At 63.2% G+C, this 53,778-nt stretch carries 58 protein-coding genes and 1 tRNA gene (1 of these 59 only partly in view); 31 read left to right on the forward strand and 28 right to left on the reverse strand.

Translation table 11 applies throughout. The features are described from left to right. The 7 genes from BLR77_RS19605 to BLR77_RS19635 all read left to right on the forward strand — a co-directional run. Positions 1 to 287, forward strand: partial view of a thiolase family protein gene (locus BLR77_RS19605; RefSeq protein ID WP_074680951.1) — the 3' portion only. The gene continues 901 nt to the left of window position 1, outside the view; only the last 287 of its 1,188 coding nucleotides appear in the window; the start codon falls outside the window, past its left edge; the stop codon is at positions 285 to 287. Positions 288 to 411: 124 nt separating this feature from the next. Beyond that, positions 412 to 1,032 (forward strand): LysE family translocator, encoded by a 621-nt coding sequence (locus BLR77_RS19610; RefSeq protein WP_074680953.1) that lies wholly within the window; start codon positions 412 to 414, stop codon positions 1,030 to 1,032. 63 nt (positions 1,033 to 1,095) lie between these two features. Further along, the gene (locus tag BLR77_RS19615) at positions 1,096 to 2,019 is read left to right on the forward strand and encodes a LysR family transcriptional regulator (protein WP_074680955.1); all 924 of its coding nucleotides are present in this window, start codon (positions 1,096 to 1,098) and stop codon (positions 2,017 to 2,019) included. After that, positions 2,016 to 2,906 carry a LysR family transcriptional regulator gene (locus BLR77_RS19620; protein ID WP_074680958.1) on the forward strand — a complete coding sequence of 297 codons (891 nt, stop codon included), beginning with the start codon at positions 2,016 to 2,018 and terminating at the stop codon, positions 2,904 to 2,906. The genes BLR77_RS19615 and BLR77_RS19620 overlap by 4 nt, the downstream gene beginning before the upstream one ends. A 146-nt stretch (positions 2,907 to 3,052) precedes the next feature. Then, a complete protein-coding gene (locus tag BLR77_RS19625) occupies positions 3,053 to 3,679 on the forward strand; it encodes a glutathione S-transferase family protein (protein ID WP_074680960.1) in 627 nt (208 codons plus the stop codon). Between the two features lie 53 nt (positions 3,680 to 3,732). Then, on the forward strand, positions 3,733 to 5,778 hold the full coding sequence (locus BLR77_RS19630) for a pyridoxamine 5'-phosphate oxidase family protein (protein WP_074680962.1): 2,046 nt from the start codon (positions 3,733 to 3,735) through the stop codon (positions 5,776 to 5,778). 134 nt (positions 5,779 to 5,912) lie between these two features. Continuing rightward, positions 5,913 to 6,584 carry an FMN-dependent NADH-azoreductase gene (locus BLR77_RS19635; RefSeq protein WP_074680964.1) on the forward strand — a complete coding sequence of 224 codons (672 nt, stop codon included), beginning with the start codon at positions 5,913 to 5,915 and terminating at the stop codon, positions 6,582 to 6,584. Here BLR77_RS19635 and BLR77_RS19640 read toward each other — a convergent pair. The 4 genes from BLR77_RS19640 to BLR77_RS19650 all read right to left on the reverse strand — a co-directional run bounded on the left by BLR77_RS19640 (position 6,576) and on the right by BLR77_RS19650 (position 9,905). Then, the gene (locus BLR77_RS19640) at positions 6,576 to 7,460 is read right to left on the reverse strand and encodes a LysR substrate-binding domain-containing protein (protein ID WP_074680966.1); all 885 of its coding nucleotides are present in this window, start codon (positions 7,458 to 7,460) and stop codon (positions 6,576 to 6,578) included. The two genes, BLR77_RS19635 and BLR77_RS19640, sit on opposite strands and share 9 nt — an antisense overlap. Before the next feature lie 210 nt (positions 7,461 to 7,670). After that, complete coding sequence (locus tag BLR77_RS25625; RefSeq protein ID WP_169716341.1) at positions 7,671 to 7,844, reverse strand: hypothetical protein; 174 nt, start codon at positions 7,842 to 7,844, stop codon at positions 7,671 to 7,673. A gap of 222 nt (positions 7,845 to 8,066) precedes the next feature. Further along, a complete protein-coding gene (locus BLR77_RS19645) occupies positions 8,067 to 9,302 on the reverse strand; it encodes an NADH:flavin oxidoreductase/NADH oxidase family protein (RefSeq protein ID WP_074680968.1) in 1,236 nt (411 codons plus the stop codon). A 150-nt stretch (positions 9,303 to 9,452) separates the two neighbouring features. Beyond that, positions 9,453 to 9,905 (reverse strand): MerR family transcriptional regulator, encoded by a 453-nt coding sequence (locus BLR77_RS19650; protein ID WP_074680970.1) that lies wholly within the window; start codon positions 9,903 to 9,905, stop codon positions 9,453 to 9,455. 158 nt (positions 9,906 to 10,063) lie between these two features. Here BLR77_RS19650 and BLR77_RS19655 point away from each other — a divergent pair, with 158 nt between their 5' ends. The 4 genes from BLR77_RS19655 to BLR77_RS19665 all read left to right on the forward strand — a co-directional run bounded on the left by BLR77_RS19655 (position 10,064) and on the right by BLR77_RS19665 (position 13,723). Then, on the forward strand, positions 10,064 to 10,813 hold the full coding sequence (locus tag BLR77_RS19655) for a substrate-binding periplasmic protein (protein WP_074681173.1): 750 nt from the start codon (positions 10,064 to 10,066) through the stop codon (positions 10,811 to 10,813). Between the two features lie 376 nt (positions 10,814 to 11,189). Continuing rightward, a complete protein-coding gene (locus BLR77_RS19660) occupies positions 11,190 to 12,845 on the forward strand; it encodes a methyl-accepting chemotaxis protein (RefSeq protein ID WP_074680973.1) in 1,656 nt (551 codons plus the stop codon). 81 nt (positions 12,846 to 12,926) lie between these two features. After that, entirely contained in the window at positions 12,927 to 13,070 is a 144-nt protein-coding gene (locus BLR77_RS25710) for a hypothetical protein (RefSeq protein ID WP_238380599.1), read from the forward strand. A gap of 167 nt (positions 13,071 to 13,237) precedes the next feature. Beyond that, positions 13,238 to 13,723 (forward strand): hypothetical protein, encoded by a 486-nt coding sequence (locus BLR77_RS19665; RefSeq protein WP_074680975.1) that lies wholly within the window; start codon positions 13,238 to 13,240, stop codon positions 13,721 to 13,723. A gap of 13 nt (positions 13,724 to 13,736) precedes the next feature. On the opposite strand, the gene BLR77_RS19670 is transcribed toward BLR77_RS19665, so the two are convergent. The 4 genes from BLR77_RS19670 to BLR77_RS19685 form a co-directional block, all read right to left on the reverse strand. Further along, positions 13,737 to 14,216, reverse strand: coding sequence for a VOC family protein (locus BLR77_RS19670; protein WP_074680977.1), 480 nt, complete (start codon positions 14,214 to 14,216; stop codon positions 13,737 to 13,739). 79 nt (positions 14,217 to 14,295) lie between these two features. Continuing rightward, positions 14,296 to 15,096 carry a PA3715 family protein gene (locus BLR77_RS19675; protein ID WP_074680979.1) on the reverse strand — a complete coding sequence of 267 codons (801 nt, stop codon included), beginning with the start codon at positions 15,094 to 15,096 and terminating at the stop codon, positions 14,296 to 14,298. A gap of 189 nt (positions 15,097 to 15,285) precedes the next feature. Then, positions 15,286 to 16,119, reverse strand: coding sequence for a molybdate ABC transporter substrate-binding protein (locus tag BLR77_RS19680; protein ID WP_202907454.1), 834 nt, complete (start codon positions 16,117 to 16,119; stop codon positions 15,286 to 15,288). 14 nt (positions 16,120 to 16,133) lie between these two features. Then, entirely contained in the window at positions 16,134 to 16,904 is a 771-nt protein-coding gene (locus BLR77_RS19685) for a type 1 glutamine amidotransferase domain-containing protein (RefSeq protein WP_074680981.1), read from the reverse strand. Between the two features lie 176 nt (positions 16,905 to 17,080). Here BLR77_RS19685 and BLR77_RS19690 point away from each other — a divergent pair, with 176 nt between their 5' ends. Then, a complete protein-coding gene (locus BLR77_RS19690; protein ID WP_074680983.1) occupies positions 17,081 to 17,983 on the forward strand; it encodes a LysR family transcriptional regulator in 903 nt (300 codons plus the stop codon). 216 nt (positions 17,984 to 18,199) lie between these two features. Here the strand turns inward: BLR77_RS19690 and BLR77_RS19695 are convergent, their stop codons facing one another. The 5 genes from BLR77_RS19695 to BLR77_RS19715 all read right to left on the reverse strand — a co-directional run bounded on the left by BLR77_RS19695 (position 18,200) and on the right by BLR77_RS19715 (position 22,385). Continuing rightward, complete coding sequence (locus BLR77_RS19695) at positions 18,200 to 18,901, reverse strand: hypothetical protein (protein ID WP_074680985.1); 702 nt, start codon at positions 18,899 to 18,901, stop codon at positions 18,200 to 18,202. A gap of 256 nt (positions 18,902 to 19,157) precedes the next feature. Beyond that, positions 19,158 to 19,919 carry a phosphonate ABC transporter, permease protein PhnE gene (gene phnE, locus BLR77_RS19700; RefSeq protein WP_074680987.1) on the reverse strand — a complete coding sequence of 254 codons (762 nt, stop codon included), beginning with the start codon at positions 19,917 to 19,919 and terminating at the stop codon, positions 19,158 to 19,160. Then, on the reverse strand, positions 19,916 to 20,743 hold the full coding sequence (locus tag BLR77_RS19705; protein ID WP_074680989.1) for a PhnE/PtxC family ABC transporter permease: 828 nt from the start codon (positions 20,741 to 20,743) through the stop codon (positions 19,916 to 19,918). Before BLR77_RS19705 ends, phnE begins: the two co-directional genes overlap by 4 nt. After that, positions 20,737 to 21,537, reverse strand: a complete 801-nt coding sequence (locus BLR77_RS19710) for a phosphonate ABC transporter ATP-binding protein (protein WP_074680991.1) — start codon at positions 21,535 to 21,537, stop codon at positions 20,737 to 20,739. The genes BLR77_RS19705 and BLR77_RS19710 overlap by 7 nt, the downstream gene beginning before the upstream one ends. Then, the gene (locus tag BLR77_RS19715; RefSeq protein ID WP_074680993.1) at positions 21,534 to 22,385 is read right to left on the reverse strand and encodes a putative selenate ABC transporter substrate-binding protein; all 852 of its coding nucleotides are present in this window, start codon (positions 22,383 to 22,385) and stop codon (positions 21,534 to 21,536) included. The genes BLR77_RS19710 and BLR77_RS19715 overlap by 4 nt, the downstream gene beginning before the upstream one ends. 124 nt (positions 22,386 to 22,509) lie before the next feature. On the opposite strand from BLR77_RS19715, the gene BLR77_RS19720 reads away from it, so the two are divergent. Together BLR77_RS19720 and BLR77_RS19725 are read left to right on the forward strand one after the other, a co-directional pair. Further along, on the forward strand, positions 22,510 to 23,400 hold the full coding sequence (locus BLR77_RS19720) for an NAD(P)-dependent oxidoreductase (RefSeq protein WP_074680995.1): 891 nt from the start codon (positions 22,510 to 22,512) through the stop codon (positions 23,398 to 23,400). Further along, complete coding sequence (locus tag BLR77_RS19725) at positions 23,397 to 24,182, forward strand: hydroxypyruvate isomerase family protein (protein ID WP_074680997.1); 786 nt, start codon at positions 23,397 to 23,399, stop codon at positions 24,180 to 24,182. The genes BLR77_RS19720 and BLR77_RS19725 overlap by 4 nt, the downstream gene beginning before the upstream one ends. A gap of 169 nt (positions 24,183 to 24,351) precedes the next feature. Here the strand turns inward: BLR77_RS19725 and BLR77_RS19730 are convergent, their stop codons facing one another. The 3 genes from BLR77_RS19730 to BLR77_RS19740 form a co-directional block, all read right to left on the reverse strand. Beyond that, positions 24,352 to 26,532, reverse strand: a complete 2,181-nt coding sequence (locus tag BLR77_RS19730; RefSeq protein WP_074680999.1) for a putative bifunctional diguanylate cyclase/phosphodiesterase — start codon at positions 26,530 to 26,532, stop codon at positions 24,352 to 24,354. A 64-nt stretch (positions 26,533 to 26,596) separates the two neighbouring features. Continuing rightward, positions 26,597 to 28,768, reverse strand: coding sequence for a hypothetical protein (locus BLR77_RS19735; protein ID WP_074681001.1), 2,172 nt, complete (start codon positions 28,766 to 28,768; stop codon positions 26,597 to 26,599). A 457-nt stretch (positions 28,769 to 29,225) separates the two neighbouring features. Then, on the reverse strand, positions 29,226 to 30,203 hold the full coding sequence (locus tag BLR77_RS19740) for a zinc-dependent alcohol dehydrogenase family protein (RefSeq protein ID WP_074681003.1): 978 nt from the start codon (positions 30,201 to 30,203) through the stop codon (positions 29,226 to 29,228). A 150-nt stretch (positions 30,204 to 30,353) separates the two neighbouring features. Between BLR77_RS19740 and BLR77_RS19745 the strand changes: the two genes are divergently transcribed. Together BLR77_RS19745 and BLR77_RS19750 are read left to right on the forward strand one after the other, a co-directional pair. Further along, positions 30,354 to 31,079: a substrate-binding periplasmic protein gene (locus BLR77_RS19745; RefSeq protein ID WP_074681005.1), complete on the forward strand. Its 726-nt coding sequence runs from the start codon at positions 30,354 to 30,356 to the stop codon at positions 31,077 to 31,079. Positions 31,080 to 31,162: 83 nt separating this feature from the next. Further along, positions 31,163 to 32,308, forward strand: a complete 1,146-nt coding sequence (locus BLR77_RS19750; protein ID WP_074681007.1) for a PQQ-dependent sugar dehydrogenase — start codon at positions 31,163 to 31,165, stop codon at positions 32,306 to 32,308. A 180-nt stretch (positions 32,309 to 32,488) separates the two neighbouring features. On the opposite strand, the gene BLR77_RS19755 is transcribed toward BLR77_RS19750, so the two are convergent. Beyond that, positions 32,489 to 32,680, reverse strand: a complete 192-nt coding sequence (locus BLR77_RS19755) for a hypothetical protein (RefSeq protein ID WP_003462311.1) — start codon at positions 32,678 to 32,680, stop codon at positions 32,489 to 32,491. Between the two features lie 240 nt (positions 32,681 to 32,920). On the opposite strand from BLR77_RS19755, the gene BLR77_RS19760 reads away from it, so the two are divergent. The 3 genes from BLR77_RS19760 to BLR77_RS19770 all read left to right on the forward strand — a co-directional run bounded on the left by BLR77_RS19760 (position 32,921) and on the right by BLR77_RS19770 (position 34,362). Next, complete coding sequence (locus tag BLR77_RS19760; protein ID WP_003462310.1) at positions 32,921 to 33,763, forward strand: CvfB family protein; 843 nt, start codon at positions 32,921 to 32,923, stop codon at positions 33,761 to 33,763. Positions 33,764 to 33,818: 55 nt separating this feature from the next. Further along, a tRNA-Thr gene (locus BLR77_RS19765) sits at positions 33,819 to 33,894 on the forward strand. A 141-nt stretch (positions 33,895 to 34,035) separates the two neighbouring features. Further along, on the forward strand, positions 34,036 to 34,362 hold the full coding sequence (locus tag BLR77_RS19770) for a hypothetical protein (RefSeq protein ID WP_074681009.1): 327 nt from the start codon (positions 34,036 to 34,038) through the stop codon (positions 34,360 to 34,362). 4 nt (positions 34,363 to 34,366) lie between these two features. Here the strand turns inward: BLR77_RS19770 and BLR77_RS19775 are convergent, their stop codons facing one another. Together BLR77_RS19775 and BLR77_RS19780 are read right to left on the reverse strand one after the other, a co-directional pair. Continuing rightward, positions 34,367 to 35,413 (reverse strand): GGDEF domain-containing protein, encoded by a 1,047-nt coding sequence (locus BLR77_RS19775; protein ID WP_074681011.1) that lies wholly within the window; start codon positions 35,411 to 35,413, stop codon positions 34,367 to 34,369. A 108-nt stretch (positions 35,414 to 35,521) separates the two neighbouring features. Beyond that, complete coding sequence (locus BLR77_RS19780) at positions 35,522 to 35,932, reverse strand: GNAT family N-acetyltransferase (RefSeq protein ID WP_074681013.1); 411 nt, start codon at positions 35,930 to 35,932, stop codon at positions 35,522 to 35,524. Positions 35,933 to 36,073: 141 nt separating this feature from the next. Here BLR77_RS19780 and BLR77_RS19785 point away from each other — a divergent pair, with 141 nt between their 5' ends. Genes BLR77_RS19785 through BLR77_RS19795 form a run of 3 tightly spaced genes read left to right on the forward strand, consistent with a single transcriptional unit; the run spans position 36,074 to position 39,278 of the window. Then, positions 36,074 to 36,862: a PP2C family protein-serine/threonine phosphatase gene (locus BLR77_RS19785; RefSeq protein WP_074681015.1), complete on the forward strand. Its 789-nt coding sequence runs from the start codon at positions 36,074 to 36,076 to the stop codon at positions 36,860 to 36,862. Between the two features lie 16 nt (positions 36,863 to 36,878). Further along, positions 36,879 to 38,357, forward strand: coding sequence for a serine/threonine-protein kinase (locus BLR77_RS19790; protein WP_074681017.1), 1,479 nt, complete (start codon positions 36,879 to 36,881; stop codon positions 38,355 to 38,357). A 15-nt stretch (positions 38,358 to 38,372) separates the two neighbouring features. Then, positions 38,373 to 39,278, forward strand: coding sequence for an FHA domain-containing protein (locus BLR77_RS19795; RefSeq protein ID WP_074681019.1), 906 nt, complete (start codon positions 38,373 to 38,375; stop codon positions 39,276 to 39,278). Positions 39,279 to 39,402: 124 nt separating this feature from the next. On the opposite strand, the gene BLR77_RS19800 is transcribed toward BLR77_RS19795, so the two are convergent. The 4 genes from BLR77_RS19800 to BLR77_RS25845 form a co-directional block, all read right to left on the reverse strand. Continuing rightward, entirely contained in the window at positions 39,403 to 39,732 is a 330-nt protein-coding gene (locus tag BLR77_RS19800) for a DUF2025 family protein (RefSeq protein WP_074681021.1), read from the reverse strand. Positions 39,733 to 39,917: 185 nt separating this feature from the next. Beyond that, complete coding sequence (locus BLR77_RS19805) at positions 39,918 to 40,307, reverse strand: NUDIX hydrolase (RefSeq protein WP_074681023.1); 390 nt, start codon at positions 40,305 to 40,307, stop codon at positions 39,918 to 39,920. A 137-nt stretch (positions 40,308 to 40,444) separates the two neighbouring features. Continuing rightward, on the reverse strand, positions 40,445 to 41,146 hold the full coding sequence (locus BLR77_RS19810; protein WP_074681025.1) for a YebC/PmpR family DNA-binding transcriptional regulator: 702 nt from the start codon (positions 41,144 to 41,146) through the stop codon (positions 40,445 to 40,447). Positions 41,147 to 41,313: 167 nt separating this feature from the next. Next, the gene (locus tag BLR77_RS25845; protein WP_274379665.1) at positions 41,314 to 41,448 is read right to left on the reverse strand and encodes a hypothetical protein; all 135 of its coding nucleotides are present in this window, start codon (positions 41,446 to 41,448) and stop codon (positions 41,314 to 41,316) included. 204 nt (positions 41,449 to 41,652) lie between these two features. Between BLR77_RS25845 and BLR77_RS19815 the strand changes: the two genes are divergently transcribed. Beyond that, positions 41,653 to 42,363, forward strand: a complete 711-nt coding sequence (locus BLR77_RS19815) for an NADPH-dependent F420 reductase (protein WP_074681027.1) — start codon at positions 41,653 to 41,655, stop codon at positions 42,361 to 42,363. Between the two features lie 69 nt (positions 42,364 to 42,432). Beyond that, the gene (locus tag BLR77_RS19820; RefSeq protein WP_074681177.1) at positions 42,433 to 43,473 is read left to right on the forward strand and encodes a DUF1176 domain-containing protein; all 1,041 of its coding nucleotides are present in this window, start codon (positions 42,433 to 42,435) and stop codon (positions 43,471 to 43,473) included. Between the two features lie 28 nt (positions 43,474 to 43,501). On the opposite strand, the gene BLR77_RS19825 is transcribed toward BLR77_RS19820, so the two are convergent. Continuing rightward, positions 43,502 to 44,236 carry a sulfite exporter TauE/SafE family protein gene (locus tag BLR77_RS19825; protein WP_074681029.1) on the reverse strand — a complete coding sequence of 245 codons (735 nt, stop codon included), beginning with the start codon at positions 44,234 to 44,236 and terminating at the stop codon, positions 43,502 to 43,504. A 139-nt stretch (positions 44,237 to 44,375) separates the two neighbouring features. Here BLR77_RS19825 and BLR77_RS19830 point away from each other — a divergent pair, with 139 nt between their 5' ends. Further along, on the forward strand, positions 44,376 to 45,269 hold the full coding sequence (locus BLR77_RS19830) for an EamA family transporter (RefSeq protein WP_074681031.1): 894 nt from the start codon (positions 44,376 to 44,378) through the stop codon (positions 45,267 to 45,269). A gap of 183 nt (positions 45,270 to 45,452) precedes the next feature. Here the strand turns inward: BLR77_RS19830 and BLR77_RS19835 are convergent, their stop codons facing one another. Together BLR77_RS19835 and BLR77_RS19840 are read right to left on the reverse strand one after the other, a co-directional pair. Then, on the reverse strand, positions 45,453 to 45,986 hold the full coding sequence (locus tag BLR77_RS19835; protein ID WP_074681033.1) for a DUF1003 domain-containing protein: 534 nt from the start codon (positions 45,984 to 45,986) through the stop codon (positions 45,453 to 45,455). 111 nt (positions 45,987 to 46,097) lie between these two features. Further along, positions 46,098 to 46,379 carry a peptidylprolyl isomerase gene (locus BLR77_RS19840; protein ID WP_003462270.1) on the reverse strand — a complete coding sequence of 94 codons (282 nt, stop codon included), beginning with the start codon at positions 46,377 to 46,379 and terminating at the stop codon, positions 46,098 to 46,100. A gap of 167 nt (positions 46,380 to 46,546) precedes the next feature. On the opposite strand from BLR77_RS19840, the gene BLR77_RS19845 reads away from it, so the two are divergent. Both BLR77_RS19845 and BLR77_RS19850 read left to right on the forward strand, forming a co-directional pair. Next, a complete protein-coding gene (locus BLR77_RS19845) occupies positions 46,547 to 46,888 on the forward strand; it encodes a hypothetical protein (protein ID WP_074681035.1) in 342 nt (113 codons plus the stop codon). A gap of 135 nt (positions 46,889 to 47,023) precedes the next feature. Next, the gene (locus BLR77_RS19850) at positions 47,024 to 47,473 is read left to right on the forward strand and encodes a hypothetical protein (RefSeq protein ID WP_074681037.1); all 450 of its coding nucleotides are present in this window, start codon (positions 47,024 to 47,026) and stop codon (positions 47,471 to 47,473) included. Here BLR77_RS19850 and BLR77_RS19855 read toward each other — a convergent pair. After that, the gene (locus tag BLR77_RS19855) at positions 47,464 to 48,525 is read right to left on the reverse strand and encodes a GGDEF domain-containing protein (protein ID WP_074681039.1); all 1,062 of its coding nucleotides are present in this window, start codon (positions 48,523 to 48,525) and stop codon (positions 47,464 to 47,466) included. The genes BLR77_RS19850 and BLR77_RS19855 overlap by 10 nt on opposite strands. 240 nt (positions 48,526 to 48,765) lie before the next feature. Between BLR77_RS19855 and BLR77_RS19860 the strand changes: the two genes are divergently transcribed. The 4 genes from BLR77_RS19860 to BLR77_RS19875 all read left to right on the forward strand — a co-directional run bounded on the left by BLR77_RS19860 (position 48,766) and on the right by BLR77_RS19875 (position 51,631). After that, positions 48,766 to 49,569 carry a CAP domain-containing protein gene (locus tag BLR77_RS19860; RefSeq protein ID WP_394328068.1) on the forward strand — a complete coding sequence of 268 codons (804 nt, stop codon included), beginning with the start codon at positions 48,766 to 48,768 and terminating at the stop codon, positions 49,567 to 49,569. A 330-nt stretch (positions 49,570 to 49,899) separates the two neighbouring features. After that, positions 49,900 to 50,598: a hypothetical protein gene (locus tag BLR77_RS19865; RefSeq protein ID WP_238380600.1), complete on the forward strand. Its 699-nt coding sequence runs from the start codon at positions 49,900 to 49,902 to the stop codon at positions 50,596 to 50,598. Then, the gene (locus BLR77_RS19870) at positions 50,595 to 51,119 is read left to right on the forward strand and encodes a hypothetical protein (RefSeq protein ID WP_074681045.1); all 525 of its coding nucleotides are present in this window, start codon (positions 50,595 to 50,597) and stop codon (positions 51,117 to 51,119) included. The genes BLR77_RS19865 and BLR77_RS19870 overlap by 4 nt, the downstream gene beginning before the upstream one ends. Next, positions 51,116 to 51,631 (forward strand): hypothetical protein, encoded by a 516-nt coding sequence (locus BLR77_RS19875; protein ID WP_074681047.1) that lies wholly within the window; start codon positions 51,116 to 51,118, stop codon positions 51,629 to 51,631. The genes BLR77_RS19870 and BLR77_RS19875 overlap by 4 nt, the downstream gene beginning before the upstream one ends. Positions 51,632 to 51,664: 33 nt before the next feature. Here the strand turns inward: BLR77_RS19875 and BLR77_RS19880 are convergent, their stop codons facing one another. Continuing rightward, positions 51,665 to 53,674 (reverse strand): peptidase U32 family protein, encoded by a 2,010-nt coding sequence (locus BLR77_RS19880; RefSeq protein WP_074681049.1) that lies wholly within the window; start codon positions 53,672 to 53,674, stop codon positions 51,665 to 51,667. Positions 53,675 to 53,778: the final 104 nt, after the last annotated feature.

Consider the following 53,778-nt stretch of genomic DNA (forward strand, 5'->3'; position numbering starts at 1 on the left):
TCAAGGCCAAGGGCCTGAACGTGGCCGACATCGACCTGTGGGAACTCAACGAAGCTTTCGCCTCGCAGTGCCTGTACTGCCGCGACACCCTGGGTATCGATAACGAGAAGTACAACGTCAACGGTGGCTCCATCTCCATCGGCCATCCCTTCGGCATGACCGGCTCGCGCCAGGTCGGCCATCTGGTACGCGAGCTGCAACGCCGCGATCTGCGCTACGGCATCGTCACCATGTGCGTCGGTGGCGGCATGGGCGCTACCGGGCTGTTCGAGGCGTATCGCGGCTAAACCTGGGGTGCGTCGCGCGCACCGGGTGGTTTCCCGGTGGTTGGCGGTGCGCGCGGCGCACCCTACGGTTTGAACGATGCGCTGTTTATACTCGCGCTCTGCCCTGTGGACGGAGCGCCTGCCGATGCCCTTTGCCGAACACCTGATCGCCTTCACCCTGGCCGCCACGCTGCTGACCCTGACGCCGGGCATCGACACTGCGCTGGTGCTGCGCACCGCCGCAGTCGAGGGCCAGCAGCAGGCGTTTCGCGCAGTGCTGGGCATCAATGCCGGTTGCCTGCTCTGGGGCGCTGCCGTGGCCTTCGGCCTGGGCGCGCTGCTGGCGGTTTCCGAGTTCGGCTACAACCTCCTCAAATATTGCGGTGCGGCGTATCTGGCCTGGCTCGGGCTGAACATGCTGCTGCGCCCGCGTACCTCGCTGGCACTCGCACAATCGAGCGGCAGACCCGATGCCAACTGGTTTCTGCGCGGCCTGCTGGGCAACGTGCTCAACCCCAAGGTGGGGATCTTCTACGTCTCCTTCCTGCCGCAGTTCATTCCGCCAGGCCAGCCGCTGATCGCCTGGACATTCGGCCTGGTGGGCATTCACGTGGTGCTCAGCCTGATCTGGGCGCTGGCGCTGATCGGCGCCACCCAGCCGCTCGGCCATTGGCTGCGACGTGAGATGGTGATCAAGTGGATGGATCGCAGCACGGGGCTGATCTTCGTCCTGTTCGCTGCCCGCCTGGCACTCAGCCGCCGTTGAGTCCTGCCGCCGCTTCGGCTTGGGTTACTCTGTGCCGATGCAACAGAAAACCAGGCGGTGACGATGGACAGGTTTCAGGAAATGCGGGTGCTGCTGGCAGTGACCGAGGCCGAGAGTTTCGCCGGTGGAGCCAAGCTGCTGGGCATCTCGCCGCCCAGCGTGACCCGCGCCGTTGCGGCGCTTGAGGCGCGTCTCGGCACGCTGTTGCTGGCGCGCAATACCCGCAGCCTGCGCCTGACCGAGGCGGGCCAGCGTTATGTCGAAGATTGCCGGCGCATCCTGCTGGAGCTGGAAGAAGCCGAGGAGCTGGCTGCCGGTGGCAGCGTGCGCCCGCGTGGGCGGCTCACCGTGACGGCGCCCGTGATGTTCGGCGAGCTGTTCCTGATTCCGCGCATCGCTCAGTACCTCGACACCCACCCGGACGTGGAGATCAACGCGCTGCTGGTCGACCGTGTGGTGAACATGATGGAGGAGGGCATCGACGTCGCGGTGCGCATCGGTTCGCTGCCCGAGGGCGATCATCCGGCGTTGCAGGTCGGGCAGATTCGCCCGGTGGTGTGCGCCTCGCCAGCCTTTCTCGACCGCGTCGGGCGCCCGCGTCACCCGGATGACGTGCGCGATGCGCCGATCGTCATGTCCACTGCCAGTGGCTTGCTCAGCCACTGGCAGTTCGTTGGCGCCGATGGCGATTTCGGCTTCACTCCCGCGCCGCGTTTCACCGTCAGCTCCAACCAGGCGGCGATCAGCGCCGCGCGCCTGGGCTGGGGTTACACCCGTGTGCTGTCCTATCAGGTGGCCGCATCGGTGGCGCGCGGTGAGATCGAGCTGGTGCTCGAAGCCTTCGAACCACCGCCCCTGCCTGTACACATCATTCACCAAGGGGGGCGCCAGGTGTCGGCCAAGGTGCGTACCTTCGTCGACCACTGCGTTGCCAGTTTTCGGGCCGACCCCGCCTTGCGTGCGGCCGGTGCAGCGCCTGCTTCATGAGCCATCACCGCGAGATGCAGGTGTTCCTCGCCGTGGCCCAGGCGGGCAGCCTGGCGGCTGCTGCCCGGCAATTGCAGCTGTCGCAGGCCACGGTGATGCGAAGCGTGGCTGCACTGGAAAGCCGTCTGGACAGCACCCTGCTGCTGCGCGGGCCACGCGGTGTGAGCCTGAGTCCGGTTGGCGCGCGTTTCGCCGATAGCTGCCGGCGCATCCTGCAGCGGGTGGATGAGGCCGAGCGCTCCGTGACCGGCTTGCACACCAGCCCCGCCGGGCAACTGACCCTGGCCCTGCCGCTGTTGATGACGCATCAGGTGCTGACTCCCATCGCTGTCGACTACCTGGCGGCATTTCCCGAGGTTAGCCTGGCCACCCTGGCGCGTGAGGAGCTGCCGAGGTTGCTGGAGGAGGGCATCGACCTGGCCGTGGTGGTCGGCCATCTGCCCAATTCGTCCGGCTTTGCCGTGCCGTTGGGGCTGGCGCGGCCGCTAGTTTGCGCGGCGCCGGCCTATCTGCAGCGCTGGGGCTGGCCGGCCAACCCGCAGGCCCTGCACACGCATCGCACCATCGCCCGTTCCTCGACCGGCCATGTGGGTGAATGGCGCTTTGCGGACGGCGCGCTGAAGCTCGCGCCGCGCCTGACCTGCAGCACGCCGCAGGCGGCCATCCGCGCGGCGCTCGCCGGTTTTGGGTTGACCCGCTGTCTGAGCTACGAGGCCTATCAGGAGCTGCAGACTGGGCAACTGGTACCGGTGCTGGAAAACTTCGCCGCAGCGCCCGTGCCGGTGCAGCTGTATTACCGCGAGGGGCGGCGGGCGGCGGCACGGGTGCGCAGCTTCCTCGACTTTGCCGTGCCGCGTCTGCGCGCCCATCCGGCGTTTCAGGCGTGATCCGGATTGGTTGCAAAAAATGAAATAGTGGATTGCCTTGAGTGGGGATTCTTCTCCGGGTTGGATGGGGCGAACATGGTCCCATCGTCGCGAAGGCCAGTTGTCTCGCGGAGACCTTACCCAATCTCGCTCGAAGGAACCTCGCCATGTCCCGTCCCGTCATCAAGCTCTACAACTTCCCCCGCTCCGGCCATGCCCACCGCGCCGAGCTGATGCTGTCGCTGCTGCAACTGCCCGCCGAGCTGATCTTCGTCGATCTGGCCAAGGGGGAGCACAAGACGCCGGAGTTCCTTGCCCTCAACCCCTTTGGCCAGGTACCGGTGATCGATGACGGTGGCACCATCGTCAGCGACTCCAATGCCATCCTTGTCTACCTGGCCAAGCACTACGGCAACGACGACTGGCTGCCGCAGGAGCCTGCCGCTGCCGCTCGCGTGCAGCGCTGGTTGTCCGTGGCCGCTGGTCAGGTGGCGTTCGGCCCCGCCGCTGCGCGCCTGGTCACCGTGTTCGGCTACTCGTTCAACACCGAAGAGGTGATCAACCGCGCCCACGCGCTGTTCACCGTGATGGAAGGTGAACTGAGCGAGACCCCGTTCCTCACGGGCGACAAGCCGAGCATCGCCGACGTCGCCAACTACTCCTACATCGCCCATGCGCCGGAGGGCAACGTCTCGCTGGAGCCCTATCCGAACATCCGCGCCTGGCTGGCACGCATCGAGGCACTGCCGGGCTTCGTGCCGATGCCGCGTACCGCCGCCGGCCTTCAAGCCTGAGTCACCGATAGCTGCCGGGATCACTCGGCAGCTTCTTTCGTGGAGGGCAGAGCATGCAACAGCTTCCCAGCCATCGGCACTCGCCCTGGCATGCCGGTGAAAAGCAACTGCAGGACAAGGTCGGCGTCGCCGAACGCATGGAAGTGCTCGGGCAGAAGGTGATCCGCGACTACATGCCGGATCAGCATCGCGAGTTCTATCACCAGCTACCCTTCATGATCGCCGGCGCCGTGGATGGCGCTGGCCAGCCCTGGGCCACCCTGATCGAAGGCGAGGAAGGCTTCGTCACCTCGCCCGACCCACGTCAGCTGTCGTTCGATGTCGCCGCCATGGCGCTCGACCCGCTCGATCCGGCCACCTCCGGTCTGGGTACCGGCGCTGCCATCGGCCTGCTCGGCATCGAGTTGCACACGCGGCGGCGCAATCGCATCAACGGGCATATTCGCCAGGTCTCCATGCAGCGCTTGGACATCGACGTGGAGCATTCCTTCGGCAATTGCCCGCAGTACATTCAGCTGCGCCAGTACCGCCGCGTGTACGAGCGGGGCGTCGAGCGCCTGGATGCAACCGAGCTGGATGCGCGCAGTGCCGAGATGATTCGCGCTGCCGACACTTTCTTCGTCGCCAGCTACGTCGAACACGACGACGGCCGCCGTTCGGTGGACGTTTCGCACCGTGGCGGGCGCGCCGGTTTCGTCCGGGTGCAGGGCAATCGCCTGACCATTCCCGACTACGCCGGCAACCTGCACTTCAATACCCTGGGCAACCTCAGCGTCAATCCGCGCGCCGGCCTGCTGTTCGTCGATTTCACCACGGGCGACATGCTGCAACTGGCCGGCCGTGCCGAGATCATTCTCGACAGCCCGCTGATTCAGGCCTTCGAGGGCGCCGAGCGACTCTGGACCTTCGACGTCGAGCAGGTGGTGCTGCGCCCGGCGGCGGCCTCGTTGCGCTGGGCCTTCGAAGAATATGCACCGACCAGCCTGATGACCGGCACCTGGGCGGAAACCGACGCACGCCTGCGCGAACGTGAGCAGCGCAATCAGTGGCAGCGCTGGCGCGTGCTGAGCCTGCAGCAGGAGAGCAGCGATATTCGTTCGTTCGTGCTGGCGCCGGAGCAGGGCGCTGCGCCGCGCTTTGCGGCTGGGCAACACCTGCCGATCCGCATCACCACCGCCGCAGGCGAAACCCTGTTGCGTACCTATAGCCTGTCCAGTGCGCCGTCGGACGGCCAGCTGCGTATCAGCGTCAAGGCGCAGGGGCTGGCCTCACGGCATCTGCACGAGCAGGTCCAGGTGGGGGATGCGCTGGAAGTACGCCCGCCGCTGGGCAGCTTTACCCTCGACACTGAAACCGCCCGGCCGCTGGTACTGATCGGCGCCGGCGTCGGCATCACTCCGTTGCTGTCGATGCTGCGCGAACAGGTGGCACTGGGGCAGGGCAAGCGCATGCATTTCTTCCAGGGCGCCCGCACGCTGGGCGACCTGCCGTTCCAAGCCGAGCTGCGTGAGCTGGTGCAGCACGCCGATGGCTTGTTGCACATCCACCGTGCCCTCAGTGCACCGGAGGAGGAGGCCATGCTTGGGCGCGACTACGAGCAGCAGGGGCGCATCGAGCTGGCGCAGATCAAGGCGGCGCTGTCGTTCGATGATTACGATTTCTACCTGTGCGGCCCGGCGTCATTTACCCAGGCGATCTACGATGGGCTGCGCGATCTGAACGTCGCCGACGCCCGTATCCACGCCGAGGCGTTCGGCCCCTCGACGCTGCAGCGTCGCACGGATGGTCAGGCCGACACCTTCGTGCAACCGCCAGCAGCAACCGAGCCGGTACCGGTGTACTTCACCACCTCGAGCAAGGAAGCGCGCTGGACGCCGGACAGTGGCAGCCTGCTGGAGCTGGCGGAAAGCCGTGGCCTGACGCCCGAATTCAGCTGCCGCGGTGGTTCCTGCGGCACCTGCAAGACGCGTCTGGTCAGCGGGCGGGTGCACTATCCGAACCCGCCGGCCGAGTTGCCGGAAGGCGATGGTGTGCTGATCTGCTGCGCGGTGCCGGCGCAGGGTGAGGATGGCGCGCAGCCACTGGTACTCGACCTCTAATGACGAGGTGTACGCGCCGTTGAGTTTTTCTTGAACAGGCTCAAGCAAAGGTCAATGGCCCGCGTCGATACCGCTGTGGCCCAATTGATCGCGTTACCTGGTCGCACTGACCGGGACTCGATTGGAGATGCCACATGACCACTCTTCTGCACCTCGATGCCAGCGTTCGCGGTGAGCGTTCGTTGAGCCGCAAACTGTCCAAGGCATTCGTCCAGGCCTGGCTGGCCGGCGATGCGCACGCGCAAATCATCGAGCGAGATGTCGGACGCAACCCTCCGCCATTCATCGATGAGGCCTGGATCGCAGCGGCCTTCACCGCAGCGGAAAAACGTTCGCCTGCACAGCATGAAGCGCTGCGTATCTCGGATGCGCTGATCGGCGAAGTCGAGCGTGCCGATGTAATCGTGCTGGGCACGCCCATGTACAACTACGGCATGCCGGCAGCGCTCAAGGCCTGGTTCGACCAGATCATCCGCGTCAACCAGACCTTCACCTTCGATCTGGCTCGAGGCGACTTCCCGTTGCAGCCGACCATGGCTGACAAGACCTTGGTCATCCTCACTTCGCGGGGTGAGTTCGGTTTCGCGCCAGGTGGCGTACGCGAGCACATGAATCATCTGGAGACGCATATCCAGACTTGCGCTCACTACCTTGGCGTTGCGCGCTCGCACGTGATCGCCATCGACTATCAGGAGTTCGGCGATACGCGCCACCAGGAGTCGATCGTTGCGGCGTTCGAGCGCGTGCCCGTCCTGGCCGCACAGTTGATCGATCAGCAGGGCATGCCGATGTGCGCTTCAGCCTGAGCGAGCCTCGTCGAGCAGCCAGTTCCTGAACAGGTGCAGGCTGCGACGTGCCTGCGTGGGCTGGAGTTCCACCAGGCGGTAGGCGAAGCCCGGCAGGGCGGGGCCTTGCAAGCGCTGTACGCGACCGTCACCCAGTGCTTCGTCGATCAGCACGCTGCTGCACAGCAAGGGACCGAGGCCACGCTCCACTGCCTGCAAGGCCAGCGTCTCCTCGCTGTACCAGGAAATGTTGTAGCCACTTTCTGCGTTTGCCTGGGCCAGCCAGGCGGGCCAGGCAGGAGGGTTCAGGTGCTGGTTCTTCCATTTGAAGGCCAGCAGTGGGCGGCCGGAAAAATCCTGGATGGTCGCTGGGCGATCGCTTGGGCAGATCGTGCTGCTGGCCACGGCGATGAAGCTGTCCTCGAACAGTATCTGCTCGTCCGGGGTGTTCTCCGCCGGCCCGTAACGAATGGCCAGATCGATGCTCTCGGCGCGCAGGTCGGTCAGCTTCTCCGAGGCATGCACGTGCACGATGATGGTCGGATGAATCTCATTGAACCGCCCCAGACGCGGCATCAGCCAGCGCTCGGCGAACGCGCGCGTGGTCGATAGCTGGATGGCGTCGCCCTCGACGGGTGGGCCGATCAGGGCAAAGGCCTGGGCGATCTGATCGAAACCATCGCGCAGCAGCGGATACAGGGTATGGCCGACTGGCGTCAGCCGGACCTGGCGGCCGCGCTCAAGGAGTTTCTGGCCGAGGCCTTCTTCCAGTTGGCGTACTTGATGGCTGACCGCAGCCACGGTGACGCAAAGCTCGTTCGCGGCGGCGGAAAAACTCTGATGCCGCGCGACCGCCTCGAATGCCCGAACGGAGTTCAGTGGGGGAATTCTGCGCATGATGCCTTCGCTCCTGGCGTGCCTATCGCTGAGGCGATGGCTACAGGGGGAAACCGGGAGCGGCAATATAACCTGGTATGCCGTTATGAGCGTTGCGCAAGTGCCGGGTCAGGAGTGTTGCGTGTTCTTATGCGTAGAGCGCTGCTCGTTGGTGTGCCGGCGCGTTCATGAAGCTGTTGCCGTTTCGAGCGAAACGGCAACAGCCTCTGCTTATCCCTGCAGCTGCGCTTCTTCCAGCGCTTTGCGGTAGGCATCGGCTTCGTCCTGGGACGGGAAGATTCCAACCAGCTCTCCATTCTGAATCACATCCCAGACCACGATTCCCATGGCACGGGCTTCACGGGAAAGATGTTCGTTGTCACGCTCATGCACGATCACATTCATGCTTGTCTCCTCGAAATGCGGATGCGGCGATATGTCGCATTTCGTTTATACGCCTCGTTAGCAAGCTAATTAAACTGCGGGTTCGGCAAAGGACTGTTGCGCCAATGCAACGAGCGAAACGGCTTTTGGATGGTCGTCGTGGGGAAGGGGCATTGGCCTGCGGCTCCAATGCGCCCGTATTGCTGGCGATACCGCCCGGCCAGCGCCTGAGGTTCTGAGCAGCTACTGCACCGCGCGCCGCGCCATCCGACGCCGATATTGGCGAGTACGAAAGAGGTCTTTCACCTGCTGCGTCATCAGCGCCCACAAGGGTGATACACCGGGCTGGGCATCTCGGCCCTGGCTGAGCTTGTGCAGCTGATACTTGACCACTGCCATATTGGCCAGCGAGGCCAGCACCTTGTTCTTCCAGGTTATAGGTGGCAGCTGGGGTGCGCTGCCGAGGCCAAGCTGCCAGTCACGTGGCAGGTTCGGGTCGATGGCCAGGGCCGTGCCGATGCCGACCATCTCGATGCCGCTGTCCAGCACTTCTTGTGCAACCGGTGCACGACGGATGCCACCGGTGACCATGATCGGCATGCTCGCCACCGTTCGAATCTCGCGGGCGAATTCCAGAAAAAAGGCTTCGCGCGCCAAGGTGCGGCCATCGCGGGCCTGACCCTGCATGGCTGGCGCCTCGTAGCTGCCGCCGGACACCTCGATCAGATCCACATCCAGCCCATTGAGCAGGCGTACCACCTGCTGTGCGTCTTCGGTGCTGAAACCGCCGCGCTGGAAGTCCGCCGAGTTGAGCTTGACCGCCACGGCGAAGCCCGGAGCTACCGCGGCACGCACCGCCTTGACGATCTCCAGCAGCAGGCGCGCGCGGTTTTCCAGCGCGCCGCCCCATTGGTCGTTGCGCTGGTTGGTCAGTGGCGACAAGAACTGGCTGAGCAGGTAGCCATGGGCGGCGTGGATCTGCACTCCGCTGAAGCCGGCTCGTTCGCCCAGGCGAGCGGTGTGGGTGAAGCGTTCGATCACTTCCTGAATCACTGCCGGAGGCATCTCCTGCGGCGTGGCGAAACGCTTGGACAGATTGCCCAGCTCCAGCGCTACTGATGAAGGCGCCCAGGTTGGCTGGCCCAGGTTGGACTGCATCTGCCGGCCGGGATGGTTGATCTGCAGCCAGAATTGCGCGCCGTTGGCGCGGCCGATACGGGCCCAGCGCTCGAACCTGGCTAGTTGCGCGTCATCTTCCAGCACCACGCCACCGGGCCCGGTCATGGCGCGGCTGTCCACCATCACGTTACCGGAGATCAGCAGGCCGGCGCCGCCCTCGGCCCAGGCCTGGTAGAGGCGCATCAGGTGCTCGGACGGTGCGTGTTCGGCATCCGCCATGTTCTCTTCCATCGCCGCCTTGGCAATGCGGTTTGGGATGATCGAGCCATTAGGCAGGGCAAGGGGATCGAACAGGGTCATGGGCGCTTCCTCGGTTTAACCTGGAGCGACCTTAACTTTAAAGTTCACTTTAATGTCAATCGACATTCCTGGCCGTAAACGCCTCGAGTCTGTATGCGGCCGGGTGTCGTGCAGGTGTGGTGCGCAGTGTGTTCGGAGGTCGAAGCAGTATCAGATGCGGCTACGGATTTTGCCGGTGCGTTTGGGGGCTTCGCTCGGTTCGCCCAGGTTCATCTTCGACAACACTCGCTTGGCGTTGGTGGCGCAATCGATATCGTCCGGTTTGCTTTCGATCTCGTCGATCAGCGCCAGCAGGTGCGCCTTGCTCTGCGCCAGGCGCTGCTGCAGCGCCTCGATGTCTTTCACCTTGGCCTGCAGGGTATCGAGCAGCTTGCCGTGTTCCCACTGCGCCAGATCCTGTGGCAGCAGCGTGCGCAGTTCGTCCAGGCTGAAACCGGCTTGCTGGGCCGTGGTGATCAGGTTGAGCACCAGAACGGCTTCTTCCGGGTAGCTGCGATAGCCATTGGCCTGACGCTGCACCAGCTTGAGCAGACCGATACTTTCGTAGAAACGAATGCGTGAGGCTGCAAGGCCCGTACGCTGCGCCAGTTCGCCGATCTTCATCTACGTGTCTCACCGTGCCAGGAGCGTTCTGGGCTCAAGGTTAACTTTAACCTTTGGCTTTAGCCATGAGGCTGCAACACTGCCATAGCGTCTATGCTTGCCGAGCCACCCTGATCAGAGTCGCCCTTGAACAGCATTCAGTCCCGCAGGTTGAGCCCGTGAAGCACTCGACACTTATCGCCGCGCTGCTTTGCCTGCTGTTTGGTGCGCTTGCCAGAGCCGAGACGTACCAGCTCGTCACCGAGGAGTGGGCGCCTTACAACTACAGTGAGGACGGCCGCATCACCGGTATGGCCACGGACGTGGTGCGGGCGATCATGGCGCTGACCGGTGACGATTTCGAGATCAGGTTGAGACCGAGCATGCGTGCCACTCGCACGCTGCGTACCCAGCCCAGAACCATCATGTTCTCGATGTTCCGTACCCCTGAGCGCGAGCTGTTGTACAAATGGGTCGGGCCCATCGCGGAGGAGTCCATCTACCCTTATCAGTTGGCCACTGCCGTGCAGCCGATCAATACGCTCGAGCAATTGCTGCACGCTCCACGCATTACTACCCGGCACGCAGGGCTGGTGCCTACCATGCTGCAGTCGCTGGGTTTCAACAACCTCGACAAGAGCGCGACGGAGAGCCCGCAGCTCTATCGCATGTTGCTGGCCGGGCGTACCGAAATCATCATCGGCGACACCGACGCGGGAGTGGCTTACTACAGCCGCCAACTGGGCATAGCGCCTGGCACCTTGCGGCGAATTCCCATCGAGCTGTACCGCTCTTCGCTTTACATCGCCTTCAGTCTCGACAGCGACGACGCGCTTGTCGCCACCTGGGCCGCCGCTCTCGAACAACTGCGCACAACGGGCGAGTTGGAGCGTATGCAGAGCCGTTATCGACAACCCGCCAGACCGTAAGCAGAGGGGAGGCGTGCGACGACGCGACAACTGCGGTGAAAGTAGCGAGGCGTATTGCCGGGATTTGTCCTAAGCTCGGAAACAGGAACACCTGTATCGAAAGAAGCCCGGCTGCCTGCCCACAGGCAGGCATACCGGGCCGTCACCGAAGGGTGCTGCCCAAGATTGAGAATTACCGGTGCCGAACGTTTCCTGGAAGCGTTCGGCACCGGCGGCTAGACCGGGTCGATGTGTTGTCGGTAATGGAGTGTGCCGGCAACTGACCGGGTTGGGGGACTCGATTGACAGGAGGCCAATGGAACGGGCCACGGCTCCGGTTCCTGCGTGCACCTGCAAGGTCCTTTGACGTCATCACACGTTCTCGGTAGGTGCCCTTATGCAATCTCGCTCCCCTCGCTTCTCCACTCGCGGCCTTCTCTACGCCAGTTATGGTTGCCTTCTGGTCCTGATGCTGCTGATCGCCGGCGTCTCTCTTTACAACCTGGCGGCCGCTGACCGGGAGTTCTCCGACTACATCAATGGTGTCGAGGCCCGCGCCCGCCTGGCCAGCCACGTCAGTGACACGGTCAAGGACAGAGCCATCGCCCTGCGTAACCTCGCCCTCAACGCCGAGCCGGCAGCGCGAGGGCAGCATCGGGCGGCCATCGCTGCTTACGAGAAGGATGTGGTCGACAGCCTGGCTGCGCTGCGCGATGCAATGCTCACGCAAAAGGATGTTTCGGCAACGGGACGTGAGCTGCTCGCCCGCATCGAACAAGTCGAGGCGCGCTACAGCCCGGTGGCTCACACCATCGCCGAGCATCTGTTCAACGGTGAAGATGCGCAAGCCATGCGCATGGTCAGTGAGCAATGCACGCCGCTGCTCGAAGAGCTGACACGGGTGATCGACGAGTACCTGGTTCATACCACCGAGGTGGCCGATCAGCGCGTCGTTGACAACGAGGCCCAATACGAGCGGCAGCGTAATATTCTGGTGCTGATTACCGCGCTCAGTTTCGTACTCGCCGCCGTGCTCGGCCACATGATCAGTCGCCATCTCCTGAAGGCGCTGGGCGCCGAGCCGAGCGATCTCAACCAGATCGCCCAGCGGGTGGCCGAAGGCGACCTGCGCAATATGGAAAGCGCCGTTAATTCTGCGGAAAACAGCGTGCTCGCCGCCCTGCAGCGTATGCAGCAGAACCTGCGCCAGGTTACCCAGGATATCGACAACACGTCGCGTACCGTGGCGCATTCCAGTCAGGAGCTTAGCGAGTCGAGTATGCACAACGCCGCCAGCGTGGCCAACGCCCAGCGTGAAGTGGAACAGATCGTTACTGCCGTGCATGAAATGGCCGCAACGGTGCAGGACGTGGCGCGCAGTGCGGAATCCGCAGCCCAGGCCGCCAGCGAAGCGGACGAAGCCGCCCTGCAAAGCCAGCGCAAGGCCGGCCATGCGGTGAGCCTGATCGGTGAACTGGCCAAAGTGATCGATAACTCCAGCGAAGCCATGGGGCGCCTGAAAGCCGAGAGCAGCAACATCGGTAGTGTCCTCGACGTCATCAAGTCGGTAGCTGATCAGACCAACCTGCTGGCACTCAACGCTGCTATTGAAGCGGCCCGAGCTGGTGAGGCCGGACGTGGCTTTGCCGTGGTGGCGGACGAAGTTCGCAGCTTGGCCAGGCGTACTCAGGAAGCCACCACCGAAATTGAGGGGCTGATCGCCAGCCTGCAGAGAATTGCTGACGAGACTTCGTCTTACATGCAGCGCTGCCAGGGCTCCAGTGAGCAGTCGGTCTCCGGTGTGTCCGAGGCGGGAGAGGCAGTGGCGCGGATCGTCGCCATGATTGAGCGCATCAACGGTATGAACCAGCAAATCGCTACCGCTTCGGAACAACAGAGTGCGGTGGCCGAACAGATCAGCCGCGGCATCATCTCGGTTCGCGACAGCACGGAGCAGTCGGCCTCCGCTTTCCAGAGCACACAGCAGGAGAGCGAAAACCTGGCTCGCACTAGCGAGGCACTGCGCGAAAACATCTCGCGTTTTCGTCTGTAGGGAGACGCCTGGCGTCCTGCACAGGACGCCCGTCGACAAGGAGCATGTCATTGCTTCTCGCGTGGCCGAGACGGCTAACGCGTGCTGTCGATTCTCAATGAACAGCTCTCAACCAAGGTCCCGAAAGTGGCGCTGCGTCAGATCGAGGTGCGTCGTCTGATGCTCGGTGAAGACGCATCGGCGAGCCGTGCGGTATTCGTTGTGGGCTACCAGAGCGTTTCGTAGTTCAGTCGTGAGCATTGCCGCCTGTACTGCCCGGCCAGGGAGGCGGCCTGCCAGGGGATGTACAAGCAGTCCCATAAGCTTTGCCGACAGCCCGTACTCAGACTGAATACAATGGGCGCCTGATCATTCCGGGCCATGAACATGGCTGCAGCGAACAAGGACACCCAATGCCTTCCCCCGACAAACAGAAGAAGCGCGCCCAGCGTGCCAAGACCAAGGCCAAGCAGAACCGCATGGGTAAGCCCAAGCCTCAGGCCAATGTCGTCCATCCGATTCTGGCCAACCCGCTGGTCAACGAGCCGTTCGATGATGTCGAGCTCGACTTGAGCACCTTCGATTTCAAGGACATCGAAGAAAACGGTTTCGACCCGGCGCATTTCGACGACTTGTTCCAGGCGATGAAGGCTGGGGAGAGCATCAGTCTGCTCGCCATGTGCCTGATATTCCTGCAGTACCCGGTACTGGAACTGGTGGTCGCCGAGGAGTCGGAAGACGCTGCCACCGATTTCATGATGGGCTTGCTGATCGTCTATCGCGCCATCTTCCACGAGGAAGACGAAGACGCCGCCGTGGCCTGGATCGGCAGCGACGCCTTCCAGAACGCCTATAACGAAGCGTCGCTGATCCTGCAGAAGAAGAACGCCCACGCCTGATCCGCCACGCCTATCAGCCCTTGAGCGCCGCCTCTATCCTGGCGATATCGATCTTGCTCATGGTCATCATCGCCTCGAAGGCGCGCTTGGCCGCAGCGCGGTCGGGGCTGGTGATGGCGGCGCTGAGGATGCGCGGGGTGATCTGCCAGGAAATGCCCCATTTGTCCTTGCACCAGCCGCATTCACTGGCCTGGCCGCCGTGGTCGATGATCGCGTGCCACAGGCGGTCCGTCTCGGCCTGGTCGTCGGTGGCGACCTGGAAGGAGAACGCCTCGTTGTGTTGAAACGCCGGGCCGCCATTGAGGCCCAGGCAGGGGATGCCCATCACGTTGAATTCCACCGTCAGCACATCGCCCTGCTGGCCGCTGGGATAGTCGCCGGGCGCGTGGTGTACCGCCAGCACGGCGCTGTCGGGAAAGGTCTCTGCATAGAAAGTCGCAGCCTCCAGCGCGTCGCGGTCGTACCAGAGGCAGATGGTGTTCTTGCTGGACATCCTGAGTCTCCTACCTTGGGTTGAAACTCAGGAGTCTAGACGGGGAGTGATGGGCCGGCTTGTTTTTGCCTGATCGCCCTTAAGGCTGCGTCTCTCTCATCCAGAACGTGGAGAACTGATCGAACGGATAGTGCTTGCCGTCGTAGCGGAGGGTCGTGCTGACCTTGCGTAGCACAGGTTCCTGCCGGCCAGCACGAACATGAGCGGTCACCACCAGGTCGGCGTAGCCATGGGCTTGCTTTGGCCCAAGGCCCAGCGTGAGGTTGGCCTGCTCCGATTGGAAGTCGCTGTCCATCACACAGGACGTGCCCTTTACCGTCGTCCACGCGTAAAGATAGGTGGAAAACACCGGTCTTAGCCGAGGCCCCTCCGGCACCACCAGCGTCAGCAGCTCGTTGAAGCCGGCATCCGGACAGCTCGCGCCGCGAGCGACACTGCGCACCAGCACGCCGAAGGCGCGAACGTCTGGCGCAAGGTGATAGCGCGCGGTATCCAGCCACAGGCTGCCTGCATCAATTTCCAGTGCGGCATCTTCCCCAAGGTAGTCGTCATAGCGTTCACGCAATTGCCCGCTCTGCGTGTCCACCTTCGCCACCAGCCACTTGAGGTCGCGTTCGCCCGCAGGCGTGGTGTCCCCAGCATCACGGTAAGCCAGGGTCACCACGGACAGCGTCGGATCATCCGGCCAGGGCTTGCAGGCAGCCGCCACCAATGACTCATCGCCGCGTTCGTGAGGGAGAGTCCAATCTTGCTGCCCCAACTGGGCGGCCAGTGAAGCCAGCAAGGCGTCGTCGCAAGGCTGTGGCTGGCGCGTATCGGCATGAGCGAGGGGGAGCAGGCAGAGCGCCAAGGCGGGGAAGATGCGATGGAAACGATCCATGTGGGTGATTCCTTGTTCGGCGCGATTTATCGGAGCGGAAACCGGAGAGTAGGGGGGCGTGACTTTACGCTGAAAGAACGGGAAGGGCTCTGTTGAATAGCCGGCTATTCAGGAGTTGCTGCTATCGGCCAAAAAGCAGACGTCCATTCTGGGTTGTTAATAAATGATGATCGCTGACTATCGCCAGAGTTAATGGTTTGGAGTCCTCAAAAAAGGCGTAACAGATGCAATCTGCGACCTAATCGGACTGAACCCGAACTCATCCAGTGACTGCGCTGCTAGGGGGCTTTGCAGAAACCGGATTAAAGCCTCTGCGTCCTCGGCTCGCTGTGCATTGGCGGCCACTGCTGCAGCGATGATGTTCACACGCTGGACCTCATCCGGCAGCGGCCCGAGGATTTCGATCCCCGAAACCGCCAGCAACTCGCTCATTTGCTGCAAACCGACCTCCGCCTTGCCGTTCTGCAGCGCGTGGCCAACCAGTGAGGGGGCTTCGATCACCACCGTCTTCGCCTGCAGCTGTTCAGCGATGCCCATCTTAGGAAACAGTGAATTGACTGCATAAACGCCACTAACTCCGCTGGAAACCGCGACAGACTTTGCCGTCAGCAACGTACGCCGCAGCCCTTCGATGGTGGCGATATCCGGCCTGGGAGCACCGGTCCGTACCGCCAGACCCAAGTGTGAGGTAGCCAGGTCTTGCAGCGTTTCTGGGCGCGCATGACCTTGTTCGATCTGCTCATCCAGGGCTTCGCGGATCATCACGACTAGATCGGCCTTCTCTCCGTTTCTGAGGCGCACAGGCAGCGCATCGCGAGCATTTCCATAAGAGGCACCCCAGGAGAAGACCAATCGATCACCGCTCACCGCTTCAAACTCGGGTCCAATTTTCTCGAAGAGCGGCTTTAGTGCCGTGGAGGCCAATACGTGCAAGTCCGCAGCGCTGGCGCTGCCTGCCGCACATAGTAGTGCGAAGGTTCCGACGGCCACCATCGACTGTAAAATACGCCTGATTCCTTGCATCTACAGGATCTCCTTCACTCGACTTTGGCTTGCAGCGCTTTGATCAGCGCCTCGCCGAGCGCTTTCGCGGATGCGGGATTCTGGCCGGTAATCAGTTGCCCATCTACCACCACAAGGCTTTCGAAAATCGGGGCTTCTTCGAATGTTGCGCCGGCCTTTTTCAACGCGTCTTCAAGCTCGAAAGGTACGATCGTGTCGTACTGACGCGCGATTTCTTCCTCGGCAGTGAAGCCGGTGAGGCGGCGACCTTCGATCAGGTTGCGGCCATTGCTGAGTTTTACATCGAGAAGCCCGGCCGGGCCGTGGCAGACCGCACTGACGACGCCATTGTTCTCATAGATGGTGCGCACGATGTCGCTGAGCTCAGGATTGTTGACGAAGTCCCACATGGGGCCATGACCGCCTACCAGCAAAACCGCGCCGTACCTGGATGGATCGACGTTGGACAGTTTGAGGGTACTGCCCAACTTGTTGCGGTGCTGTGGGTTGGTCCAGAACTTCAGGCTCGCTTCATCCTTCAGGTCGAAACCATCGAAAGGTGCCAATCCGCCCTTGGGGCTGGCCAAGTCGAAGTCGACACCGGCCTCGTCGAACACTTCGACCGGATGGGTGAGCTCGGGAAACCAGAATCCCCCGACCAGCTTCTCGGTTTTCTTGTCCAGGCTCGATACAACGATCAAGACCTTTTCGCTTGTCAGGTTCTGTTCGGCGAACGCTGTCGAGGGGCCGGCCGTGAGTGCGAAAAGCACAGCGGAAAAACCTATGATTCGCTTGGTAAAAGACATGTCACTTCCTTCGGTGATGAACGATAGGGCGAACTCTAGCCGCGCCACCGGGAGCGAAAAACGGGCCTAAGGCGAATGTACTATTTAGAGAAAGAACCTAATAAGGTGAAATTAAATCGAAGTAACCGGGTAATCTAATGACTTATTACATGAGCTAAAACGGCAAGGGGACGAGCATGAACCACCCTCCGAGCTTCGATGGATTGCCTGAATTTCTGGCGGTAGCCAGGCGCTTGAGCGTAACTAAAGCGGCCCTCGATCTTGGCAGAACGGCTGGCTCGGTCAGCCAGGCGTTGCAGCGGCTGGAACAACGTCTGGGCATTCCACTTTTCCATCGCACAACACGCAGGATGTCCATGACGGAAGCTGGCCATGCTCTGTTGGAGAAGGTTGAGCCAGCCGCTCATGCCATCGCCACTGGGCTTGAGGATGCCGCTCAATCGGCGCAAGCCCCATCCGGTACCCTGCGTCTGATTGTCGAGCGTTTGGCTTTGCCGCATGTCATCGAGCCTGTCCTGCCCTCCTTTCGAAAAGCTTGGCCGAACCTGAATGTGGAAATCACGGTCAGCAATCGTCACGAGAATTTCGTCTCCGAGGCCTATGACGCGGGCATTCTGATCGGTTCCTACATCGCCCAGGACATGATTGCTGTGCGACTTTGCAAGCCCTACCAATGGGCGGTTTTCGGCTCGCCAGCGTATTTCAAGGTGCACGGTAAACCGCAGATGACCAGTGACCTGATACAGCACGAGTGCATTCGCTTTCGCCGACCTGAAAAAGGCGACATCTACCGATGGGAGTTCCTGGAGAACGGCTCGACCGTGCGAATAGATCCGATGGGGGCCATTACGGTCAATGATGGTGAACTGATGCGTAGTCTTGCCGTGAACGGTGTGGGGCTCATCTACTCATCGACCTTCCATACCTCGCGGGAGCTGGCGGCCGGTACGCTGGAGCCAGCTCTGCTCGATTGCTCACCCGGCAGCGATGGGCTGTTTCTCTACTTCTCGAAAACCGCCAAGAATCAACCCAAGCTGCGAGCTTTTATCGATATGTGCACAAGCATACTGAAGCCCTGACCAACTCGCGGCGTTGAGGTTGATATCCGCCTTTGGCCGGTTACTGCCTGTCATCCCGTGCTCACGTACTCAACCCATTCACCGCCAGCACTAGCAGCAAGGCCAAGGCTTTGTGAAACAGGCTGAGCGTGATTGGCGCTTCTAGGCGAACAGATCTGGCAGATTGCCGGCGAAGAAACCCATCTCTCGACAGGTTTCTGCTTGGCCCATGCCTGCTTACTTGGCGGCCGTTTCCTGCGCGGGGGCGGTGCGGTATAGCGCCAGGTGGTTGGTGATGCACATGTCGATTGCCTCGACGAGGAACAGGTTGGGCTTACCCTCTATCGGTGGCACCAGGCAGCGGCTGGCAATGCGTTGGCCGAGCATTTCCGCGTCGATGTAGATGAGGTTGACCGGCGACTTCTCGGGATTTTCTTCGGCGCTGAAGAAGGCGCGGGTATATTCCTCGTCTCCTGCGGTTTTTTCGAAGACACCGCTATCGATTCGGTTGGTCAGCACCTCGCCGACCGGCAGCTCCTGGCTGCTGAGGATGGCGACGCCAATCGGGCCGGTCAGCCCTGCGAGCAGCGAGCTTTTGCGCAATTGCGATTGCAGATTGGCATAGGTCACGAAGTGATGGACGTTGATGGTGGGTTGGCTGCTCAGCTCCGGGAAGGTCTCGTAAGCCCTGTGAGCAAGCAGGCGCGGGCCTGTGGGTCTGGTGGCGGTGTCCGGCATGCGGTAGATGGCATAGGCGCTGCTGGTGACTAGCAGGCTGAAGATTTTCTTCTCGCTTTCACTGCTGGGGCGTTGATCGTGGATGACGATCTTTTCGGATTGCTCGAGGCCTGGGAACTCCGGCGGCGGCAGCGCAGGGTGGCTGGCGCAGCCTGCGATGATCAGGGAGCTGGCGGCAAGAAGGTATTTGAAGACGTGCATACGAGACATCCTGTTGTCGGGGGAAGAGGTCTGTTAGCTCATGGCTAAGCGTCGCCCGGACAGGCGATACACGATGGCCATGGGCTATGCATGCTGGCTTAAGCCTTGAACGTTTTCAATTGCTGCCGTGATCGATCCAGACGAATGCCGGCTGCGCGATCAGAGGGCGAGCGGAAGACGTTAGGCGCGCAGGAAAAGGCGGCCAGAAAGGGGCGGCGGCAACCCTATAGCCGGCAGGGTCCAATGCGTTGACTGCTCAACTCACCCAGCGCTGCCGCGCCCAGCCGCTCAGGCCATCCACCGCCAGCACCAGCAGAAGCATGGCCAGGATCACCGTGGCCGCCTGGGCTTCCTGGAACAGGCTGAGCGACACGTAGAGCATCTGCCCCAGGCCGCCGGCACCGACGAAGCCGAGCACGCTGGCCATGCGGATGTTGTTCTCCCAGCGGTACAGCGTATACGCCACCAGTTGCGGCCAGACCCCGGGCAGGGTGCCATAGCAGAAGGCAACCATGCGCCCACCACCGCTTTCGCGGATGGCGTCGGCCGGTTCGCGTGGGGTATTTTCCAGCGCTTCGGCGAACAGGCGGCCGAGTACACCGGCGGTATGCAGGGCCAGGGCGAGGGTGCCGGCGTTGGGGCCGAGGCCGGCGGCCAGCACCATCAGCGCCGCCCAGACCAGCTCGGGGATGGCGCGCAGGGCGTTGAGCAGCAGGCGTGTGGCGTGCAGGGCGAAGCCGCCGAAGCGCCCGGCGGCCGGTAGTGCCAGGGCCAGACCGAGGATCGCGGCGAGCAGGGTGCCGATGGCGGACATGGCCAGGGTTTCCAGCGCGCCGCGGCCGATGGCCTGCAGGTGTGTGGCGGAGAAGTCCGGCTGCAGGAAGCCGCTGGCGTACTTGCCCATCTGCGCCAGGCTGTCGCCGGCGACCAGGGCGCCAAGATCGATACCCAGATAGACGAACGAAGCGATCACTGCGCCGACAATGGCGACGAGCAGGATCAGGTTGCCGGCTTTCATGTCAGCCTTACGCGCAGCAGGCGGCTGAACTGGTCGGCCAGCAGCACCAGCAACAGGAAGGTAAGCAGCATGCTGGCCACTTCGCCGCCGGCGAACATGCGCAGCGACAGGTCGATCTGCTGGCCCAGGCCGCCGGCGCCGACGAAGCCCATCACCACCGAGGCGCGGATGGCGCATTCCCAGCGGTATACGGTGTAGGAGAGCATTTCCCCGGCGGCATTGGGCAGCACGCCGTAGGCGAAAGCGCTGAGGCGGCTGCTGCCGGCACCCAGCAGTGCGCGGGTGGGGCGGGCGTCGACCGACTCGAAGATTTCCGCATAGACCTTGCCGAGCATGCCGGCGTAGGTAATGGCGATGGCCAGTACCCCGGCCGTGGGGCCGAGGCCGACGGCGCGGACGAACAGCAGCGCCCAGACGATTTCCGGCACGCTGCGCAGGAAGATCAGCAGGCCGCGCACCGGCCAGCGCGCCAGGTTCGCCCACCAGGCCGGGCGGCCGCCACGGTGTACGGCCGACAGCGACAGCGCACGACTGGCCAGCAGAGCGGCGGGTATGGCGATGAGCAGCGCCAGGCTCATCCCGGCGGTGGCGATGGCCAGGGTTTCCAGGGTGGCGCGGCCGAGCAGGGCAAGGAACTCGGCGTCATGCGCGGGCGGCCAGAAGCCGGCGAGGAAGTCGCCCATGGCGCGGGTGTTGTCGCCATCGACCAGTACGGCCAGGTCCAGCTCGCTCAAGCTGATACCCGGCCACAACAGCAGCAGCGCCAGTGCGGTGATCAGCAGGCGCGGCAGGGCGGCGGGGTCGCGTGGGGTGGCGCTCAGCATCGCGGGATATGTACCGACTGCGATTGCACAGGTGAGCTGGGCGCGGCCTGCAATTGCTCGTTGGCGTACAGCGCCCGCAACTGCTCGGGCTGCACCTGCGTGGCCGGCAGGTCGAAGGCGATACGCCCATCGCGAATGCCAACGATGCGGGGAAAGTGCGCCAGCGCCAGGTCGACGGCGTGCAGGCTGGCCAGCAGGGTCATGCCGCGCTCGGCGGCCTCGCGGTTGAGCACTGCGAGGGTATGGCCGGCGAGCACCGGGTCCATGGCCGAGACGGGCTCGTCGGCGAGGATCAGCTCCGGCGCCTGATACAGCACGCGGGCGATGCCGACACGCTGTAACTGGCCACCGGAGAGCTGGTCGCAGCGCTGGTAGAGCTTGTCGGCGATATCCAGCCGCGCCAGCGTCGCCTGGGCGCCGCTAGCATCAAGTGGGTGGAGCAGGTTGAGCAGACCCTTGGCCAGCGACCATTGGCCGAGCTTGCCGGCCAGCACGGCAGTGACCACGCGCTGGCGCGGTGGCAGCGGCGGGGCCTGGTGGATCAGCCCGATACGCGCGCGCAGGCGCTGGCGCTGGCGGGCAGCCAGGCGCCAGGGGTTGTGCTGCAGCAGGTCGATCTCGCCCTGGGTGGGCTGCAGGCTGGTGGCCAGCAGGCGCAGCAAAGTGGTCTTGCCCGCGCCGGAGGGGCCGATGATGGCCACCCGTTCGCCGGGACTGACCTGTAGCTTGATGTTTTCCAGCGCGACCTTGCCGTTGGCGTGGGCCAGGCCCACGCCACGCAGGGCGATGCTCACTTCAGCAGGTCGGCGGCGCGAGCGGCTTCCTCGATGCCTTCGTAGTTCTCAGGCTTGGTCTCGATGAAGCGGCTGGCGGCCTGCAGGTCGAGAATTGCCTTTTGCTCGGGCTTGGCCGGGTCGAGGGCGAGGAAGGCGGCCTTGATCTTCGTCTGCAGATCGGCGTCGAGGTTGCCGCGCACGGTCCAGTTGTAGTCGTAGTAGGTAGGGGTGGTGGCGAAGACCTTGACCTTGTCGGAATCGACCTTGCCGGCGTCGACCAGCTTCTGCCACACCGAGGCGTTGAGCACGCCGGCATCGGCCTTGCCGGCCTGCACCCAGGCAGCGGTGGCATCGTGGGCGCCGGAATAGGCCACGCGGCTGAAGAAATCTTCCGGCTTGATGCCGTCCTGCAGCATGAAATAACGCGGCATCAGGCTGCCGGAGGTGGAGGACACCGAACCGAAGGCGAAGGTCTTGCCTTTCAGATCCTGCAGCGATTTCACCGTCGGGTCGGAGGTGATGAATTTGCTGGTGAACTCGGCATCCTGCTCACGCTGTACCAGCGGCACGGCGTTGCCGGTTTTCAGGCGCGCCTGGACGAAGGTGAAGCCGCCCAGCCAGGCCATGTCGATACGGTCGGCGGCCAGCGCCTCGACCACAGCGGCGTAGTCGGCCACCGGCACGAACTCCACCTTCATGCCCAGTTCCTGCTCCAGGTAGGCGCCCAGCGGCTTGAACTTGCGCAGCAGTTCGGTGGGGGCTTCGTCGGGGATGGCCGAGACCTTGAGGACGTCGGCGGCTTGCGCGAATACAGCAGATACGGACAGAGCGATGCCGGCGGCGAGCGCCAGGGTGTTCTTGAACATGTCGGATTCTCCGGTTCAATAGCGGGGAAGGCGCGCGGAGTATAGTGGCCCGGCGTTGCCCTTGCAGCACGCAGATGGTGCTGGGGTTAAGATTGCCCGGATGCCAACTGCCTGGAGCTGATCGATGACAGCAACGCTTCCCGCCCTGGCCTTCGCCGGGATTGGTCTGATGGGCCTGCCGATGACCCGCCGCCTGCTCGCTGCAGGCTACCCGCTGACCCTCTGGAACCGTACGCCGGACAAGTGCGCGTCGCTGCTGGCGCACGGCGCACAGCGCGTGGAGAACCCCGCCGAACTGTGCCGCGATGCCAGCGTGGTGATGCTCTGCCTGGCCAACACCGAGGTGGTGCGCGAAGTGGTGTTCGGCCCGGGCGGGATCGTCGAGGGCGCGCGGCCGGGGCAATTGCTGGTGGATTTTTCCAGCCTGGAGCCGGCGGCCACCCGTGAGATGGCGGCAGAACTGGAAGCTCGCACCGGCATGCGCTGGGTGGATGCGCCGGTTTCCGGCGGCACGCCGGGTGCCGAGGCCGGCACGCTGGCGATCATGGCTGGCGGCCGGGAAGAGGACGTGGAGCGCGTGCGCCCGATTCTCGCGCACCTGGGCCAGCGCCTGACGCGCATGGGCGAGGTGGGCGCCGGGCAGGTGACCAAGGTGTGCAATCAGATGATCGTCGCCTGCAACGCGCTGGTGATCGCCGAGGTGGTGGCGCTGGCCGAGCGCGCCGGCGTCGATGCCAGCCTGATCGCCCCGGCACTGGCCGGTGGTTTCGCCGATTCCAAGCCGCTGCAGATCCTCGCGCCGCAGATGGCCGCCAGCCAGTTCGAGCCGATCAAGTGGCACGTGCGCACGCTGCTCAAGGATCTCGATACGGCGGTGAAGTTGTCCCGTGAGCAGGGCAGCGCCACGCCCATGAGCGGCCTGGCCGCGCAACTGATGCGCCTGCACGGCAGCCAGGGCAATCTGGAGCGCGATCCCGCCACGCTGGTGGAAATGCTGCGGGAGCAATGCCGATGAAAATCGCTGCCAACCTGTCCATGCTGTTCACCGAGTTGCCGCTGCGCGAGCGTGTGCTGGCGGCGATGAACGCGGGTTTCGATGGTGTGGAAATTCAGTTTCCTTACGAACTGCCGGCGGTCGCCCTGAAAGACGTGCTGGAGTTGACCGCTCTGCCGTTGGTGTTGATCAACGTGCCGGCGGGCGACCTGATGACTGGCGGTCCCGGCCTGGCCAGTGTGCCGGCGCGACAGGTGGAGTTCGACGCGGCACTACAGGAGGCGCTGACCTACGCCGCCATGGTGCGCCCGGCCTGCATCAATGTGTTGCCCGGGCGCCTGGCCGAAGGCGTGAGCCGCGAGCAGGCGCTGGCGTGTCTGGTCGCCAACCTGCGCAAGAGCGCCGAAGCCTGCGCGACGTTGGGCATCCGCGTGCTGGTGGAGGCGATCAATCCCATCGACATGCCGGGCTTTGTGATCAACACGCCGGAGCATCTCGATGAGCTGCTACGCACCGTGGATCACCCCAATCTGGCCGCGCAATACGACCTCTATCATATGGCGCGCCAGGAGCTGGACGTGGCCGCGGGCATGCGCCTGCTGGCCGGGCGCATCGGCCATGTGCAGTTCGCCGATGTACCGGGACGCGGTGCGCCAGGTACCGGCGAGCTGGCGTTCCCGCCGCTGCTGAGTGCTTTGCATGATAGCGGCTATGGCGGCTGGCTGGGGGCCGAATACAAGCCCGGCGAGGCGGGCACGCAGGCGAGTCTGGGTTGGTTGGCGCAGTGGCAACAGCGCATGTAGGGTGCGCTGTGCGCACCGCGATTCGCATGGTTGTCGGCTGGATCGGTGATTGGTGTTTGGCTCGGTGCGCATGGCGCACCCTACGGGAACTGAAGCCCCCTCCACAGGGGGGGGCACAGCTGCTTGTAGGAGGCGCTTTAGCGGCGAGCCTTTGCTCTGGGGCGAAGGCTCAAGACCTTGCCGCCACCCGTTCCAGCGGCCGGTAGTGTGGAGGGAAGCGGGCCACGATTTCTTCCAGTGGCACCGGTTTGCTGAACAGATAGCCCTGTACCTGATCGCAGTCGCGCTCCTGCAGGAACGCCAGCTGCTCGGCGGTTTCCACGCCTTCGGCGACGACCTTCAGATGCAGGGCGTGGGCCATGGCGATGATGGCGTGGACGATCTCGCGGTCCTGACTGGAGTGGGCCACGTCCTGAATGAAGGAACGGTCGACCTTCAGCGTATCCAGCGGTAGGCGGCGCAGGTAGGCGAGCGAGGAATAACCGGTGCCGAAGTCGTCGATGGACAGGCTGACGCCCAGCGCGCGGATATTTTCCAACAGGCCGATGGCGCGGTTGATGTTGCTCAGCAGGGCGCTCTCGGTGACCTCCAGCTCCAGGCAGTGAGCGGGGCAGCGCGTCGAGTTGAGCAGCTGTTCGATGCGCCCAGGCAACTGATCGTTGGCCAGGTTCAGCGCCGAGCAGTTGACCGCGATCTTCAACCCCGGATAACCCATGTGATCCAGGCTGTTGAGGTCGATACAGGCGCGGCGCAGCACCCAGTTGTCGAGTTGATCGATGAAACCGTTGGCTTCGGCGATGGCGATGAAGCGCTCGGGTGTGAGCAGGCCGTGCTGCGGATGATGCCAGCGCACCAGGGCTTCGAGTTTGCTCAGCGCGCCGCTGCGCAGATCGATGATCGGTTGATAGAACAGGGTCAGGCCGCTGTCCTGCTGCAGGGCCTGGCGCAGGTCTTCTTCCAGTTGCAGCTCGAACGAGGCTTTCTGCTTCAGGTGCGGATTGAAGAAATGCACCACGTTGCGCCCGCTGCCCTTGGATTGATACAGCGCCAGATCGGCATGCTTGAGCAGCTCGTCGGCGTTGCCGCCATCCTGCGGGAACAGGCTGATGCCGACGCTGGTGGTCATCACGATCTTGCGTCCGGAAAAGCTGATCGGCTCCTTCATGTGCTCCAGCATGCGTGCGGCCAGCGCGCGTGGATCGGCGTTGCTGTCGAGGCTGGCGACCACGCAGAATTCGTCGCCACCGAAGCGCGCGATGATGTCGCGCTCCCGCAACGCGCTGCGGATGCGCTGCGCCACCACGCGCAGCAGTTCGTCGCCGGCATCGTGGCCGAGGCTGTCATTGATGCGTTTGAAGTGGTCGACATCGAGGAACATCACCGCCAGGCTGCGGCCGGTCACCGCGTGCTCCTCCAGGGTGGCGGCGAATACCCGGTTGAAGCCGCGACGGTTGAGCAGCTCGGTCAGGGGATCGAAATGCGCCGCTTGCTCCAGCGAGGCTTTGGCCTGATCGAGCTGCACCAGCAGGGTAGTGACCCGCTGCAGGTCGCGCTCCTTGTCGTCGAGCTTGCGGCCGATCCAGGCTGCGGCCAGGCTCAGGCTGAGAATCAACAGGGTGATGGAGGCGACGATCAGCACCAGTTGCACGCTGTTGTCGGCGCTGCGCAACTGCAGCGGTGTGCCCTCCGGCACCACCAGGTTGAGCGCGGCCATGCCGGTGTAGTGCATCGAGGCGATGGCGGCGCCCATTACCAGCGCCGCCGAATACTTCATCCAGCGTTGGCGACGCTGCGAACCGTGGCGCACGTAGCGGTTGAGCAGTAGTGCGGCGAAGCTGGCGCTGACGGCGATGACGATGGACAGGCTGAACAGGCCGACGTCGTAATAGGCCTGGGCCTCTGAGCGGATCGCGGCCATCCCGCTGTAGTGCATGGCGCTGATGCCCAGGCCGATGATGATGGCGGCCAGCAACTGCCGACTCAGACCGGAGCGCGGCGTGACCATGTAGTAGACGGCGAGGAGGGCGGCGGCCAGGGCCACCAGCAGCGACAGTACGGTGGTGGCGAGGTCATAGCGAATGGCGACAGGCGCCTGGAACGCCAGCATGCCGATGAAGTGCATGGACCAGATGGCGCCGGCCAGGCACAGCCCGCCAAGCAATCCCCAGACCAGGCGCATGCTGCGTCTTTGTACCTGATCGAGATGCCTGGCGATGGTCAGCGTGCTGAGGCTGCCGACGCTGGCGAGGACGTACGACAGGACCACCAGCCAGGGATCGTGTTCGCAATCGAGCAGCAGCCGGCCCTGCTCGGGCAGGTCTGCGAGAAAGCGGATCGAGAGTCCTTCCATAGTCACCCCGCTCGGCGGCGGCTAGCGTGCCCTGTTCAGTGAAGCACAAGCACGCTCGTACCACCTATTTTCCATAATCGTTGAGCGAGATGACCCGGGTCTTGCCGATGCGGTGACGGTAGATCTCGCGCAGGTACTTGACCGCCTGTTTGACGCTTTCGCGTGACAGGCGGATGTCGTTGATCGACACGAACTTCTCCGCGTCGTGGATCAGCTCGCGGTACTTCTTCTCGTACATCGGCTTGATCGCGTACCAGTTGGTGTCGAGGATCTTCGCCGGGTCTTCATGCTCGTTGAGCATGGCGTCGAGCTGCGCCTCGTTGAAGCGCTCGGAGACGATGAAGTCGAGCATGGCATCGTCCAGGCTGTCGTCGAAGCGGTACTGGTCACGCGCGAAGCAGCGCTTGATATAGGCGACGATCAGGGTCAGGAAGTCGTCCGACAGGCACGGGCTCTTGACGATCAGGGTGGTCAGCGAGAGGTTGGCCGATGCACCGATCACCAGCGCGTAGCGCTTGAGGGTGGTGTTGGGGAAGAGGTTGTTGAGGTGGGTCTTGAGCCGGTTCAGGTCCATGTAGGACAGCTTGTAGTCCTTGGGCAGGGAGACGATGGACACCACCGAGGAGCAGTTCTTGAAGAAGTGCAGGTCGCTCAGTTGCGTGGCGTCGTAGCCGCTGGACTTGTACTGTTCCAGCGCCTGGCGATAGCGCTTGGATTCGATCGGCAGCAGGCTGATGCCTTCGATGGCCTGGGTGACCTTGTTGAAGTGCGGCAGGTCGATGGAGCGGAAGAACAGATCGTCGATGTTCAGCCGTGGCGGGCTTTGCTCCTTGTCCAGTACGCGGAATTTCTCCGATAGCTGGGCGTGCTGTTCGGGCACCACGGATTCGGCGTAGGCCACGGCCACCGGGCCGGCCAGGCTCATGAACAGGTCGTTGGCGTCGAGGCGGATGGTTTCGCCGATGTCGATGCCGGCGCGGCGGAAGTAGTTCTGGTCGTAGTCGCTGGTCACCGCCTGGGCAGTGAGAATGTTGAAGATCTGCTGCGAGATGTACTGGTTGGCGTGGCGCTCCATGGCGGTCACGTCGATGTTGTGGATGCTGCCGTCACCGCTTTCTTCGGCGTAACGCATGATGTCGTTGGAGATCAGCATCATCGCGTTCCACGGGCGGATGCGGCGCATCACGCTTTCGGCGCTGTTCTGCTCGTTGTCGAAGTTGTAGGAGAAGTCCCATTCCTCGGCCAGGTACTTGCACAGCAGGCGTCCGGCGTTGATGTGCAGCGCCTCAGACATCTCGCTGCGCTGGTCGGAGATGTTCGGCAGGATGCAGATGCCGCTGGTGAAGATCGGCTCGAAGACGAAACCGCGTTCGCGCTCGGCCTCGCCTTCGTCCGGCGTCTTGCTGTCGAAGGTCTTGCTCATGTAGGCGAACTGTTGCGCCAGGCCGAACTCCGAGGCCATGCCCGAGCCGGTGCCGCCGCCGGCGCTGAAGATGTAGAAGTACAAGCGCGACTGGTTGGCCTTGATCCCGCAGGAGTCGATCAGGTAGCTGTGGATGAACTTCCAGTCTTCGTTGGAGAAACGCTGGGTGTCCTTGTTGAGGATGATCTTGGCCAGGTACTGACCGAGGATCGGCGCGTTGCCGGCACCACCGGCATGCACCTCGGACAGATCCATGATCTTCATCTTGCTGTAATCGTCGAGAAAGCCGCTCATCTCGCCCTTGCGCGAGAAGCGAATGCGCCCGGCGATGTCCTTGTCGAGGTCGCCGAGCATCACCAGCGGTTCGATCAGGAACACCGGCTTGCTGCTCTTGCGCGGGGCGCGCAGCAGATTGCTGCGAATCCAGCGGCTGGGGCGCGAGGCCTGCTCGATGGCGGCAGTGGCTTCGCTGTGAAACTCTTCCAGATAGAACTGGCGTGCGTTGTAGACCAGGGAGGCGACGTCCAGGGCGATGTTCGAGCCGCAGCGGCCAAGGCCGATCAGGCACACCGAGGGAAACTGCTGGATGCGGCTCGACTCGCCCTCATCCAGCGGCTCGCCCAGGGGGAACACCATGTTGCGCAGGCCATCGAGGTTATCGAGGATGCGCTCGATATCGCGTTCGGTGAAATACAGGTACTGCTCGCCGCTAGCGCTGCGCCCCGGCAGCGCGGGTGGCGCCAGCAGGTTGTCGGCGATATCGGCCAGGGTGGCTTCCTTTGCGGGGGCTACGGCGTCTTTTTTAGTTTTCATCAGTGACAGTCCGGCGAGTCAGTGGGGTATTGGCCATTGGCCATAAAATGACCAACCCCATTGGTTCTAGCACGGAAAAAAGCACTTTGCCTTATTCCCCACAGATATGAGCTGCTTCGGCTGTTACGCCTCAGCGCTGGGCATCAACCAAGCGAACGGTTGCAGACAAGCGCCGGCAACGGCTCCAGATTGCTGGCCAACCAGCATGCGGCAGGTGCTGCCAGGGTAGGCGCCACTGCGCCAGGCCGCACGCGGACAACAAGAAAGAGGCATTGCCAATCAGCAAGCCTCGAATGCCTGGCGCAGATCATGGTCGGGGGCCTGGCAGCCCGCGACGCGCTACGCAACGGCACGCTCTGCTAGGGCGTGCCGTTCGCAGCAATATCAGCCGTAGGGTGGATGTGGCTTTTTACATCCACCAGAGCGCTGGGTCGGTAAAGCGTGATCCACCCTGGCCTCAGGGCACCAGCAGAATCTTGCCGTCACGCTCGCCGCTGGCGGCCGCCGTTACGGCGTCCTTGATGTGTTCCAGGTCATAGGTCGCCGCGACGCGGGTCTTCAGCTTGCCGCCGGCGATCAGCTGCACCAGCTCACCGAATACCTTCATCTGCTGCGCCGGGCTGGCCTGCTGGAACCACTTGGCCAGCCAGAAGCCGCGCAGGGTCACGTCACGGAATACGAAGGAGGCCGGTGAAACCTGACAGGCCTGGCCGCTCATCATGCCGTAATTCACCAGCACGCCGCCGTTGGCCAGCACTGCTGCCAGGTTGTCGGTGCTGACGCCGCCGACCGCATCGATACCCAGGCGTACTTCGGCGCCGCCAGTGGCTGCGCGCACACGTTTGGCCAGGTCCGGGCCATCCACCAGCACCAGGTCACCGCCTTCAGCCTCGACGCCGGCAATGGCCGAATCACGGCGTACCACGTTGATGGTCTTGAAACCACGCAGCTTGGCCAGCTGGATCAGGTAGCTGCCGACGCCTGAGTTGGCGGCGTTCTGGATCACCCAGTCGCCCGGTTTGAGGTCGACGAACTCGCTGAGCAGCAGCGAGGCGGTCGGCGGGTTGACGGTCAGCATGGCCAGTTGCAGCGGGTCGGCATCCGGCAGCGGGATGAGTTTTTCCGCTGGAGCATTCAGAGCCGTGACCCAGGTACCGCAGCCCACCGGCAGCAACACGGTCTGGCCGACCTTGAAATTGCTGACGCCTTCACCGAGCGCTTCGACCTTGCCGACGCCTTCGTTACCGCCCACGGCCGGCAGCGGTGGCAGCATGCCGTAGGCACCGGTGAGGGTCAGCACGTCGGACGGATTGATCGGCGCAGCCAATACCTTGACCCGCACCTGTCCGGCGGTGGGTTCCGGCAGCTGTAGCGGCACGGCGCTGATCACGTCCTGCGGTACCGGGCCGCGTTGTTGGTATTCGGCTTTGAGCATGTTCTGAGTCTCCTGAAGGCAGGCGCAAAATGCGTGCAGCCAGTCTAGCCGCGATAGGGCAAAGCGGAGTGAATCGGCCGGCATCCATTCTGGTTATGAGGGGCGCATGGCGTCTATGCTCTGCCAGGGGCGGTCGGTGCCGGAGGTGGCATGTACAGAAGTTGGATGGTGGCGCTGTTGTCGTGCTGGGCCGTAACGGCGACGGCGCAAGTGCTGCATGTCGGCTTCGGCACGCACAAGCCGCCTTATGTCTTCGAGGGTGAGCCGCGTGGTCTGGAGTACGAGCTGGTGGATGGCGCGGCGCGCAATGCCGGTTTCGAGGTGACCGCCTACTACGCCCCGATGGAACGCCTGCACCTGATGCTGCGGCGCGGCGAGATCGACGCGATCACCACCACCCATGAGCGCAGCGGGGTAGAGGCCTTCTACTCGGATGTCTACATCCAATACCACAACGCAGCGGTGGCGCTGGCCAAGCGCGGTTATCACATCGAGCACATCGCCGATCTCGGCAACTACTCCGTCAGTGCCTTCCAGCGTGCCCGGGTTTTGCTCGGGCCGGAGTTCGAGCGCATGGCCATGAACAACCCGCGCTACCGCGAGGAGGCGCTGCAGATCAATCGCAACCGCCTGCTCTACAGTGGCCGCACCGATGTGGTGGTGGGGGACAAGCGGATCATTCGCTATCTCGATCGCGAGGTGGACGATCAGGTCGACGTGACCCAGCCGCTGGCCTGGTTCGAGATTTTCCCGCCCACGCTTTACCGCGTCGGCTTTCGCCGTGACGAACAGCGTCGGCGTTTCGATGAGGGGCTGCGCATGCTCAGAGAGTCCGGCGAATATCAGCTTATCGAGCAGCGCTACCTGACGGACTGAAACCTGAGGAAACTTTTGTGGGGCTGCCACGGCTCAGGGGCTGTTGCACTATGGCCGCTTGTCTGACGCATGGAGACGCCACGATGCCGCGCCTGAAACCCCTCGCAGCCCTCGGTCTGGTCGCCCTGTTCGGTTATCAGTACAGCTTCGCCGAAGACCGGCAACTGGCCACCGAGCTGGGCCCACTGAACGTTCACACCGTCGCCGAAGGTCTGGCCAACCCCTGGGCCGTCGCCTTTCTGCCTGATGGCCAGGGCTATCTGGTCAGCGAGCGGCCTGGCGCATTGCGTCGGGTGAGCGCCGAGGGCGAGGTTTCGCAGCCGCTGCGCGGCGTACCCAAGGTCTTCGCCGTCGGTCAGGGCGGTTTGCTCGACGTGGTGCTGTCGCCTGATTTCGCCGAGGACCGCCTGGTCTATCTGTCCTACGCCGAGGAAGGTGACGGCGCTGCCGGTACGGCTGTCGGGCGCGGCAAGCTGTCTGCCGATGCCACGGCTCTGGAGGGTTTCGAAGTGATCTTCCGCCAGCAGCCGAAGCTGTCCAGTGGCACCCACTTCGGTTCGCGCCTGGTGTTCGACCGCGACGGCCACCTGTTCATCGCTCTGGGCGACAACAACAATCGCCCCACCGCGCAGGACCTCGACAAACTGCAGGGCAAGCTGGTGCGTATCTTCCCGGACGGGCGCATCCCCGAGGACAACCCCTTCGTCAGCCGTGACGGCGCGCGTGAGGAAATCTGGTCCTACGGTCATCGCAATCAGCAGGGCGCAGCGCTCAATCCGTGGAGTGGTCGCCTGTGGACGCATGAGCATGGCCCGCGTGGTGGCGACGAAATCAACGTTCCTGAAGCGGGCAAGAACTACGGCTGGCCGCTGGCGACGCACGGGGTGAACTACTCGATGCTGGCGATTCCCGAGGCCAAGGGCAAGACGGTGGAAGGCACCGAGCCGCCTCATCACGTCTGGGAGAAATCACCGGCGATCAGCGGCATGGCCTTCTACGATGCTGAGCGTTTCCCGGCCTGGCAGCACAATCTGTTCATTGGCGCGCTTTCCGGCCAGGCGCTGATTCGCCTGCAGCTCGACGGCGACAAGATCGTGCATGAGGAACGCTTGCTGGAGTCGCTCAACGCGCGGGTGCGCGACGTGCGGCAGGGGCCGGACGGCTATATTTACGTGCTGACGGATGCGTCGAAAGGGCAGTTGCTGCGCCTGGGGCTGGCGAGCGAGTAAAGGGTGCCTCTAAAAACGTAGACGAGGCAGTCAGCGCAAGGCGAAAGCAGGCGAAAAAGCGCAGTTTACAAGTTGTAAATGAGCATTTTGAGCCTGTTTTTAACGCAGCGATGACAACGCAGGTAGTTTTAAGAGGTGCCCTGAGCGGGGGGCTGGGTGCGCATGTCGCACCCGAGGCTATCACTTCTTGCTGATGGTGATCTGGCGAGTGCCGCCGTAAGTCTGGCCGCTGACGCCCTTGGCGATCTGCTGGATCTCGCCACCGCCCTGCAGGAAGGCAGCGATCTGCGCCTCGATGGACTCGCGGGTTTCCACGGCAGGGGCGGGTTTGCTGACTTTGCTGGAGGAGGACTTCACGCGCAGGGTGGCCATGACCATGATCTCTTTCGGATGGGCGGCCGGCCATTATGCCTCAATCGGCCACTTTCTGCTTGGTTAATCGCCCCGATGCATACCATGACGTCGCCCATGTGTGGCTTCTAGCAGCAGTTTATGACTTGTTTCCCAGGCACTTACGCCAACAATTGACCGGCCGTCGCTTCGCCACGTCGCCAGCCCGGTCGTTCATCAACTCGGGTAGAATGGCCGGCTGTTTTGGTGAGGTGAAACGCGATGGCCTTGATTGGGCGGATGAATTCTTTGCAGGTGGTCAAGCACACCGACTTCGGTCTGTATCTGGACGGTGGTGCGGATGGCGAAATCCTTCTGCCCAAGCGCTACATCCCCAAGGACACGCCGAGCGAAGTCGATGACTGGCTCAACGTGTTTCTCTACCTCGACAGCGAAGACAAGCTGATCGCCACCACCCTGAAACCGAAGATCCAGCTCGGCGAGTTCGCCAGCCTCAAGGTGGTGGACATCAACCGCGTCGGTCTGTTCTTCGACTGGGGCCTGCCCAAGGACCTGCTGCTGCCGCATTCCGAGGAGAAGCGCCCGCTGCAGATCGGCGACTACTGCGTGATCTACCTCTACCTGGATAAACGCACCCGTCGCCTCACCGCCACCGCGCGTCTTGATCGCCACCTGGACAAGGTGCCGGCCAACTACCAGGTCGGCCAGGAAGTCGACCTGCTGGTGGTCGAGCGTACCGATCTCGGCTTCAAGGCCATCATCGACGGCAAGCACTGGGGCCTGATCCACAAGAACGAGCTGTTCAAGTTCATCCGCAGCGGCATGCGCGAGAAGGGCTACATCAAGGAGCTGCGTGCCGATGGCAAGATCAGCCTGAGTCTGCAGCCCATTGGTCACGAAGCCGCCAGTGGCCTGGCCGAGCAGATCATCGAACGACTGCGTGCGCAGGGCGGTGTACTTGCGCTGGGTGACAAGAGCCCGCCAGAGCTGATCTCCGAGCATTTCCGGGTCAGCAAGGGCAACTTCAAGAAGGCCATCGGCGGTCTCTACAAGCAGGGCCTGATCCGCATCCACGACGATCGCATCGAACTGCTCGACAGCTGACGTCGCAGCGACTTGAGCGCGAGCGTGGCAACTCGCATAATGCCGACGTTTTCCCGCCGGTGTAGCTCAGTCGGTAGAGCAGCGCACTCGTAACGCGAAGGTCGTAGGTTCGATTCCTATCTCCGGCACCATTTCCAGCAAAGGGTCAGCTTCGGCTGACCCTTTGTCGTATCAGCGCTGAAAATTCCCTCGCGCTGCTGTCAAAGCCGGTGTGATGATGGTTTTCGGCTCAGGCGCGTGACGTCTGGCCCTGACTCAGATGGGAGTTGCTCATGTTCATTCGTTCCCTCGTATTGATCCTGGCGACGGCGTTCGTCGGCGCTGCGTTCGCCGATCAGCCGCAGACCATTCGTGTTATCCCTAAAAGCTATGTCAGCCCCGGCGCGAGCGGCAGCGTCTCGGGCTCGTCGAGTTATCAACAGCACAACCTCTATGGTGGGCAGCGTCTACCGCAGGGCACTGTGCGGCAGGAAAGCCGCTACGGTAGCCAGTCCACTGAAACCCGTGGCGGCATTCGGCAGAGCATCGAATATCCGGGCGGGCTGATCATCGAGCGCCAGCCGGGCAGTGGCAGTTATCAGCAGCAGCGTAGCCGCTGACGCCTCAGTGGCTGGTGGCAGCCTTGCTCTGACCGTTTGGCGCGTCGGCGATCACCGCGCGATTGCGTCCCTCGCTCTTGGCGCGGTACAGGCATTCATCGGCGCGCTGCAGCCAGCTTTCCCAATGCTCGCCGCCATGCAGAATGGCGCCGCCAATGGAGACGGTCACCGCGCCGCCCGGGCTTCGCAGTTCATTGGCGACCCTGCTCAGCAGGTTCTGCGCGGCGGTGCGCAAGCCTTCTGCCTCGGTGCTGGGCAGCAGTAGCAGAAACTCCTCACCACCGAAGCGGAACAGGCGATCTTCCTTGCGGCAGCAGCGCTTGAGCAGCTCGACGAAGGCCACCAGCACCTGATCGCCCACGTGATGGCCGAAGCGGTCGTTGATCTGCTTGAAGTGATCCAGATCCATCACCAGCAGGCCGTAGCTGTCGCTGTGACGGCGATGGCTGGCCATGGCGATCTTCAGTTCTTCGTTCATCGCCCGGCGGTTTCGCGCGCCGGTCAGCGGGTCATGAATCGCCAGCAGTTGCAGCTGATCGCGCTGGTTGCGGGTGCGGAAGGCGAAGATGAAGCTGAGCACGCTGGCCATCATGCAGGTGACCACGAACGACACCATCTGGTAGTGGCTTTCGAACACGCTGCCAGGCACCAGCAGGGCATGACTGACCAGACTGATCAGCACCAGTGCAGTGGCCAGCAGGGCCTTGCCGGGGGTGACCATGAAGAAGTTGAAGAGGATCAGTGGATAGATCCAGAACAGGCCGTTGACCCCCAGGTTGATGGCGATCAGCGTGGCGCCGACAGAGAACACGGCCGCCAGGTAGATACCGGGCTTGACCGTATCGCGGGTGACCCAGGCATAGAGCACGGCGAACAGCGTGGATAACACGATGATGGTGTCGGCGATGCCGACCAGATAGTTGCCCTGGAGCAGGCGGTAGACGGCATAGGGCGAAATGCCGATGACCCCGAACAGACCCATCAGGGTGATGATCGACAGCTGGAAATCGTTGCGCAGGCGCTTCAGCAAACGAGCGGTCTGGGTAGCCATGGCGTTTCTTTTCGTTGTTATGGAACAAGCATGCAGAGCTTTGACAGCGAATGGCAAGGGGCATTCCTGAGCAAAGTGCCAGTATTTTTGCCCGAGACGACAGGCTGTTCAGTGGATGCGCAGCGGGGTAAGCGATTTACTGCGCTGATAGCGGGTCAGCCGTTCGGCCAGCTCGGTCGGCAGGCTTTGACAGTCCTCGAATCCCAGGCGCTGATAAAAGGTGCGCAACTCGGGATGACAGAACAGCCAGACTGGCTCGGGATGCAGCGCCAGGCTGTGGCTGAGCAACGCAGCCGCCACACCTTGACGTCGCAGCGCCGGGGCGACGAACAGGCCGGTCAGCCACTGCCCGCATGCTAGCGGGCGTAGGCTGAGGGCGGCGACGATCTCGCTGGCGCTTTCCGCCACCCACAGCTCATTCCCCGCCTGGCTGCGCATCGGCGAGCGGTGGTGGCGGTAGAACTTGTCGACCAGAGGTCGCAACTGGAGGGGAAGACGGCGAAAGCGCGGTGTGGTCATGGGGGCAGGGGACGGATCTGGCGGCTTATTTAAGCATCACATTTTGGTTAACGGTTGCGCATTTACGGCCTTGCGGGCGGTGACAGCCCATTCGCGTCGCCGCATCATGGGGTAATTGCATTTTGCTCAAGGATTCGCCGCGTGTCTCAGCCTTCCCCTGTATCCGTGGTGTTCGCTGCGCAGAGCGTTGCCGGCCAGGTACGCACGCACAACGAGGATGCCTTGGCCTGCCGTCCCGACCTGGGCCTGTGGGCCCTGGCCGATGGCATGGGTGGACACGAGCGTGGCGAGGTGGCCAGTGCCCTGGCGCTGGAGGAACTGGTGAGCGCCGTGCAACAGGGCGCGGAGTTGTCTGCAGCGGCGCATGCCGCCCACCTGGCAATCGCAGCGGCGGCGCAACCCGCTGCGGGCGAGGCGGGCATGGGTAGTACCCTGGTTGCCGTGCGCCTGGACGGGGATGAGTTCGAGCTGGCCTGGGTCGGCGACAGCCGCGCCTATCGCATCGGCAGCGAACATATCGAGCAGCTCAGTCACGACCACAGCTGGGTCCAGGCCATGGTCGACGCGGGGCAGATGAGCGCCGAGGAGGCGCGCGAGCACCCGCGCCGCAACGTGATTCTGCAATGCCTGGGGCAGGTCGGAGAGGCGCCTGATGTCGGTCTGCTGCGGGCCCGACTGGCGCCGGACGAACTGCTGCTGTTATGCAGCGACGGGCTGACCAGCGAGCTGGACGACTCCGCCATCCAACGCTGTTGCGCCGAAGCGGCCACCCTGGAAGCGATGGTCGAACAACTGGTGGGGCTGGCTAATAGCCATGGCGGCAGAGACAATATCAGTTGCATCGTCCTGGGCCTTGGCCCGGCCGCCGTACCCCGCGAAGCGCCGACCCCCGGCCTGCTGCGCAAGCTGTTCAAATCCCTTCAACCCTGAGCGCCAGTCGAGCCGCATGAGTCAGCCTTCCATCAGCGTACCCGGTTACAGCATTCACCACCGCCTGGGCAAAGGCGGCATGGCCGAGGTCTATCTGGCTACCGAGCAGGCGCTGCAGCGCCAGGTGGCGCTCAAGGTGCTGCTGCACCGCGAGGATGCCGCCTTCACCCAGCGCTTCATCAAGGAAGGCCATACCGTCGCCTCCCTGCAGCATCCCTCGATCATCACCATCTATCGCATCGACCAACTGGACGATGGTCGCCACTTTCTCGCCATGGAGTACCTGGCGGGCGGCGATCTGGCCCAGTACAAGGGGCAGCGCCTGGAGCCGGCGCGTGCGCTGCGCATCGTCCGGCAGATTGCCAGCGCCCTGGCACTGGTACACGACAAGGGGCTGGTGCACCGCGACATCAAGCCCGGCAACATCCTGTTTCGCGACGATGGCACCGCCGTGCTCAGCGACTTTGGTGTAGCCAAGGAGCTGCAACTCGACAGCGAACTGACCCAGTCTGGTATCGCCGTCGGCAGCCCGGCCTACAGCAGTCCCGAGCAGGCTCAGTGTCAGGCGCTGGACGCACGCAGCGATATCTACAGCCTGGGCGTGATCCTGCTGGAAATGCTCAGCGGGCATAACCCCTTTCGCGGCGGTAACTACACCCAGACCCTGATGAATCAGTTGCAGCTGCAAGCGCCGCCGCTGCCGGAGCCGCTGGGCGAACTGCAGTGGCTACTCGACCGCATGCTGGCCAAGGACCCGGAAGATCGCTTCGCCGATTGCCACGTGCTGCTGGCCAGCCTCGATGAACTTCAGGACGCCGATCAGGACCAGACCCGCCTGAGCCCGGCCGTCAGCCTGCCGCCTCGTCCATCCCGGCGGCGCTGGCTGCCCTGGGCCGTGCTCGGTCTGGTGTTGCTCGGCGTGGGTAGCGCAGGTGGCTACTACTGGCAGCTGCAGCAGCGCATCGCCGGGTTGCTCGTGCTGGCTGAAACGCGCCTGAGCGAGGGGCGCCTGCTGACCCCGGCACAGGACAACGCCGATTATTATTTTCGTCAGACGCTGGCCCTGGACGCAGGCAACCAGCAAGCCAGCGATGGTCTGCAGCGCGTGCTGCAGGCGCGTATCCAGCAGTATCTCGACCTGGCCGAGCAGCGCCTCGGCGAGGGCTTGCTGATCCTGCCCGAGGACGACAGTGCGGTGCATTACTTCCGCCAGGTGCTTGGCTGGGAGCCCGACAACCTGCTGGCTCTGGCTGGCATCAACCGCGTGGCGCAGCGCTTCATCGAACAGAGCGAGGCGGCCTATGCGCGGCGCGAATACAACCTGGCGCTGGAGCAGGTCAAGCAGGGTCTCGAGGCTGAGCCGGACAACGAACGGCTGCTGGCCCTCTACGACAGCCACGAGCAGCGCGTGCGTCAGGCGGCGACCCGCCCACGCAGCGCGCAGCCGGCCCAGCAGAACCCGATCAAGCGTTTGCTGAACAACCTATTCGACTGACCCGAGGCGACCACGATGCTAAGACTGCAGTTCCTGGATAACCGCCAAGCGCCGGTCTGGCTGACCGACGAACGCCTGACCATCGGTCAGGACAGCCGCAACCAGCTGGTGCTCGGCGATGCCGGAATAGCCAGCTTCCACGCCGAGATCCGCCAGGATCACGGCTACTACTACCTGAGCGATGCCGGTCAGGGCGCCACCTGGGTCAACGACCAGCGCGTCGGTACACGCTTTCAGCTGCGCGACGGTGATCGCCTGCGCCTGGGCGCCGTCGAGCTGCAACTGGTGGACCCGGCGAAGAGTGCGGCCAGGCCCGAGGCCGCCACGCCGCGCTGGTTTCTGCAGGTGATTCAGGGCGAACACCAGGGGCGTAAGTTTCATGTCCACGGCTCGATGACCTTCGGCCGTTCGAGCAAGTGCGAGTTGTGCTTCAGCGATCTGGAACTGTCGCGCCGGCATTGCGAGTTCTTTCTCAAGGACGACGTGCTGGAGGTCAAGGACCTTGCCTCGGCCAACGGCGTGCTGGTCAACCAGCAGAAGGTCAGGACCGCCGTGCTGCAACCGGGCGATCAGTTGAAGATGGGCACGGTGACGCTGTTGGTGATCGGGCCGAAGGTAAGCGTGAGTGATGCGCCCGACGAGGATGCCACCCAGTTCATGCGCGTGACCGACCTGCCGCCTGCTTTGGCTGCCAAGGCGGCTGGCGGCGGCGCCACGCAGATCGCCCCGGTGCCGCAGGCAGCAGCACGCGCCAAGGCCGCACCGGCGGCGGCCAATCCGCTGCGCGTGGCGGCTCAGGCCAAGGCTGCCCCGGTTGCCGCGCAGCCTGCGGCCAGTGCGGGCAGGCTGTGGGTGGGTGGGATCGTGCTGCTGCTGATCGGCGTTGGTCTCGGCGCTGCCGCGATGCAGTTATTGGGCTGATCCGGGGCGGGTCGCCCGCCTTTGATGCGTTGTCCGGATTGGTGCGCACAGCGCACCCTACGGTTCCGGGTGCACCACCCGTAGGGTGCGCTGTGCGCACCGAATACGCCGAGACACCCACGTCTCAAGCCGGCGTCAGGCGACGGCGCTCGGCGCGGATTTCCGGCAGGTCGCTGCGGCGCAGGTAGACGCGCAACGGCTCGCTGAGGTTGACCCGGTCGTCGATGCGCTGTTCCTGCAGCCAGGCCAGGCGCTGGCGATCCAGGCGCATCAGCTCGCCTTCGTCGGCGCTCCACACGTATTCGCAGGTGGGTGTGATGGTTTCGGCCGGCACGTCGAGGCCGAAGCTGTCTTCGGAAAAACGCAGCAGGTACTGGCCAGTCTTGGCATTAAAGCCGACGAAGCCCTGCAGCTGGTCGGCGGCCTGGCAGATATGGGTGGAGCTGATACTCATGGCAAACCTCGGAGTGCTGTGGGGGTTTGCATGCAAAGCGAATGGTTCTGGTTATCGGCGCAGCCTAACGCCTGGAATACTTTCTGGCGTTGCCGTGGATCAAAAAACTGCCGGGAGCGGTTTTTCACGTCGCTTGTGACGGCCCGCAGGGTGGCCGCCAGGGATGGCAGGCCACAGTGCAGCGATTACAGAGCGGGCAGCACCTGTTCACGCAGCAGCGGTGCCAGGTCATCAGGGAGGGGCAAGGTGGTATCGAGCCAGCGCAGCTCCTCCAGCTCGGCGGCCGGCTGCACGGCGTGGGGCAGGGCGGCGCGATAGATGTCTGCCTGCACCCAGGTATCCACCTCGTTGGCCGCGGGCGCCTGGAACTGGCCGAGTGGTTGCAGTGCGCTAGCGTCCAGCTGCAGTTGCAGCTCCTCGATCAGTTCGCGCCTGAGCGCCGACAGTGAGTCTTCGCCCGGTTCGCGTTTGCCGCCGGGCAGCATGAAGAATCGCGTGTTGCGTTTGCGCACGAGCAACAGGCGGCCTTGTTCGTCGAACAGGCAGGCAGCGGCGATATGCAGGGTGGTTGTCATGGGGCAAGCACTGAACTGTTTACGTCTCTGGCGAAATCGTACAACGCAAGTTGCAATGCTTCGCCTTGGGCGGGGCTACTTACAGGGGCTGGAAGCCCTGCCTGATACGGGCGCCGGATCAGGGCGCCCAGTCAGCGTCAGCCGGCCAGGCCGACATAGACATTCTGCACGTCATCGTGGCCGTCGATGGCTTCGAGGAAGGCTTCGACTTCTTCCATCTGCTCCGGCGTCAGGCTGCTTACCGGGTTCTTCGGACGGTAGCCGAGCTTGGCCGAGTTGACGGTGAAACCCTGCTCCGGCAGCGCCTTGCACACGGCATCGAGGTCGGTCGGATCGGTGATGAACAGGGTCGAACCCTCGTCATCGGGGACGAAGTCCTGGGCACCGGCTTCGATGGCGGCCAGTTCCGGGTCGGAGCCATCTTCGGTGGTGGCTTCGATCAGGCCAACGTGGTCGAAGTCCCAGCTGACCGAGCCGGAGGCACCGAGCTGGCCCTTGCGAAACAGCACACGGATTTCGGCGACGGTGCGGTTGACGTTGTCGGTCAGGCACTCGACGATCACCGGCACCTGATGCGGGGCGAAGCCTTCGTACTGGGTGCGCTCGTAGTTGATCACCTCACCAGACAGGCCGGCGCCTTTCTTGATGGCGCGCTCCAGGGTGTCCTTGGGCATCGAGGCCTTCTTGGCCTGATGCACGGCCAGGCGCAGTTTGGGGTTCATGTCCGGATCAGCGCCGTTACGCGCGGCGAGCATGATTTCCTTCACCAGCTTGCCGAAGATCTTGCCTCGGGCATTGGCGGCGGCTTCTTTGGGTTTGGCTTTCCACTGGGCGCCCATCTGGGGTCTCCTGGCCGATAGGTGATACGGCGTCGGCGCGTAAGCACGCGCCTGACGATCGGATAGGTTGCGGATTCTAGTGCCTTGCGCTGTGGACGGCACCTGCAATTTCAGTCGAGGTGGTGCAGAGCCCGGCACAGCTGGGCTGTGCCGGGACAAGGTGGGGGTCAGGCGAGGGGTGAGTGACTGCCCAGCAAGGTGGTATGGCCCTGTTTCTTCGCACGCTTGGCTTCGCGTTTTTCGTGCGCGGTCTTCTGCGGCTTCTTCTTGCTTTCCTTGTGTGAATCCTGGCTCTTGCTCATGGTGGTTACTCCGGAAAATGGATCATTGACTGGACATATACGTTCTGGTCACTACCACCTCCTCGGCCACCGGGCCGTCTGCAAAGTGCATTCGCTGTATCAAGCATAGTTGCTGGAGAGTAACAGGTTGTAGCGAATCACCGGCCGATCTTCGTGCGGGCTTACCTATGCTTGTTGTTTTCGCGTTTATTAAGGAGGCCTGTCATGTTCCGTCTATTTCATTGCCTGGGCATCGCTCTGTTCTCTGCATGGCTGATGCTGGGCGCTACAGCGAGCCTGGCGCAGGAGGCGCCGCAGCGCATCGGCATCATCGGTACCGGCAATATTGGCAGTACGTTGGCGCGGCTGTGGGTCGAGGCGGGGCATGAGGTGATGATTTCATCGCGCAATCCCGAACGACTGCAGCCGCTGGCCGATGAGCTGGGCGTGCGTGCCCGCGTCGGCACCCCGCGTGAGGCGGCGGCCTTTGGCGAGGTGATCATGTTGGCGGTGCCCTATGGCGCGACGCCGCAGGTCGGCCGCGACTACGCCACTGAACTGGCCGGCAAGGTGGTGCTGGACGCCGGCAATCCGCGCCCAGGGCGCGATGGACCGATGGCCGAGGAGGCGGTCGAGATGGGCGCCGGGCTGGCCTCGCAGCAGTTTCTGCCGGGCGTGCGCCTGGTACGCGCGTTCAACGCCATCTCCGCGCACAACCTGCGCAGCCAGGCCCATCGTGATGGTGAAAAACTCGCCATCCCGCTGGCGGCCGATGATCAGGCGGCGCTCGAGGTGGCTGCACGCCTGGTGACGGATGCCGGCTTCGATCCGGTGATAGTCGGGCCGTTGTCCAGTGCCAAGTCCTTCGATTTCAACAGCGGCGTGTCGGCGCGCATGCCCACGGCCAGGGAGCTGCGTGAACTGCTGAACCTCTGACGGCGCTTGCCTGGCTTGCCCGGGCAAAGGAACATGGCAGCCCTGCGCAATCGTCAAAAGGAGTTGTTCATGTCGCGTCGGATGCTGATTTCGGCTCTGCTGCTGGCGGCGGGAAGTGCACAGGCAGTGCCCGAGCACGTGCCGCTGTACCGGGAAATCAAGGACTGGGTGGTTGCCTGCGACAACCAGCGGGCATGCCAGGCATTGAGTGCCCCGGAAAGTTTCGGTTACTCGCCTTTCAGCCTTCAGCTCGAGCGTGCTGCAGGTGCCCAGGCGCCGCTACGGTTGTCACTGCACTATGCCGAGCCAGGTGGTTATGCGCCGTTGCGGCTTGATGGCCGGGCCCTGTCCACTGCCGATCGCTTGCATCTGACAGAAAACCAGGGTGAAACCACGCTGGGGGCCGAAGGCACCGATGCTCAGGCAGTGCTGGCCGAGTTGCGTAACGGCGCTCAGTTACGCATGGAGGGGGAGCGCGAGTACGAGGCGGTGGTTTCGCTCAGCGGTCTTTCCGCGGCCTTGCTGCTGATGGATGCCGTGCAGGGGCGGGTGAACAGCCGCAGTGCCCTGTACCGCCCCGGCTCAAGGCCCGACAGCGAGGTGCCCGCTGCGCCAAAGGTGCCGCGTCTGCGGGCCTATCCCGGCGTCACCCCTTTGAGCGAAGTGGAGCAGCGTGACATCGCCCAGCAGGTGATGGCCGCAACGCGCAGCCAGTGGGTCGAAGAGGACATGAGCAGCGAGCCCGAGGCCGAGGCCTTCGCGCTCAACGAGCGCGAGGCGCTGGTGATCATCCGAACCTGGTGTGCGGCCTACAATTGCGACTTCGCGGTGTATCGCGTCGACCGCCAGCCGCCTTACGCCGAGCGGGATCTGCAGCTCGATCCGCTGCCGCTGGGCCATGAAGGGCTGTCCGGCTGGGTGAGTTACAACCCTGACACCGGTGAGCTGGGCTACCTGTACAAGGGGCGCGGGATTGCCGATTGCGGCGAGTCGGGCAGTTGGCGCTTCGATGGCGAGCGCTTTCAACTAGCCTCGTTCAGTTTTCTCGGCCGCTGTGCCGCGCGTAATCCCGGCGAGTGGCCCGAGCTGTGGCGCGTGGCCGAGCCCTGATCTGGTCTTGGTGCCTGGCGAGACCCGGCTACAGGTAGCGCCAGATCAGTTGCACGCCAGCCAGCAGAATGCCCAGCCGCGCGATGCGGTAGAACCACAGGTGGTTGACCCGCGATTGCAGCCACAGGCCGCTCCATACACCCAGCGGCACGATGGGGGCGAGCATCAGGCTCAGCAGCAGATTGTCCTGGGTGAACTGGCCCAGCGCCGCGTAGGGGAACAGCTTCGCGGCGTTGGTGAGCAGGAAGAACAGATTGATGGTGGCGACGAAGCGCACCTTGTCCAGTTGCTGCGGCATCAGGTGCATCATCACCGGTGGGCCGCCGGCATGGGCGACGAAGCTGGTGAAACCGGCCAGGCTCGACAACAGTGTGCCGCGCCCTTTGTGCAGCGGCCGTGGCGCCTGGTTGCCAACCACCAGACCGAGCCCGACGAAGAGGATGGCGATGGCGCCGATCAGCAGGCCGATGGCGCGCTCGTCGAAGAAGCCGAAGGTCATCGAGCCGATGGCGATGCCGATCACCGCGCCGGGCAGCATGACCTTGAGGTTGGCCGTATCCCATTTGCGCCAGTAGGCCTTGAGGCCCACGACATCGGCCAGGCAGAGAATCGGCAGCATCACTGCCACCGCCTGTTTCGGTGATGTGGCCAGTGCCAGCAGCGGCACGGCGATACCGCCCAGAGCGCCGCCGAAGCCGCCCTTGGAGAGCCCGGTGAGAAACACCGCCGGCAAGGCGAACAGAAGGAAATCGTGCAGAGTCATGGGTTTGGCGTAGCACTACGGAAGCGCGCAGGTTAGCAGCCGGCAGTGTCTGTGTGGTTTTTTTCCTCGGCCTCTGTGTCTGTCTGCTGCGGGGTGAGGCTGCTCTAATGCCTGCTCACTCAACCCGAGGTTTGTGCTCATGACCCCCAAGGATCTGCTGCTGGCGCTGCTGGTAATCGTCGTCTGGGGGCTGAACTTCGTGGTGATCAAGGTCGGCCTGCACGGCATGCCGCCGATGCTGATGGGCGCCCTGCGCTTCATGCTCGCGGCCTTTCCGGCGATTCTCTTCGTGCGTCGGCCGCAGGTGCCGCTGCGTTGGATGCTGGCCTACGGCATGACCATTTCATTGGGGCAGTTCGCCTTTCTCTTCTATGCCATGTACGTCGGCATGCCGGCGGGCCTGGCATCGCTGGTGCTGCAGTCGCAGGCTTTCTTCACCCTGTTCTTCGCCGCGCTGTTTCTCGGTGAGCGGCTGCGTGGCAGCAACCTGTTCGGTTTGCTGGTGGCAGCCAGCGGCCTGGTGTTGATCGGCCTGCAGGGCGGGCAGGCGATGACCCTGGCTGGCTTTGCCCTGACCATCGCCGCGGCCTCAATGTGGGCGCTGGGCAACGTGGTCACACGCAAGCTGGGCAAGGTCAATCTGGTCGGCCTGGTGGTCTGGGGCAGCCTGATTCCACCGCTGCCATTTCTGGCGTTATCACTGTGGCTGGAGGGGCCGGAACTGATCGCTCAGTCGTTGCGTACCCTCAGCCTGGACTCGCTGCTGGTGCTGGCTTACCTGGCATTTGGCGCCACCATTCTCGGTTATGGCTTGTGGAGCCGCCTGCTGTCGCGTTATCCGGCCAGCCAGGTGGCGCCGTTCTCGCTGCTGGTACCGGTGGTGGGCATCAGCTCCTCGGCGCTGTTGCTCGGCGAGCGCCTGGGCAGCTTGCAGATGGTCGGGGCGGCGCTGGTCATGGCCGGGCTGCTGATCAACGTCTGGGGCGGGCGCTTGCTCGATAGCTGGCGGCAACGGACTCCAGGGGCTGTTTGACACGCTTGTTGCGGGTACGGCGCGACAGATTTTGTCGCATGCCGGTGAGTTAAGCGGAGAAGATGATGTGTAGGAGCCAGCTTGCTGGCGATCCGGTGTATGGAGCCCACTTACACAAAGCATCGCCGGCAAGCCGGCTCCTACGGATCTATAGCGCTGAGGGCGGTGTTTACGGAATCAACATTAGGCTTGCGGAGGCCGTTCCGGCAGGCGTTCTAGGATCTGATCCAGGCGTTGCTGGATGCGTTGGTCGATCTTCTCGTGCAGGCGCATGATTTCCAGCTCGGCGCGCAGGTTCACCTCGAAATCCAGGCGCGCTGCCAGACGATCCTTCGTCGCCTGGCGGTTCTGGCTCATCATGATGATCGGCGCCTGAATGGCTGCCACGGTCGACAGCATCAGGTTGAGGAAGATGTAAGGGTAGGGGTCGAAGGCCATGCCGAAGTGCGACAGCACGTCGGTGTTGAGCAGCATCCAGCCGAGCATGGTCAGCGAGAAGCAGATGATGAAGGTCCATGAGCCGCCGACAGCCGCGACCTTGTCCGATAGCCGTTCGCCAAAGCTCGACTGTTCATCCGAGGCATCGGCGACGTCACGGCTGATGGGACGGCGCTGGCGAATCTGTTCGAGCACATGGCTTTCTTCCGGCTCGAGTTCGTGAATCGCCTTACCAAGCAGGTTCTGGGCGAGTTGTTGCAACGGGTGGGATGTATTCATCTGGGCAGCTCGCAAGAGGGCGTAACGAGATGCTGAACCGGATGAGCGCTGCTGTCACGGGGGCGCAAGTAAACCGAAGAGCCGCACCAGCGACTCTTCGGTTTGGGCAGGTCAGTCCTGGCGGCTGGTGACTTCCAGCAGGTGATAGCCGAACTGGGTCTTCACCGGGCCCTGCACCACGCCGACCGGCGCGCTGAAGACTACGGTGTCGAATTCCTTGACCATCTGGCCCGGGCCGAACGAGCCCAGGTCACCGCCGCTGCGGCCTGACGGGCAGGAGGAGTTGTCTTTGGCCAGTTGGGCGAAGTCGGCACCGCCTTCGATGGCGGCTTTCAGTTCGTTGCATTTGTCTTCGCTGGCAACCAGGATGTGGCGGGCAGTGGCGCGGGCCATGGGAGTACCTCCTATCAATGAAGGTGCAGAGCCTAGCGCAATCATCTCGACAAGCAAACGGTAGGCCGTTCGTCCATTTGTCTGGAGTCGCTTTGGTGTCTGGATTGTCCCATCTTCTGTAAGCGGGCATTTGCCCTGGACTCAGGTTTCACTGAGGAGACTTGCGGATGAACACTCTGAGCATCGACGGTTGGCGCAAGGCCGACAACGACAGCAAATCCATCCCCATCGGTACCCTGCAGTTCTATGTCAGCGAGGTGGAGCACCTGCGCCTGGAGCGGGCCGAGGAAGAGCTGCAACGCAGCGGGGTCAGGGACACGATGATCGACGCCGATACGCAAACGCTGGAGCTGGTCATGCCGGACGGCTTCGGCCCGCTGAGCGAATGCAAGTGGCGTGTCTATATTGGCGGCGAGGAGCAGCGCGGCCAGTTTCACCTGGTCGGCTACAGCGTCGAGGACGGCTGCCTGATCTACAGCAACGCGGTAATGGTCGATCTACTGGGTTGACCGGCACAGGCAAAACCTTGCCCCGTGGTGGCAAGCCGCTGCCGCGAATGGGTAGGCAGCCCGTGTAACTACTGGCCTGCAGTGGCTGGCCCGGAATCTGCTTTGCATGAGGCGAACGGATTTCGCGGAGGCCTCATGACCAATATCAACAACAGCATGCCTGCCATGCTCAGCTACTACGGCAGTCAGCTCAACAATCGTTCGAGTGCAGCCAAAGGCGAAGCGGACGGCCAGGCCAGTCAGGATCCGCTGGCCGACCTGCGGCGCTTCGCCAAGCAGGTGGTCGCGCGCAGTGAGGGTGGACTGCTGCGGGCGATGAATGGCGGCGCGGCGCAGCCCAGCAATACGGTGCAGCGCAGTGGCGACAGTCAGCCAGCGACGCCTTCGGTGATTCAATTGCCAGACGTGATGCAGCTCGATCGCGACGATGCCGCCAAGCTGCTGGCGCAGGTACAGAAGATGGTGGACGCCGGCATGGATGGCAGCGTGCGCATCGCTGGGCACAATGGCGACAAGCAGACCGATTCGCTGGAAACCTACCGTCAGTGGCTGCAGGAAAAGGGCGGGGTCAGCATCTACGTCTGATCCGCACCCGCTTGGTCCAGAACGGTTTCAACGTCTTCTCGGGTAATCACCCGGTTACGCCCGGCGCGTTTGGCCGCGTAGGTGCGCCTGTCCGCCGCCAGCATCAGTTCGTCGAGTGATTGCCCGTCCAGCCCGAAGCAGGCCACGCCAGCGCTCAGTGTCATGGGCAGCATGCTGTCATCCACCGCCAGCGGCTGCGCAGCCAGGCGTTCGCGCAGGCTTTCGGCGATTTCCCGTGCTTGCGTCGCCTTGCTGCCTGGCAGCAGCACGGCAAACTCCTCGCCGCCCAGGCGACAGAACAGATCATTGACCCGCAAACGCTGCGCCAGCACCTTGGCGAAGTGAACCAGGGCACGATCACCGACCTCGTGGCCGAAGCGGTCGTTGATCTGCTTGAAATGATCGATATCGACGAACACCAGCGAAAGCGGCGTGCCATTGCGCAGGGCATGGGCACGCTCGCGCTCGAATACCTCGACCAGCTTCAGCCGGTTTGGCAGGCCGGTCAGGGAATCGGTGGTCGCCTGATCGGTCAGGCGCTGCTCGTTGAGAATACGGCTGCGCTCGTAGATGTGCGCGAAAATCATCACCGCCAGGCTGGCCAGGCCAAGATTGGCGATGATCTCGACGTTTTGCAGCAATTCATCAGAGGAAAACCGCCGGCTGAAGACGAACAGGCCGATGCCGACGAACAGCAGCGAGCCGTACATGCCCAGACGCAGCCCCAGCAGCATGTAGCAGATGATCGGAATCGACTGTATCCAGGCGAACACCGCGAAGGTGGTCTGGGGCTGAGCCAGGGCCAAAATCATGATGCTGAAGAACGGCAGCAGGTAAACCGCGGTCAATAGCTGCAGGTTGTGCGTTCGGTCGACGATGGTCAGCAGATACAGCGACACAGCGGCGTAGCTGACCTCCAGGCCGGCCAGCAGCCAGTTGTCGTGCAGCAGATTGATCACGGAGAAGAACAAACCACCGCTCAAGGTGATCCATAGCAAGGCTTTGAGGACCAGGCGACGATGTTGTTCGTTCTTGGCGAAGTAACCGGGCATCAGTGTTCTCGAGCGGGGAGAGGCAAGTGCGTAGATTGTTCGATGACGGCAGATGGCGTCATGCAGGAACCCTGCCGTTCGGCCATGATGCCAGTGCACACGGGCGTTCGATGGGATCAGGAAACCGGCCATGATCCTGCGCCGGGAATTGCGTCAGAATCACGACGTTAGTGGGGAGAGGGTGGTATGACAACAATGGACACATGGGGATGGCAACGTTGCCTGCTGGCGCTGCTGCTGATGAGCGTATGGGGCGCGGCCCATGCCGCTGAGGACCTTGCATTGATCGAGACGATCAACGTCTATCGCAGCGAGGTGCAACGCTGCGGCGTGCAGGCCTCCGAGCCACTGCCACCATTGACCAATGACCCGCGCCTGATTCTTTCTGCCAATGGCACTGCTGATCTGCAGGATTCGCTGAGCGCTGCCGGTTACCCGCTGGTCAACGTACAGGCCATCACGCTCTCCGGCCCGCGCAATGCGCAGGCGGCCATGCAGGCATTGAGCGAGAGCTTCTGCCGCGTGCTGCTCGATCCGCAATTCATCGACATCGGCGTCAGTCAGCAGGATCGCGACTGGCGCATCGTGCTTGCACGGCCGCTGCTCAGTGGGCGCCTGCAAACCTGGCAGACCGAGGGCGAAAGCCTGCTGCTGCTGATCAACTCGGCCCGCGCCGAGGCACGCCAATGCGGAGACCAGCGCTTTGCTGCAACCGCGCCGCTGGTATGGAGCGCCGAGCTGGGCAGTGCTGCCGAGAGCCACAGCCGGGCCATGGCCAACGGCAACTTCTTCGCCCATCAGGGACGTGACGGCCTCACGCCGGGTGACCGGGCAGAGCTGGCAGGCTACGGCGGGAGCAAGGTCGGCGAGAACATCGCTGCGGCGCTGGATACCACTGCCAAGGTGGTCGAAGGCTGGCTGGCCAGCGCCGGGCACTGTGCCAACATCATGAACCCGGAGTTCAGCGAGCTAGGCGCTGCCTATGCCAACGACCCGCAGAGCGACGCTGGTATCTACTGGACGGCGCTGTTTGGTGGGCAATGAGGCGCAATTAACTCTGGGCTTAGCAGGTGGTTTTGCAACAGCTTGTTAATGCCAGGTAAGCCTTCGTGCCCGGAGCGATAACGAGCTGACGCTGGCCAATCGGGCGCTGCCGGGGCTGTTTTGCCTGTAATTGAAGTTCAGAGGCGTGAACCTGATCGCAGTTGCTTCCCGGTGAGCGTCTTGCGTTCTACCGATCAAACCCCTTGGGCAATACAATCGTTCGAGTCGCCAGCCTCTCATTGATCTGTCAGCGGCTGGCGATAGCGACGACATGTGCATCGTTTCTCACGCCTGCCACGAGCCTGTGCAGGCATCATTTGCAGTACCCGGATGCAAGGGATCTCGGGTGTTTTTCAAGGAGCTTTCATGGTTCATGTTTTTAAGCCGGCAGTGTCACTGCTGATGCTGTCATTGCTGGCAGGCTGCGCGGTCAAGGAGTATTCGGCTCAGCTCAGTGATCGAGTGACGGCGCGTGAAGGAGAACCGGTCAGTTACCTGGTCGGTAGCATAGGGCCGGACAGTGTGATGCCGGCCCCGCAGCAGTATCAGCGACTGCTGTTTCGTCAGCGCGGCTCGGAGTGGGGGGCCGCTGCGGCCTACACCAACCACGGGGTTCGGCAGACGCCTCAGGACATCGAAGAAGGGCAGGGGCGCGCCAGCGTCTTCGTCATGGCACTCAAGCCAGGCGACTATGAGCTTTATGACTTTCAGTTCTTCTCGTTAGTGAATACCGGTTATGGAACCTACTCGACCTCGCAGATGGCTAAGGAGAAGTTCGTCGTTCCACTGCGTTTGCAGCCCGGTAAAGCCTATTACATCGGCGAATATCGATCGCGTTGTATCACCAGTCAGGCCTGCCTGTTCATCCAGCGTGATCGCCAGGCGCGCGACGAGGGCATTGCCCGCGCTCAGGTGCCTCAGTTGCCGTCGTTGCAATACCTGCAACTGCCGCTCGAGCGGGCCAAACCCTTCATCCTGCCCGAGAAGGGCGATATTCAAGAACAAACGAAGGATCGTGCCACACCATGAAAGCATTCCTAATCGTGGCGCTTGGCGCCGTTGTCCTGAGCGGTTGCGCCACTACCCATAGTCTGCCGCCCACCGAATTGCACTATGGTGATGATTACCTGCCGCCCATCCATGTATTGACCGACGATCCGCTCAAGGGTGGCGAGATTCGCAACAGCTTGCGCGCTACCGGCATGTTCAGTGACGTGATCAGTGGTCAGCCGCCGACAGGTGGCTACGGGCTGCGGGTCAACTTTACTCAGGCGCGTGATCTGCCGTCATTCCCGGTCGTCATGGCGAGTGCTCTGACGCTGTTTCTGCTGCCGGTCGGCGATGGCACCGATTCGCAACTGGGCTTCACCCTGACCCAGGATGGCAAGACGCTCAAACGTTACGACTACCGCAACAAGACTCAGCGCTACAGCTGGCTGCTGGATCGCAACAACGAAGCGAAACAGGAGAACCTGGACCGTATCACTCGCGCCTTCGCTCGCGACGTACAGCAAGACGGTCTGATGCAGCCGGCTGAGGCCCAGCCATGAAGGTGCGCTGCACACTGGTCCTGTTCGCTGCACTGGCCCTGGGTGGTTGCAGCAGTACGTTGCCGCCGCTCAAGCACCAGCAGCCTGAAGCCTTCGAGCCTGTGGGATTGCGCGTGGCCTTGCCGACGTTTCGGCGTAGCGACAGGTCGAATGATGAGATCGTGCAGCGGCTGAAGGAGTCCGGGAGTTTTTCCTGGCTCGACGATGGCATCAGTCGCAACGGTTACAGCCTGCTGATTACCGAGCCTGGCGGTAAACGCGCCAATGCTGCGCTCGTCACCCTGGGCGCCATGACCTTGCTCACCCTGCCGCTGCCATACAGCTATGAGCAGAACCTGCGTGGCACGGTGTTCAAGGATGGCGTGCCGCTCAAGACCTACCAGTACCAGCGCCAGGGTTGGAGCGTACTGGCCTGGTATGTACCTGCGCCGTTCAAACCCAATACCCGCGACATGCTCGACGAATTGCTGGGCGATATCGATCGCGAGCAGACGATTCCCAAGCAGCGCTGAAGTTACCCGCCCCTGCGTGGGGCGGGCAACGGCTCAGTGGCTATAACCCGGCTTCTGGCGAATGGTCTTGAGCAGGTCGTCCGGGCTGATGTGGCCGACCACCTGGGTGGCGGCGCTGCCTGGGTGTGGCAGGTCGAGGATGTGGCCCTTCATCTTGCCGATCACGTGCATTTCGCATGGCTTGCAGTCGAACTTCAGGGTCAGCACTTCATCACCGTGGACGAGCTGCATCGGTGCGACCTTGGTGCGTACGCCGGTCACGCCCTTGGCCTGCTTCGGGCACAGGTTGAAGGAGAAACGCAGGCAGTGCTTGGTGATCATTACCGGCACTTCGCCGGTTTCCTCGTGTGCCTCGTAGGCCGCGTCGATCAACTGCACGCCGTGGCGATGGTAGAAGTCGCGCGCCTTCTGGTTGTAGACGTTGTAGAGGAACGACAGGTGCGACTCCGGGTACACCGGTGCCGGGTCGGTTTCGGCCTTGCGGCTACCGCGCGGATGGGCGGCGACGCGCGCTTCGGTCAGCGCCTCGATGGCGTCACGGCGCAGTGCCTTGAGCTGCGAGTTGGGCACGAAGAACGCCTGCGGTGCATCCAGCGTCACGCCCTGGGCGTGGTAGATGGTGGTGCCGAGCTGGGTGAGCAGGTCGCGCAGGCCGTCCAGTGCCTGTTCCGGTTTGTTGGCTACGCCGAACGGGCCGGGCAGGGCGACATCGACGCTGATGCCTTCTTCGCTGGTGGCGGTGAGCTTGAGTGCATCTTCGCGCAGCTCGGCCTTCCAGCTCACGCCGATGCGGCGCTCGGCGCTGGTGCGCTGCAGCGCCTGCTGCCAGTTGTGGTCGAGGTTGCGGCTAAGCGGATGGTTCGGGCGCAGACGGAACAGGCCTTCGGGCATCTCGTTGGGTTCGACGCGGTAGCGATAGCGCTTCTCGCCGTCCTCCTCGAACTCACCTTTCAGTTCAGCAATGTTGGCGCGAAAACCCACCACCTCGCGCTTGACCAGCACGTTGAGGCCGTCGCCGTTGGACAGCGGCTCATGGGTAACCGCGATCAGATCGCGCTTGCCCACTTTCTCGACATGCCCAACAGATAGCCCGGTGAAGGTCGGCGAATCGAAGGCACCAATGTCCACCTTGCGCTCGGTGACGAAGTAGTCGGTGCTGCCGCGGTGGAAGGTCTTGTCCGGGTCGGGCACGAAGAAGTGCGCGGTACGGCCGCTGGAGGCGCGGGCCAGGTCCGGGCGGTCCTCGAGAATCGCATCGAGCTCGCGGCGGTAGTGGGCGGTGATGTTCTTCACGTAGGCCACATCCTTGTAGCGGCCCTCGATCTTGAACGAGCGCACGCCGGCCTCGACCAGGGCGCGCAGGTTGGCGCTCTGGTTGTTGTCCTTCATCGACAGCAGGTGTTTCTCGTAGGCGATCACGCCGCCTTTTTCATCCTTGAGGGTGTAGGGTAGGCGACAGGCCTGCGAGCAGTCGCCGCGGTTGGCGCTGCGCCCGGTCTGCGCATGGGAGATGTTGCACTGGCCGGAGAAGGCCACGCACAGCGCGCCGTGAATGAAGAATTCGATGGCCGCGTCGGTGGCGTCACTGATGGCGCGGATTTCCTGCAGATTCAGCTCGCGCGCCAGCACCAGCTGGGAGAAACCGGCCTGGTCGAGAAACCTGGCGCGCTCCAGCGTGCGGATGTCGGTCTGGGTGCTGGCATGCAGCTCGATGGGCGGGATATCCAGCTCCATCACCCCCATGTCCTGCACGATCAGCGCATCCACGCCCGCGTCGTAAAGCTGATGGATCAGCGCGCGCGCCGGCTCCAGCTCGTCGTCATGCAGGATGGTGTTGATCGTGGTGAACACCCGCGCGTGGTAGCGACGGGCGAACTCCACCAGCCTGGCGATATCGCTCACTTCGTTGCAGGCATTGTGCCGTGCGCCGAAGCTCGGGCCGCCGATATAGATGGCGTCGGCGCCATGCAGAATGGCCTCGCGGGCGATCTCGACATCACGCGCAGGGCTGAGCAGTTCCAGGTGGTTCTTGGGCAAGGACATGGTGTTTTTTCTTTATCAGGCGGCACGGGCAAGGCGCGCATTGTACCGGGCCGGCAGTCTGTGGGCACTCGCCAGATGCCGGACGGCTGGCAATACGCGCCGAT

Source organism: Ectopseudomonas alcaliphila, assembly GCF_900101755.1.
GTDB lineage: Bacteria > Pseudomonadota > Gammaproteobacteria > Pseudomonadales > Pseudomonadaceae > Aquipseudomonas > Aquipseudomonas alcaliphila.

Coding starts and splice junctions, on each gene's coding strand:
- BLR77_RS25845 (WP_274379665.1), bottom strand. CDS start 41,448: ATGAGCAAGAGCCAGGATTCACACAAGGAAAGCAAGAAGAAGCCGCAG.
- BLR77_RS19840 (WP_003462270.1), bottom strand. CDS start 46,379: ATGGCCCGCGCCACTGCCCGCCACATCCTGGTTGCCAGCGAAGACAAA.
- BLR77_RS19720 (WP_074680995.1), top strand. CDS start 22,510: ATGACAGCAACGCTTCCCGCCCTGGCCTTCGCCGGGATTGGTCTGATG.
- BLR77_RS19815 (WP_074681027.1), top strand. CDS start 41,653: ATGTTCCGTCTATTTCATTGCCTGGGCATCGCTCTGTTCTCTGCATGG.
- BLR77_RS19865 (WP_238380600.1), top strand. CDS start 49,900: ATGCAAGGGATCTCGGGTGTTTTTCAAGGAGCTTTCATGGTTCATGTT.
- BLR77_RS19635 (WP_074680964.1), top strand. CDS start 5,913: ATGACCACTCTTCTGCACCTCGATGCCAGCGTTCGCGGTGAGCGTTCG.
- BLR77_RS19680 (WP_202907454.1), bottom strand. CDS start 16,119: ATGCAAGGAATCAGGCGTATTTTACAGTCGATGGTGGCCGTCGGAACC.
- BLR77_RS19755 (WP_003462311.1), bottom strand. CDS start 32,680: ATGGCCACCCTGCGCGTGAAGTCCTCCTCCAGCAAAGTCAGCAAACCC.
- BLR77_RS19855 (WP_074681039.1), bottom strand. CDS start 48,525: ATGCCCGGTTACTTCGCCAAGAACGAACAACATCGTCGCCTGGTCCTC.
- BLR77_RS19670 (WP_074680977.1), bottom strand. CDS start 14,216: ATGTCCAGCAAGAACACCATCTGCCTCTGGTACGACCGCGACGCGCTG.
- BLR77_RS19810 (WP_074681025.1), bottom strand. CDS start 41,146: ATGGGCGCCCAGTGGAAAGCCAAACCCAAAGAAGCCGCCGCCAATGCC.
- BLR77_RS19790 (WP_074681017.1), top strand. CDS start 36,879: ATGAGTCAGCCTTCCATCAGCGTACCCGGTTACAGCATTCACCACCGC.
- BLR77_RS19830 (WP_074681031.1), top strand. CDS start 44,376: ATGACCCCCAAGGATCTGCTGCTGGCGCTGCTGGTAATCGTCGTCTGG.
- BLR77_RS19620 (WP_074680958.1), top strand. CDS start 2,016: ATGAGCCATCACCGCGAGATGCAGGTGTTCCTCGCCGTGGCCCAGGCG.
- BLR77_RS19775 (WP_074681011.1), bottom strand. CDS start 35,413: ATGGCTACCCAGACCGCTCGTTTGCTGAAGCGCCTGCGCAACGATTTC.
- BLR77_RS19630 (WP_074680962.1), top strand. CDS start 3,733: ATGCAACAGCTTCCCAGCCATCGGCACTCGCCCTGGCATGCCGGTGAA.
- BLR77_RS19690 (WP_074680983.1), top strand. CDS start 17,081: ATGAACCACCCTCCGAGCTTCGATGGATTGCCTGAATTTCTGGCGGTA.
- BLR77_RS19825 (WP_074681029.1), bottom strand. CDS start 44,236: ATGACTCTGCACGATTTCCTTCTGTTCGCCTTGCCGGCGGTGTTTCTC.
- BLR77_RS19675 (WP_074680979.1), bottom strand. CDS start 15,096: ATGGATCGTTTCCATCGCATCTTCCCCGCCTTGGCGCTCTGCCTGCTC.
- BLR77_RS19640 (WP_074680966.1), bottom strand. CDS start 7,460: ATGCGCAGAATTCCCCCACTGAACTCCGTTCGGGCATTCGAGGCGGTC.
- BLR77_RS19770 (WP_074681009.1), top strand. CDS start 34,036: ATGTTCATTCGTTCCCTCGTATTGATCCTGGCGACGGCGTTCGTCGGC.
- BLR77_RS19805 (WP_074681023.1), bottom strand. CDS start 40,307: ATGACAACCACCCTGCATATCGCCGCTGCCTGCCTGTTCGACGAACAA.
- BLR77_RS19880 (WP_074681049.1), bottom strand. CDS start 53,674: ATGTCCTTGCCCAAGAACCACCTGGAACTGCTCAGCCCTGCGCGTGAT.
- phnE (WP_074680987.1), bottom strand. CDS start 19,919: ATGAAAGCCGGCAACCTGATCCTGCTCGTCGCCATTGTCGGCGCAGTG.
- BLR77_RS19750 (WP_074681007.1), top strand. CDS start 31,163: ATGCCGCGCCTGAAACCCCTCGCAGCCCTCGGTCTGGTCGCCCTGTTC.
- BLR77_RS19850 (WP_074681037.1), top strand. CDS start 47,024: ATGACCAATATCAACAACAGCATGCCTGCCATGCTCAGCTACTACGGC.
- BLR77_RS19645 (WP_074680968.1), bottom strand. CDS start 9,302: ATGACCCTGTTCGATCCCCTTGCCCTGCCTAATGGCTCGATCATCCCA.
- BLR77_RS19745 (WP_074681005.1), top strand. CDS start 30,354: ATGTACAGAAGTTGGATGGTGGCGCTGTTGTCGTGCTGGGCCGTAACG.
- BLR77_RS19615 (WP_074680955.1), top strand. CDS start 1,096: ATGGACAGGTTTCAGGAAATGCGGGTGCTGCTGGCAGTGACCGAGGCC.
- BLR77_RS19735 (WP_074681001.1), bottom strand. CDS start 28,768: ATGAAAACTAAAAAAGACGCCGTAGCCCCCGCAAAGGAAGCCACCCTG.
- BLR77_RS19860 (WP_394328068.1), top strand. CDS start 48,766: ATGAGCGTATGGGGCGCGGCCCATGCCGCTGAGGACCTTGCATTGATC.
- BLR77_RS19705 (WP_074680989.1), bottom strand. CDS start 20,743: ATGCTGAGCGCCACCCCACGCGACCCCGCCGCCCTGCCGCGCCTGCTG.
- BLR77_RS19725 (WP_074680997.1), top strand. CDS start 23,397: ATGAAAATCGCTGCCAACCTGTCCATGCTGTTCACCGAGTTGCCGCTG.
- BLR77_RS19665 (WP_074680975.1), top strand. CDS start 13,238: ATGCCTTCCCCCGACAAACAGAAGAAGCGCGCCCAGCGTGCCAAGACC.
- BLR77_RS19795 (WP_074681019.1), top strand. CDS start 38,373: ATGCTAAGACTGCAGTTCCTGGATAACCGCCAAGCGCCGGTCTGGCTG.
- BLR77_RS19660 (WP_074680973.1), top strand. CDS start 11,190: ATGCAATCTCGCTCCCCTCGCTTCTCCACTCGCGGCCTTCTCTACGCC.
- BLR77_RS25625 (WP_169716341.1), bottom strand. CDS start 7,844: ATGAATGTGATCGTGCATGAGCGTGACAACGAACATCTTTCCCGTGAA.
- BLR77_RS19760 (WP_003462310.1), top strand. CDS start 32,921: ATGGCCTTGATTGGGCGGATGAATTCTTTGCAGGTGGTCAAGCACACC.
- BLR77_RS19740 (WP_074681003.1), bottom strand. CDS start 30,203: ATGCTCAAAGCCGAATACCAACAACGCGGCCCGGTACCGCAGGACGTG.
- BLR77_RS19835 (WP_074681033.1), bottom strand. CDS start 45,986: ATGAATACATCCCACCCGTTGCAACAACTCGCCCAGAACCTGCTTGGT.
- BLR77_RS19800 (WP_074681021.1), bottom strand. CDS start 39,732: ATGAGTATCAGCTCCACCCATATCTGCCAGGCCGCCGACCAGCTGCAG.
- BLR77_RS19845 (WP_074681035.1), top strand. CDS start 46,547: ATGAACACTCTGAGCATCGACGGTTGGCGCAAGGCCGACAACGACAGC.
- BLR77_RS19695 (WP_074680985.1), bottom strand. CDS start 18,901: ATGCACGTCTTCAAATACCTTCTTGCCGCCAGCTCCCTGATCATCGCA.
- BLR77_RS19875 (WP_074681047.1), top strand. CDS start 51,116: ATGAAGGTGCGCTGCACACTGGTCCTGTTCGCTGCACTGGCCCTGGGT.
- BLR77_RS19715 (WP_074680993.1), bottom strand. CDS start 22,385: ATGTTCAAGAACACCCTGGCGCTCGCCGCCGGCATCGCTCTGTCCGTA.
- BLR77_RS19650 (WP_074680970.1), bottom strand. CDS start 9,905: ATGAAGATCGGCGAACTGGCGCAGCGTACGGGCCTTGCAGCCTCACGC.
- BLR77_RS19730 (WP_074680999.1), bottom strand. CDS start 26,532: ATGGAAGGACTCTCGATCCGCTTTCTCGCAGACCTGCCCGAGCAGGGC.
- BLR77_RS19820 (WP_074681177.1), top strand. CDS start 42,433: ATGTCGCGTCGGATGCTGATTTCGGCTCTGCTGCTGGCGGCGGGAAGT.
- BLR77_RS19610 (WP_074680953.1), top strand. CDS start 412: ATGCCCTTTGCCGAACACCTGATCGCCTTCACCCTGGCCGCCACGCTG.
- BLR77_RS19625 (WP_074680960.1), top strand. CDS start 3,053: ATGTCCCGTCCCGTCATCAAGCTCTACAACTTCCCCCGCTCCGGCCAT.
- BLR77_RS19870 (WP_074681045.1), top strand. CDS start 50,595: ATGAAAGCATTCCTAATCGTGGCGCTTGGCGCCGTTGTCCTGAGCGGT.
- BLR77_RS19685 (WP_074680981.1), bottom strand. CDS start 16,904: ATGTCTTTTACCAAGCGAATCATAGGTTTTTCCGCTGTGCTTTTCGCA.
- BLR77_RS19780 (WP_074681013.1), bottom strand. CDS start 35,932: ATGACCACACCGCGCTTTCGCCGTCTTCCCCTCCAGTTGCGACCTCTG.